The following is a 57,671-nucleotide window of genomic DNA, read 5'->3' as shown; positions in this document are numbered from 1 at the left end:
TGCCTTCGTGGTGGGCCCCAGTGATTTCATCTTCGACCAGCCGCGCACCACAATGCGCCCCGGCTCGCTGGTGTGGGTGATGATGAGGTCATCCTTCTCCGTCAGCGCGTACCGCCACAGCTTGTCTTCGCTTTGCCAGGCATTGGCCGAAACCTGCTTGCCGCCGGTGAGGACCTGACCATTGACCTCAATCTTGCCCTGCCCGTCGCTGTCCTGGACGAAATCCACGCCCCAGTCTGTTCCGAAGCGATAGATATCGTTGCCCGCGCCGCCTACCAAGGTGTCGTTGTCCGTGCCGCCGATCAAGATATCGTCACCAGTGCCGCCTTCCAGGTGGTCATCACCCGCCTTGCCGTCCAACGTGTCTGCGCCTGCGTCGCCGTAGAGGTGGTCAACAACCTCCTTTCCCGCCAGCGTGTTTTCACGGTCATCACCAAACAAGAAATGCCGCGTGGCGTCAGTTATCTTCCCCTGCCGAACCTTGTAGCCAGAGGTCAAGTCCTCAAAAAAAGTGTCTTCTAGTTGATAAGGAGACGCCGCGCCCCGTTCGTCATTCGGCGCCACATAAGACAAATCGAAAGGCTCCTTGTTCTCCGTGTTGAACCAGTTCTTGCGGGCCAACATGGCCGATCGATCTGCAAGCCACTGATCTGATACCTGCAGTCCCATGGCGGATCCCCCTTGGGCCAGCAACGCCTTGTCAGCCTTCCAATCTTCGTAGACAGCTCCCCAACTCTTGCCCATGTCCTCCAGCACGTTTTCCGGTGTATCCGTAGTGCGAAGCACAAAAGAGCTCAGCAAACGCAGCGCCAGATAGTCTCCAAAGCTCTGGCGCGCCTCGCCGTCCAGGCTCCTGCCTGTGCTGGCCAGCACCTTGAACTGACTGCCCAGAGTTGACTCCTTGATCTTCTTCTGGACCGCCTCCACGATCTCAAAAAACTTGTCACGGCCCGTGTAACCGTCTTGGTCCTTGGTCCTGGCCCAAGTGCCGCCACTGGGGTTACCTTTCAGCTGCTTTGCCTTGTCCTGCGGGCCAAGCACCATGTCAGCCAGCGCATTCGCCATTTGCTCCAGCAAGTCTCCTTCCGCCTTGCCTTGGGAATCACCCAACGATATATCGCCATCAACGCGCTTCTGGTTCGTCGCGGCCTGATAGATGGTTTTGAGCAGGCTCTGCACGCTTTCTGCATTGCGCTCCCCCTCAGGCATCAAGGAGAGCAGTGTGTTTTGCAGCGACAGCGAGTCCACCAGCAGCACCAGGCTGTGTGTATCGCCAAAATCCTTGACGGCATATTCATTGACAAGCAAGTCAGGGCTCTTGAGAGCAATCAAGTCCCTCAATATCGCCCCCCCAATTCCCCCCCGGTACAGTGGCTGGTCCTCGATCCCCACGCGCACATCCTGACCGTAATGCCACTGGCTGTTGGCCACCACGGAAGGGCTGGTGTCACCCACCACGTCGTACTGGTTGCCCAGACTTCCCGCATATTGCTTGCCGCTAAAGCCCTGCACTGCACCAGCGACGAGGGAAGCCGACTGGGTGTGCTCACTCGCAAACAACATCGCCAGCCGGTAGTTCAAATCCATGCCCGCGATGTCCTTGGCCAGCACTGGCTTCGGACTTGCAGAAGCGCCTTCCCCCGACCCACCCGCCACCAGTGTGGTAACCCTCACGGCTTCGTTGCCCAGGGTTTCAATACCTTTAAGCGCCTTCATCAACGTGGTGGCTTGTGACCCCAGCACCGTGACACCGGTGTTGGCGTCGGTGTAAAGCGCGTTGAGATCAGCCTGCGCTTGTGCAATGGTGGTTTGTCCGCTGAACAGTTCCGCTTGAATCCGCCGGTAAAAAGCGGCCAACCCTGGATGGGTGAACCGCGCCGCCAGCGAATCCGGGCTGGTGCGCAATTCATTGAACTCAGCCAGCGCGTCCTGCAGCGTGCCGTTTTTGACCAAACCTACGCCCGCGCCATTGAACGTCACCACGCGCTCCGCAGCCCCCGCATTGAGCAGGTTGAACACCGTGGCCAAGTGCCCGCCCAGGCTGTAGCCCGTCACGCTGAACGCCGGCCCTGCGCCCAGTTTGGTGGCATCTCTTTTTAGCTCCGCATACCACTGCTGCATGTCCGCGATCTGGCCCCAGGCAAACCCTGTCTCCTTGATCTCCAGCTCGTTCGTGGCTTTGTTGTCCCGTGCTGCGTCGTCGATGAATTCTGTGGAGCGCAGGCTCAGGACCACTTCGCGAGTTTCTCGGTTCCGAAACAACGTACCGCTGAAACCGGTTTTGGTGTTCGGTCGCTGATCCAGCACTTCCCATTCACCAGTGAATTTATCAGCTTGGCTTGCGACGAATCGGCTGGAGTGGTCGTTACCACTGATAAGTGCATTTACATATGCTACCCCATTATTATCGAGTCGATTCGTCTTTTCATCTCGGATAAAGGCTTCTGCGGCCATTTGTAAATGGGCGTACTTGAGATATTCAGCAATAGTCGGTGCAGTCATTTTTACCCCCTAGGCTTTAAAGTTTTGTTAATAAAACGAATGGTTTGATATCTCTGAGCAGAAGCGCCATGGCGTGAGGCAAATTCTGGGCATGCGTTATTTGCAGCCAACAACCAAGGTGAGCGTCCGCCCGCACTGCTCCCTTGCGCCCAATCCACCATATACCCGATGCGCTCGGCCATGACCTCATTGGTTTGCATATCGATGACTTTGAGAGAGCTGCCAGCAATCCAGTAGTCTCGCTCTTCACGGGTGGAAATGTCGTCGTAGGTTATGCCGTAGCGGGGGCGGGGTGCGTTGGATAGAGTTCTTTCGAGAATGTAATCGTAGATATTCAAATCGAAATTAGGATTTCTTCTTACTTCGAGCTGAACATTAGGTGCATTGGCATCCATTTTTCTAGTGGCTTTTACAGACCCCGTATACCGATACCTCACACCATCCTTGAGGTCAATGGCCTCAACGTATTTATAGCCCTTGCGATCATCACGAGGCTGCGGACTTGATGAGGTTTTTTGCCACGATTCATAAAAACTCTCCAAGAGAACTTCTATATATCCATCTCCATCAACATCACTCCCATACGGATCATCCAGCACATACTGTTCATCAAAATTCAGCCCCTTCGGGCGCAGCTTCATCAAGAAAATCCCCTCCACGTCCTCCACCGTGCGGTGGATAAACACCCCAGCCTTTTTGCACCGCTCGCGAAACATTTCTGCCGCGATGCGCTGGCGTTCCTTTGGCGATTGCTGCTGCACGGATGCCGGGGCGTCGGCAGCCATGGCGCGGGGGGTGGATTCGCCAGCGCAAACCGCCACCATCAGGACCACGCCCCAAAGCACACGGCGCCAAGGCAGGGAGGGCACACCAACGGGTCTTTGGCGGTTGCGCAAGGGGGGTTTCGCTTGAATAGGGTTTTTCATGAAAACTTGGTGTTCTGCGCTTATCTGTATTGGTTTTTATGCTAATGTTCTAATAGCATTTCAATATTCACTCGGGCTTTGGAATTTCTAACTCCCCCCGTCCACCCCCAACATCTGCATCGGGGAATACGACCCCACCATCAAGCTCCCCGTGCTGGCCACTGGCGCTGGCGCAAACCCCGCCATGGCCTGTATCAGCTGCTGCAGCGCGCCATCGGTGGTTTGGGTAATCGGGTTGGGGGTTGGCTGCATATAAGCCCAAGGCTTGACCGTGAAGGTCTCCCAGTTCCCTTCGTTGCGTGGTTGGTCCTGCCAATAACTTGCAAACACATCCAGGTACGACTGGGCTATCCAATCGGGCGTGACTTGCCAGGGCTTGTTCAACCCCATGAATGCCTGGCCTTGTTCTTCAGCATTCCAGCGATAGGGCTCGACCGTGCCCCGGTAGGTTTGCGTTGCTTCGTCAAACTGCATGTTGTTCATGGCTGATTTCTCCAGGTTGTTGGTGCAAAAAATCTGGCGGCCGCATTGCCGTGCGCCTTCTGTGGCTTACACGCGCTTCAGAGCGGACGTCCGCCTTTGTCGACTTTGTTGATTCACAGTGGTCGGTACCGCGCCAAGGCCCGCTAGTTGAAGGTGCGGGCCTTGGGTATCTATGCGGCCTTGCGACCGCCGAGCTTCACTGCCAGTTGGCTGCCAACGCAGGAGCCAGCGCAGACTGGTAAGCGGCAGGCAGCGTGGTCTGCCCGGCTGCAGGGGGCGCAAACGCCGACATCGCCTGCACTAGGTTGTGCACCTGGCCGTCCAGCAGCGTCTTGCCGTCCGACGTCTTGATCTGCTCCATGTGGAACTGATTGCCGCTGCTGTACCAGTTCTTGACCACGATGGTGTCCTGGCTGCCCAGCACATTCAGTGTCAAGTCGTTGCCCACCTGCGTGAACCACAGCTGATCGGAGCGAACATCTTCCAGCATCAGCACGTCTTGCCCGCCGCCGTCGCTGATGGTGTCTTGCCCATCGCCCCGGGCGAACAGGTAGCGGTCGTCGCTCCAGTCGGTGCTGGTGAACTGGTCATCGCCCAAGCCACCGCGCAGCGTGTTGCCGCCACCGCCCGCGTTGACGATGTCATCCCCCTCACCCGCGTCGATGGTGTCTGCACCCCAGGTGGTGGTGATCTGGTCATCGCCAGCGCCGGTGGCGATGGTGTTGATGCCATCGGCACGAACCACATCGTTGCCCGAACCGGTGATGACCGTGTTGGTCCCACCGCCCGCATCGATGGTGTTGGCGCCGTCACCCGCATCAATCTGGTCATTGCCCCAGCTGCCCGTGATGGTGTCGTTGCCCGCGCCCGCTGTGATCACACTGCTGGCACCGTTGGCGCGGATGGTGTTGTTGCCCTCGCCGCCGCTCAGGCGGTCATTGCCCCAGCCGCCGGTGATCTCGTCATCACCCTCGCCACCATCGAGCACGTTTTGCGGCCCGCCCGTGGCGACCAGACGGTCGTTGCCCTTGCCGCCAGACAGGGTGCTGCTCGCCCAGCTGCCGGTGAGTGTGTCGTTGCCATTGCCGCCGACCAAAGGTGTGTTCTGGTCATCGGCGTGCAGCACCTGGTCTCCGCTGCCGGACGATTGCGGCGCCACCGTGACAGCAAACACCGTGCTGGCCGTTCCCCCTGCGGGATCGGTGGCATGCACACGGATGGACAGACTGCCCACTGCAGCACTGCCGGGCGTGCCACTGAAGGTGCGCGTGGCTGCTTCAAACTGCACCCAGGAAGGCAAGGCACTGCCGTCGGCCAGTGTGGCCGAGTAAACCAGCGCCTGCCCCTCCGGATCGGTGAAGGTGCCAGCAGGCAGCGTGTAGGCCCATGCTGCGCTCTCTGTGGCGGTGGCATCTGCAGGTGCAGCCGTCACCGTGGGTGGGTTGTTGGTGGCAGGCGTGCCGGGCGCCACCACCACTTGCAGGCTCTGGCTGGCCGTGGCACCCGCGCCGTCGGTGGCGGTGACCACAACCTCCAGCACCCCGGCAGAGCCAGCCGGGGCCAGGCCAGAGAAGGTACCCGTGGCCGCATCAAACTGCAGCCATGCGGGCAAGGCCGCACCTGCAAGGCTTGCCTGCAAGCTCAGGCTGTCGCCAGCGTCCACATCCGCAAAGGCATCCGAAGGCAGGGCAAAGGCCAGGGCCTCGCCCTCCTTGACCTGCTGGGAGGGCAGCGGTGCACCCACCGTGGGGGCATCGTTGACATTGCGCACCTGCAGCGCCAAGGGCTGCTCGGCACTGGCGCCCTGGGGGTCGGTGGCACGCACCACGATGGCCAGGTTGGCAGCATTGCCAGTCACATCACCATTGTCCGGCGTGCCGCTGAAGGTGCGGGTGGCCGCATCAAACTGCAGCCAGGTGGGCAAGGCACTGCCATCGGCCAAGGTGGCGGTGTAGACCAGCGCGTCGCCCGCATCCGGGTCGGTAAACGCATCGGCGGGCACCGTGTAGGTCCAGGCCGTGTCCTCGTCCACGCTGGCGTTGGGCAGCGGCTGCCCGGCCAGCGGCACGCCATTGGCACTGGCGGTGATGTCCAGCGTGAAGCCGGTGCTGGCGCTGAGCCCGCCCGCGTCGGTGGCGGTTACCGTAAGGCTCAGCGGGCTGGCCGGTGCACTTGCAGGTGCTGTGCCGCTGAAGGTGCGGGTGGCAGCATCAAAGCTCAGCCATGTGGGCAAGGCACTGCCATCGGCCAGCGTTGCACGGTAGGCCAGGGTGTCGCCCGCATCGGGGTCAGCAAATGTGGTAATCGGCACCAGGTAGGTCCAGGCCTCGCCCTTGCGGGCAATGGCATCGGACAGGCTCGTGGCCACGGTGGGGGCACGGTTGACGGGATCCGGATCGGGCGGGGTGGACGTGGGAGTGGCGTCTGCAATGGCTTTGACAAACTCGGCCGTGGTGTAGATCTTGCCGGCCCAGTTGATGCTGAAGTTGCCAGAGAGCTTGACGGTGTCGTTGGCTGAGTAGCGCAAGGTCCAGTCGCTGCCGGTGCCCGTCAGCTGCATGGTGCTGAGCGTGCCGCCGCTGAGCACGACCGTGTTGTTGCCCGCAGCGTCGGTGGCCGTGCTGATGACGCCTGCATCGTCGCCCAGGTCAAACGCGTACGTGTCGTCGCCATCACCGCCTTGCAGTTGATCCAGCCCCAGGCCGCCGTGCAGGATGTCGCTGCCGGAGCCCCCTTCCAGAATGTCGGCTCCGCCATCGCCTTGCAGGGTGTCGTTGCCTTCGCCGCCCAGCAGGCGGTCTGCGCCTTCGCCACCATTGAGGGTATCGTCGTCTTCGTTGCCCGACAGCTCGTCGTCCCCGGCACCTCCGAGCAAGAGGTCGCCGCCAGCTTCACCAAACAGCTTGTCGCTGCCCGCGCCGCCTTCCATCACGTCTACCTTGGCGCCGCCATACATGCGGTCATCGCCTTCGTCGCCGTACATCAGGTCCTGCCCCGCGTCGGCTTCTGCCGTGGTGGTGGCTGTCGCGTTGTCGTCGCCAAACATCAGGTCGTTGCCAGCGCCGCCATACATCACATCGCTGCCGGTCTGCCCTGCCATCCAGTCATCGCCCTCGCCACCGTCCATCACATCGCCGCCACCGTTGGCGTCAAGCCGCAGGTTGCTGATCAGGCCCACAGGCGCGGTGAGGGTGTGGTCGTTGGAGCCGGAAGTTGCCCACGTCCAGTTAAAGGCCTGCCCAGACGCCACGGTGACCGCATGCAGGCTGTAGTTGCCCGCAGAAACCTTGACCATGTCGCCAGCCGCATCACTCCAGATGAACGACTGCGTGAGCGATTCCGCATAGTCCAGGCCGATGGCTTTGGAAAACGGCGTGTAGCGCGCGTCCCCCAGCATCAGGTCCGCGCCGGCACCGCCCTTCATCACATCCTCACCCGCGCCGCCAAACACTACATCGCTGCGGCGGCTGCCATTCAGGATGTCGTTGCCCAGTTCGCCACTGAGCCAGTCGCCGCGGTCACCGCTGTCTGCGCCGGTGGTGGCGTTCTCGCCGTTGTCAAAACCGCCCCAAAGCTGGTCGTCTCCCGCACCGCCCATCAGCACATCCGATCCATCACCGCCAAAGGCGATGTCGTTGTCCGTGGTGTTGGTGCCGACAGCATTGGCACCGGTGCGGATGAATTCACGCCCCGTGCCACCCACCACCATGTCGTCGCCACTGAAGGTGTTGACGTAGTTGCTGTTGCCGCCCCCGGTGGTGATCACATCGCTGTAGGCGCTGCCGTTGAACGAGTCGCTCTTGGTGCCACCCGCAAAGTACACCCCCTTGGGCGCGGCTGCAGCATCAAACGCCAGGTACGCATTGCTGTTGGGGTAGAGCAGCTCCACGCGCTCGGGCTTGGAAACGGGCGCGCCGATGGACAGGCCAAACTGGCCGTCCTTCCAACCCTTGAGGTCCGCCACCGCCGCATACTGGCCGGTGCCCGCATCCTTGGCAGAAAGCCGCCACACGCCATCGACCGTGGTGCGCAGCTGGTAGGCCTTGTCGGTGCTGTAGTAGATGTCGCCACCCATGCCTTCCACCAGGCTGAAGGCGCCTTTGACGGCGGTGCCGTTGACTTCGATGACGTTGGCACCTTGGGTGTCGGTGATGGTGTCGATGCCGTCCGAGCCGGTTTGGAGGCGGTAGGTGTCGTTGCCGTCGCCGCCCAGCAGGGTGTCGCCACCTGCGCCGCCGTCCAGGATGTCGTCGTTGGCATTGCCTTCGAGGTGGTCAGCACCGCCTTGGCCGGATAGGGTGTCGTTGCCTGCGCCGCCGTAGAGGTGGTCCTCTTTGCTGCCCCCTGCGAGGATGTTTGCTTTTTCGTCGCCGAAGCGGAATTGTCTTCTGTCAGCGTCGCCCGTGAGAATCGATCCCAGGCGCAGGTCCGTTTGGCTGGCAGTGTCAACGAAACGCAGGTCCTGAGGACCGCTGATAGTGGTATTGGTGTTGTCCTCCTGATTGCGCTTTATCAGTGCATCCAGCATTGCAGCACGGTCTGCAATCCACTGATTGCTGAATGTGGCGGGAGTTGCAGAGGTCTTGTCTGACTCCCAGGCAACATAGTCTGCGCTCCGGCTGGATTGCCAGATGGCGGTGAGCTGTGCATCCGCTGCAGCGTCTTTGCCTGCAATCCATAGCGGGCTGAGGTCTTTCAGTGCTATTAATGCGCCGAAGTTGGTGCGCGCGGCGGTGCGCAATTCAGTGCTGGCAGCGCGGATGAGCAACTGGTCATCCAATCCTTTAACCAAAGGGTTGTTTTGAAAAGTTTCCAAAGTAGCATGGTATGTCCCGCGCGAGCTGGCATTGCCGCTGACATCACCGACTGGTAGTGCCTCAACGTTGGGGCCAGCGAGAACCTTGCGAACTGCATCAAACACGCCTTCATAGCTGGCGGCCATGTCGTTGCTGCCCGCTTTTATCATTGTGTTGAGTTTGTCAAAGCTCAAGCTGGGATCAAGTTTCTCCAGTACGGCACCGAGCGCAAGGTAATCGGTCAACTTGTACATGTAATGGTTGGCGATGACCCGGTCAGCGCCACCACTGAGCACGGCTTCTTGCTCCAGCCCAGTTCGACTACCATATTGATTGAACCCCGGGAGCCTCATGTCGCCGAGGCTGTTGGTGGTGAATTCGATGCCATTTGCGCCGAAGTAGTTTGTTTGCTTGGCGCCGGTGCCCCCGAAGCTTCCATTCAAGCCAAGCACGTTGGCAATCTGGTCGTAGCTGCTTTGAATGTTGAACGCTGCAGCATTGCTAAATCCCGCGCTATTAAAGGTGCTGACCGACTGAACACCTGCTTGGTTGCCAAACAAACGCGTGAACGCTGTCGTCAGGTAGCCGCCCAGGCTGTGGCCATTGACAGAGGTGATGCTTGTAGCCGTTGAGACCTCGCCCGTGCCGGCTACCGATGCGGCCAGCGTGTAGCCGCTCTGAGTTAGAAACTGAATTTGCTGGCTTTGTTCGCCGACCGGTGTCTTGACGCGCAGCCACCAATTGACCATGTCAACTATCTGCGTGATGGGAACGCCGGAGGCCGCCAGCCCAACATCGTCGGCAATATCCTCAAGCCCTTGCGTACCGCGCATGGAGACGTACACCTGACCGGCATACGGCGTGCCCGCCTTACCTTGCCATACGACGGCGTCAAAGCCGTTGCCCAGGGGTTTTGAACTTTCGACACTGCTGAGGATGGTGAAGTTGGCTGCAAGGTAGTTGGCTTGGGTTTCGCTGAGGCGCTTCTCAAAATCTCCGGCGTTAATTGCCCCAGTTTTTAGACTCTCCACGTAGGCTGCGTCAGCGAGCAAAGCGTTAATGTATGCTTTTTGAATATAACTCATTTTTTGCTCACGTAGATAAGATTAACTTTTTTTTCAAACGACAAGTATTTTTTGTGGTCAACATGTCGTGGTTGCGATATTGAACAGGTGTATTGCCCCCCAAGCATTATCAGTCCACCCAATCGTCCGCCACCTGTCGTGAAGTAGTCATATGTCGCAATCACTTCATTCGTATCTGCATCGATAATTTCTCGATGCTGGCGCTCAATGGGTATAATATTTCCCGCAAGTAGCTCCAACCTAGCTGGTAACTCTTTAGCCTTCTTGGTTTTTTCGGCTGTGGAAAAAATCTGAAGCCCAGTCTGCTCATCGCAAAGCCTTTCAAACTGCCGCATCCCCACGATATGGTCTGCAAATGGTCCAACCATGAGAGACAGAAACAGGATGGAACTAAGCACCCACTGCCATGCAGGCGTGGAGATACCGAGCCACTTGGGCACGCGCGAGGCCAGAAACCAACTTAACCAGAGCCAAAACACCCCCACCGCCAAAAATGACAGTCCAATCATTTACTTGAGCCTTTTATTTGCCAAGACTTCAATGCATTCACCAAAAGCGCTTTGATGTAGGTATCATTAGTGTTCGTCATGCTTGCACATTGTTTTCATAAATTTGCTTTCAGATTTCTTTAATAATATTTAAATAAAATCCATGAACGAATACAGCTTTCTCCAGAGGAGAATTTACATATAAATAGTTGATTATAAGTATTGAGATATTTAAACTTATTCCTGATAGATAAAGTTAAATCTTTTTGCAAGAGGCAGATTCCCCGGCCCACTGCAAGTTGATGGTTGAACCAGCAATGGCGGGACACTGTGTCCCATGGCAATAGCACGAAGCAACCACCCGCTTTCAGCTACATAGCTGTTGGCACTTGCCAATTCTTCATTGGTTTCCTTGTCTCGATAACTTGTATGAGAATATCGAATTGGAATCGCTGTGTTGGTCATGTACTCACCCACTGGAGTTGTAATGCTTGAAATTATTTTTCCATTTATTTTTTTAACGTCGACTTCTAATCCTGCATCTGCGCGACATAGACCCCTAAATTGATAGCCGCCAATGATTTCATCCGCAAATGCAAGTATGAGGATCGCCGCAACGGCGAATGTAGTAATTACGCACCTCCCTCGCTGCATTTTTGAGAATCGCTTCACGGCAAGTCCAACAACAAGCCAGACGAGCAGCACCACGAAAATAACCAGCATGCATAAAATTAAGCCAATCATGCTGATACTCTGTCGCAAAATGCATTTTTAGTTTGATTTTTTGAAATAGCGCTTGGTTTGCGCAAATTTCTAAGCATTTGTGCCCACCCCCAACATCTGCGTCGGGGAATACAACCCCACCATCAAGCCCCCCGCGCTGGCCACTGGCGCTGGCGCAAACCCCGCCATGGCCTGTATCAGCTGCTGCAGCGCACCATCGGTGGTCTGGGTCAGCATGTTTGGGGTTTGCTCCATATAAGCCCAAGGCTTGACCGCAAATATCTCCCCGCCACCTTCGTTGTTCCACTGGCCCTGCCAATAGCTTGTAAACACATCCAGGTGCGACCGGGCTATCCACTCCGGTGTGACCTGCAGAGGCTTGTTAAACCCCGTGAATACCTCGCCTTGTTCTTCCGCATTCCAGCGATAGGGATCGATCATTCCCAGGTACGTTTGCGTTGTTTCGTCGAAATGCATGTTGGTCATATTGATTTCCTCCAGTTGGTGATTTACATGTATTCAGTGATTGGTAGGTCACCGCTCCCTCAAACTCTCACTCCCTGCCCGTTGAATCGGACTGAGCAGATACTCAATCACCCTGCGTTGGCCTGTTTTGATCTCCGCCGTGATATTCATCCCCGGCGCCAGCTTGACCTGTTTACCGTCCACATCAATGCTGGTCTGGCTGAGCTTGAGCAAAGCCGGGAAGATCGCCCCGCGCTTTTCGTCATTCACCGCGTCCTGCGTGACCTTGTCCACGCTGGCCTTGACGGTGCCGTACCGGGTGAACGGAAACGTCTCCAGCTTGATCGCCACGTCCTGCCCCGAGGCCACAAACCCGATGTCCTTGTTCTCCAGCGTGACCTCGGCGCTCACGCTGGCGGCATCGGGCACGATCACCATCAGGGCCTGGGCTTCGGTGACCACGCCGCCTTCGGTGTGCAGGGCCAATTGCTGCACGGTGCCCGCCACGGGGGCCGTGAGGGTGGCCAGTTGTTCGCGCTGGGTGGCTTTGGTGAGTTCTTGCCCGGTCTGGTGGCGCTTGAGGTCAGCCTGGGCCTGGCGTTCGCTCAGGGCGCGTCGGGTTTCTGCCAAGTAGGCGCTGCGGGTTTGGTCGGCTTCGCGCAGGGCGGCCTGGGCTTCCTGGTATCTGGCCTGCTGGGTGGCCAGGTCGCGTTCAAGCTCGATGCGTTCGCGGGTGCGGTCCTGGTTGGCGTGGCCGGACATGAAGCCTTGGGCGGTGAGGGCCTGGAAGTCTTGCTCGCGCTGGCGGGCGATGGGCACGGTGGCTTCGAGCTTGCCGATCATTGCTTGCACGGTGGCCATCTCGGCTTGGCGGCGCTGGTGTTCGGCCGACAGCTTGGCCAGGCGGGCGGTGATGTCGCTCCATTCAGCGGCCAACTGGGCCTGGGTGTCGGCCTTGTCGGCTGCTGTCCAGTCTGCTGGGGTGTCCTGGTTAAGAGCTTTTTTGGCATCTAGCGCTTGATGGGTATGCGCTACCAGCTCTTGTTTTGATAGCATTTGCAGCAAGGCCCGGGCGCGCAGCCAGTCGGACTGGGCGGCTTTGCGAGTCTCAAACAGGCTGGCTTTGTCGGCCTGGGCGGTGGTGGGGTCCAGCTCCACCAGGGCTTGGCCTGCTTCCACATGGTCGCCGTCTTTGACCAGGATGCGTTGCACCACGCTGCGCTCCAAGGGCTGGATGACCTTGGTGCGGTCGCTGACGATGATGCGGCCGGGGGCCACGGCCACGATGTCGATCTTGCCGAAGATGGCCCAGGCCAGGGCGATGAGGAACAGCGCCATGAGCACAAAGGCAATGCGCCGGGGTGCGGGGTGGACGGGAGTTTCTTGCAGGCTCAGGGCGGCGGGCAGGAAGGCCTGCTCGTCGGTCAGCCGGGCGGGGCCAGCCAGCTCATGGCGATGCTGCCAGGCGGCTTTGAAGATGGCGCGGTAACGGGCCAGCAGTTCGATGGCGGGGTGGCGCGGGGTGGCGGGGGCCGCCGCGTTTGCCATCGTGGGTGCGGTTGTTGTTGTTGCGCTGTTCATGCCGCTGCCTCCGGGACCGGTGTGGCACTACCAGTTGGTGGCCCAGCCCGGCTCCCATCCTGCATGCGCCACAGGTGGGCGTACAGGCCTTGCTGCTTTTGTATCAAGGCGTCGTGTGGGCCGGCTTCCACGATGCGGCCCTTGTCCATGACGATGATCCGATTGGCATGGCGCACGGCAGACAGGCGGTGCGCAATGATGAGCACGGTGCGGCCCTGGCAGATGTGCTGCATGTTGCGCTGAATGATGGCTTCGGATTCGTAGTCGAGTGCGCTCGTGGCTTCGTCCAGGATGAGGATGCGGGGGTTGGTGAACAGGGCGCGGGCAATGGCAACGCGCTGGCGCTGGCCGCCTGAGAGGCTGCCGCCCTGCTCGCCCACCAGGGTGTCGTAGCCTTCGGGCAGTTCGCTGATGAAGTCGTGGGCGCCGGCCAGTTGGGCGGCGTGCACGACTGCTTCAATCGGGGCGGCGGGGTCGGCAATGGCGATGTTCTCGCGCACGCTGCGGTTAAAGAGCAGGTTTTCTTGCAGCACCACGCCCACCTGGCGGCGCAGTTGGGCGGCGTCGATGAGGCTAATGTCGATGCCATCGACCAGGATGCGGCCTTGCTCGGGGGTGTACAGGCGCTGGACTAATTTGGTGAGCGTGCTTTTGCCGGAGCCCGAGCGGCCCACGATGCCGATGACTTCGCCGGGGCGCACATCCAGGCTGACGCCGCCGAGCACCGGGGCAGCTTCGGGGCGGTATCTGAAGTGGATGCCATCCAGGGTGATGCGGCCATTGATGGGCGGCAGCTGGGCGGCGCTGCTAGGGGGCACTTCAGTGCGGGTGTTCAGGATGTCGCCCAGGCGGGCCATGGAGATGCCGGTCTGCTGGAAGTCGGTCCACAGCTGGGCCATGCGCATGATGGGCTGTGCCACGCGCTGGGCAAACATGTTGAAGGCCACAAACTGCCCCACGGTGAGTTCGTTGCCCATGACCAGGTGGGCGCCGTACCACAGGGTGGCGGCGTTGACGAGCTTGCCGATCAGGTTGACGCCTTCGTGTGCCCAGCTAGCCAGGTTCTGGGTCTTGAAGCTGGCGCTGACGTAGGCGGCAAGCTGGTTGTCCCAGCGGCGGGCGAACGATGGCTCCAGCGCGCTGGCCTTGACGGTCTGGATGCCGGTCACGGTCTCTACCAGCATCGACTGGTTCTCTGCACCCCGCGCAAATTTAACGTCCAGCCGCTTGCGCAGGATGGGCACGATGGCCAGGCTCAGGCCAAAGTACAGGGGCAGGCTCACCAGCACGATCAGCGTCAGCGGCACGCTGTAGAACAACATGACGGCGATGAAGATCACCGAGAACAGCACATCCAGCACGACAGTGAGGGCATTGCCGGTCAAGAAGCTGCGGATGTTCTCCAGCTCACGCACCCGGGCTACCGAATCGCCCACGCGCCGCGCCTGGAAGTACGCCAGGGGCAGCTGCACCAAATGCCGGAACAGCCGGGCACCCAGCTCTACATCAATGCGGCTGGTGGTGTGGCTGAAGACATAGGTGCGCAGGCCGTTGAGCACGCTCTCGAACACCACTACGACGACGAGGCCGATCACCAGGACGTCCAGGGTAGTGATGCCGCGGTGCACCAGCACCTTGTCCATCACGACCTGGAAGAACAGGGGGCTGACCAGGGCGAAGAGCTGCAGCATGAAGGAGATCAGCAACACCTCCCCCAAAAGCTTGCGGTGTTTGATGAGGCTGGGGATGAACCAGGAGAAGTCGAACTTGGCGAGGTCGCCCGCCAGGCTGGCGCGGCTGGTGACCAAAATAAGCGCGCCCGTCCATTGAGCGGCGAACACCTCCAGGGATTCAATGACGGGGCGGCCCCCAGTGCCGCTGGCGCCAGGGTCTTGCAGCAGCACCCGCTGGCCATCGCATTGGGCCAGCACCACGGTGCGAGCCGAACCATCGTCCGCGCGCAGCAGGGCCAGGGCGGGCAAAGGGGACAGGGGCAGCCGCTCCAGGGTGGTGCGCGAGAGCTTGGCTTTAAGGCCCAGGTGTTTGGCTGCCCGCAGCACGTCGTCGGTGCTGGCGCTCTGGCTGGGCTGCAGGCCCAGTTGGTGGGCCAGGGTGGCGGGGTCTGCGGCTATTTGGTGAAAGCGCGCTATCAACGCCAGCGCCACCAAGGCATCGCAAGTAGGCGCGCCAACTTGGGGCAATTGGATCGGCGCTACGGATTCGGGCGCGGGCGCGGCCACAGGGGGGATGCACGCATCCCCTGCTTCATGTTTTGACATCTTCTCCCCTTTTAGGGGCCGGATGCTAAGTGCAACGAATCTGAAAACTTTGTAATCGGCTTGCGTTCAGCGCAGGTTCTTGAAACAGAATGTTTGAAGACTTGCATACCGCGCGCACAGGAGGCACGCTAGGGATTGTGTGCATGCTTATTGCTTATGCCCGAGCACACTTCTTACACCTTTGTTGCATTCCACAAGGAACCCCACCATGACCACTCGCCGCATATTCACCGGACGCCTGCTCTGCACCTCCATGGCCCTCTGGGCTGCCATGGCGATGGCGCCCTCATTGGCCTTCGCGCAGTCCAAGCTCAAGGTCGCGGCTATCTACACAGTGCCTTTTGAGCAGCAATGGGTCAGCCGTATCCACAAGGCCCTGAAGGCCGCTGAAGCACGTGGCGAGATCGAATACAAGGCCAGCGAAAACGTCAGCAACGCCGACTACGAGCGCGTGATGCGCGAATACGCCACCGGCGGCAACCAGCTCATCCTGGGCGAGGCCTTTGCGGTGGAAGCCGCCGCCCGCAAGGTGGCCAAGGATTTCCCCAAGACGTCCTTTCTGCTCGGCTCCTCCGGCAAGCCGCAGGCGCCCAACTTCAGCGTGTTCGACAACTACATCCAGGAACCCGCTTACCTCAGCGGCATGGTCGCGGGCGGCATGACCAAGACGAACAAGATCGGCATGGTGGGCGGCTTCCCCATCCCCGAGGTCAACCGCCTGATGCACGCCTTCATGGCAGGCGCCAAAGAGACCAACCCCAAGGTCGAGTTCACCATCACCTTCATCAACAGCTGGTTTGACCCGCCCAAGGCCAAGGAAGCCACCTTTGCAATGATCGACAAGGGCGCCGACGTGCTCTACGCCGAGCGTTTTGGCGTGAGCGACGCGGCCAAGGAAAAGGGCAAGCTCGCCATCGGCAACGTGATCGACACCCAGCCGCAGTACCCCGACACGGTGGTGGCATCGGCCATCTGGCACATGGAGCCCAGCATCGACCGTGCGCTCAAGCTGGTCAAGGAAGGCAAGTTCACCGCCGAAGACTACGGCCCGTACTCGATGATGAAGCACAAGGGCTCTGAACTCGCGCCGCTGGGCACGTTCGAGAAGAAGGTGCCCGCCGACATCGTGGCCAAGGTCAAGGCGAAAGAGGCCGACATCCTGGCGGGCAAGTTCACCGTTAAGGTGGACGACAGCCAGCCAAAATCGACGGCCAAGTAGGCACTGAATGTAGCGGGCACCCACCCTGCCCGCCCCTGTTCCAGTCTGTGCACAGGCCACCCCAGCAAAGCGGTGGCCTGTTTGTTTTTTTCGCGTTGACTGCGCACACCGCTGTTTTTCTTTGACGAGGCACCACACCCATGCAATCCCTCTCCGCCGCCAAGCCCTCCCTGATCTCCCGGTGCACACGCCTGCTGGGCGCCCTCACCCTCGCCGCCGTGGTGGCAGGCTGTGCCGCCACCGCGCCCGGCAAGACGGCTGTGCGGCTGGACGACACGCCCCGCATCGCCGTCATCTCCGCCTTTTCCCCTGAGCTGACCGTACTGCTGCCCCAGGTGCAGCGGCCCGCCAAACACAGCATCAACGGCGTGGAGTTCACCACCGGCACGCTCGAAGGCAAACCCGTGGTGGTCTTCCTCTCAGGCATCAGCATGACCAACGCGGCCATGAACACCCAGCTGGTGCTGGACCGCTTCAACGTGAGTCATGTGGTCTTCAGCGGCATCGCGGGCGGCGTCAACCCCAGCCTGCACATTGGCGACGTCACGGTGCCCGCGCAGTGGGGCCAGTACATGGAGTGGCTGATGGCGCGTGAAGACAAACCTGGCCAGTACAGCGCCCCCGCCTGGATGAAAAGCGAGCTGACGATGCCCGCCTTCGGCATGATGCACCCGCGCCCCGTGGAAGTGCGCTCGGCCGCCCAGCCCAAGCTCTCCAAAAAATTCTGGTTTGAAGCCGACCCCAAGATGCTGGCCACCGCCCGCAGCCTGCAAAACGTAGGTCTGGAACATTGCGTAGCCGCCAACTGCCTGAAGCAGCGCCCGCAACTGGTGGTGGGCGGCAACGGCGTGTCGGGCCAGGCCTTTGTGGACAACAAGGCCTTCCGCGAGTACGCCTTCAAGACCTTCGAGGCCAACGTGCTCGACATGGAAACCGCCGCCACCGCCATGGTCGCACACAGCAATGGCGTGCCCTACATCGCCTTCCGCTCGCTGAGCGACCTGGCCGGTGGTGGCGAGGGTGAGAACGAAATGGGCACCTTCATGGGCCTGGCGGCGGCCAATTCTGCCAAGGTGCTGCGCGCGTTTCTGGCGGCCTGGAAGTAGATGGACTCCACCACAGCGCCCGTCCTGCGCCTGTCGGGCATCACCAAACGCTTCGGCAAGCTCGTCGCCAACGACAGCATCAGCCTGGCCCTCGCACGTGGCGAGGTACTGGCCCTGCTGGGCGAAAACGGCGCGGGCAAGTCCACGCTGATGTCCATCCTCTTCGGGCACTACGTGGCCGACGAAGGCAGCATCGAAGTCTTCGGCCAGCCCCTGCCGCCCGGCCAACCGCGTGCGGCGCTGGCGGCGGGCATTGGCATGGTGCACCAGCACTTCACGCTGGCCGACAACCTCACGGTGCTGGACAACGTGCTGCTGGGTAGCGAGCCGCTGTGGCAGCCCTTCTCGCGCCGCAGCGAAGCGCGGGCCAAGCTGCTGGCCGTTTCGCAGCAGTTTGGCCTGCCAGTGAGCCCCGATGCGAAGGTCGGCAGTCTCTCGGTAGGCGAGCGCCAGCGGGTCGAAATTTTGAAAGCGCTCTACCGGGGCGCCCGCATCCTGATCCTGGATGAACCCACTGCCGTGCTCACCCCGCAGGAGAGCGAGGCACTGTTCGACACCCTCGCTCAGATGGTGGCGCAAGGCCTGTCCATCATCTTCATCAGCCACAAGCTGGGCGAGGTGCTGCGCGTATCGCACCGCGTGGCCGTGCTGCGCCAGGGCAAACTGGTGGCCGAGGCGCCTGCACAGGGCACAACGCAGGGGCGGCTCGCGCAGTGGATGGTGGGCCATGCGATAGAGGCGGCCGAGCGCCGCCCAGCACAGCATGTAGGCGAGCCTGTCTGCACCCTGAGCAACGTCAGCACTGCCCCCACGGGGCGCGATCGATTGAACCATGTGTCCCTCACGCTCCGCGCGGGCGAGATCGTGGCAATTGCAGGCGTCAGCGGCAACGGCCAGGTGGCGCTGGCCGATGTGCTGTGTGGCGTGCGTGCGGCCTCCTCCGGCGCGGTCACCCTGCGCGGCGCCCCTCTGCAAGCCCGGCCCGCTTGGCTGGTCAGCCAAGGCGTGGCCCGCATCCCCGAAGACCGCCACGCCGTGGGTGTGGTCGGCGATTTGCCGGTGTGGGAGAACGCGGTTTCCGAACGCCTGCGCAGCCACTGGTTTTCGCACCCGTGGTTCCGCGCCTTCTGGGTCAAGCGCGGCGCTGCACGACAGCATGCCGAGCGGGTGGCCAAGACTTTTGACGTACGCGGCGGCGGGCCGGATGCGCCTGCGCGGTCGCTGTCGGGCGGCAACATGCAAAAGCTCATCCTAGGCCGGGCGCTGATGCCGCCACAGAATGGCGCGGGCAACACCGCGCCCGCCCCCCAGCTCATCGTGGCCCACCAGCCCACCTGGGGGCTGGACATTGGCGCGGTGATGTTTGTGCAGCAGCAGCTCATCAACGCTCGCGACAGTGGCGCTGCGGTATTGCTGATCTCCGACGACCTGGACGAAGTGCTGGCGCTGGGCGACCGCGTGGCAGTGATGCACGACGGGCACTTGAGCGAGGCCCGGCCCGCAGAAGACTGGACGCGCGAAGCCATCGGCCTTGCCATGGCCGGTGCGACCCACTGAGCGACAACAAGAAAAATCCATGAGACTCGAAAAACGCAACCACACCTCCCCCGCCGCCTATGTGCTGGCACCGGTGGGCGCCGTGGTGTTCACATTGATCGTCAGCGCCCTGCTGGTGCTGTGGGCCGGTGCGCCCGTGGGCCAGACTTATGCATTGCTGCTGCAAGGCGCGTTCGGCTCAGTGTTCGCGCTGACCGAAACCCTCACCCGCGCCACGCCGCTGATCCTGACCGGGCTGGCAGCCGCCGTGGCCTTCCGCGCCCGGCTGTTCAATATTGGGGCTGAGGGTCAGCTCTATGCAGGCGCGCTGGCCGCCGTGGCCGTGGGCGGCATGCACGGCGGCACGGGACTGGAGTGGTCGCCCTACCTGCTCTTCCCGCTCATGATGCTGGCGGCTGCGCTGGCCGGGGCCGCGCTGCTGCTGGGCCCGGCGCTGATGAAGGCGCGGCTGGGGGTGGACGAGGTCGTCACCACGCTGCTGCTCAACTTCATCATGCTGCTGCTGGTGTCGGCCCTGCTGGATGGGCCGATGAAAGACCCGCTTTCCATGGGCTGGCCGCAGAGTGTGGCGCTGCAGGGCGACCTGGAGCTCTCCAAGCTGGTGCCACAGACGCGGCTGCACACGGGGCTGCTGTGGGCCATCTCTCTGGCCGTGATGCTGTGGGCGCTGCTGGCGCGCACGGTGCCGGGGTTTGACATTCGCGCTGCAGGGGCCAATGCGCGGGCAGCGGCCTTTGCGGGCGTGCCCATCACCCGCACGGTGGTGCTGGGGGCCCTGCTCTCGGGCGGTCTGGCCGGGCTGGCGGGGGCCATCGAGGTGGCGGGCCGCACCAGCTATGTGACGCTGGACATGTCCCCCGGCTACGGCTACAGCGGCATCGTGATCGCCATGCTGGCGGGGCTCCACCCGCTGGGCGTGATTGCGGCGGGCACCTTTGTGGCGGGCGTGCTGGTGGGGGCTGACAGCATGAGCCGCGCGGTGGGTGTGCCGACCTACATTGCGGATGTGATCGTGGCGACCTCGCTGATCGCAGTGCTGGTGGCGGGGCTGCTCACGCAGTACCGCGTGCGCTGGAAGTGAGGGCGGCATGAACCTTCATTCACACCAAAATTTCAAGAAAAATGGGCCGTTACCGCGCGTCCATCATGCCTTTTTAGCTATCAAAAACAAAGCAAACCATGCCGGAGCAGCCGCATGACCGAACTGCTCGACATCCTCGCCAACCCTGCGTTCTGGATCGCCACACTGCGCGTGGCCACGCCGCTCATCCTGGGCACGCTGGGGGTTTTGCTGTGCGAACGCGCGGGTGTGCTTAACCTGGGCATTGAAGGGATCATGGTGGCCGGGGCCTTTACCGGCTGGCTCACGGTGTATGCAGGCCATGGACTGTGGACCGGGGTGCTGGTGGCGGCGCTCACCGGCGCGGTGTTCGGGCTATTGCACGCCTGGCTCACCGTGGGGCTTGCGCTGTCGCAGCATGTGTCGGGGCTCGGCATCACGCTGCTGGCCACGGCGCTCAGTTACTACGGCTACCGCGTGAGCTTCCCCAAGGTCAACACGCCGCCCACCATCGAACCGTTTGCACCGATGGAGTGGCTGGGCATTCCTATCCTGTCGGCACAAACGCCGCTCACACTGCTGGCCTTGCTCTTGGTGCCTTTGCTGGCCTGGGTGCTGCTGCGCACACCGCTGGGATTGGCCGTGCGCATGGTGGGCGAGAACCCGCAGGCGGCCGAAGGCCAGGGCATCTCGGTGGCGGCCACACGCACGGGCGCCATCGTGGCGGGCTCGGCGTTGATGGGCGTGGCGGGGTCGTTCCTCACGCTGTCGGCGTTCAACGCGTTCTTCTTCAACATGATCAACGGCCGGGGCTGGATCTGCGTGGCGCTGGTGGTGTTTGCGTCGTGGCGGCCCGGCAAGGCGTTGCTGGGTGCGCTGCTGTTTGCGTTTTTTGATGCACTGCAGTTGCGGCTGCAGCAGGCGGGGGATGCATGGCTGCCGTACCAGGTCTATCTGATGCTGCCCTACCTGCTGTCGATCCTGGCGCTGGTGCTGGTGGCGCGCAAGGCGGCGTATCCGCAGGCGCTGATGAAGCCGTATCGCAAGGGAGAGCGATGAAGCTTGTTCCACATACTTTTGTCCGTTGGCTGGCCCCGGCTGTGCTGGCCTGCGCGGGCCAGGCCCACGCACTGGGGATGGAGATGCCGTATGAGTCCTTTGCCACCGCACCCGATGTGGACTGGATTAAGGTCTGTGGCCAGTGGCCCGCGCCCGAGCAGCCCGGAGAAAGCCGCGGCATGTATCGCATCGTGCACGCCACACGCTACGCGCAGTCGTTCTTGTACCTGCAGTGGATCGTGCGCGACGGCACCGACAGTGCCACCGAGGTCCATTCCGAGAGCTTTGCGCAGATCAACAACGACCACGCCTCCCTCACCCTGACCCAGATGAACTGCCAGCCCACGCGCCGAGGCATTCGTTTTACCGCGCGGGCAGAGTCCGGCCATGGAGACCGTGCGTTTCGCATCACCATCGATGCAGGGCACAAGCCAGGCGATGTGCGTTTTCGCACCAACCAAAGGCGTTGAGCCCCCTGCCGACCATGCCCGTCACGCCGCTTCATCCCATCGCACCTGCTGCGCTGCCACCCACGGTACTGGCGCGTTGGCAGTTCGACACCACCGACGCCAACCCCACCACGGTGTTGCCCGATGGCTGCAGCGACCTCATCCTGCATACCAATGCGCGCGGCCAGTCTGCCTGGCATATCTCTGCATTGGCCGATGCCGCAATGGTCGTGCCGGGGCGTGCGGGCGAACAATGGCTGGGCTTTCGCCTTGTACCGGGCACCCGCATTGACACACCAGCCTTGTTGAGGTCTGCACAAGCTATCTGGCAGCAGGCCCAGCACCGCGCAGGGCGGCCCTCCTTCAGCTTTGCCGGTGGTGGCACAACGGCGCCGGAAGCCTTGTTGCTGGAAGCCATCGACCAGCACACCCGCGCGGACCCGCGTGCGCAAGAAGCGCTCCGCTCGCTGGCGCATTGCCGCACCGTGGGCGCGGCGGCGCACAGCCTGGGAGTCTCAGAGCGCAGCCTGGAGCGCCTGACCCAACGTACCACCGGCCAAACGCCCCGCTTCTGGTGCGCCCTGGCCCGCGTGCGCAGAGCAGCACAGGCCTTGGGCACTGTGCAGCCGCTGGCCGAAATTGCGGCGGATCACGGCTTTGCCGACCAGGCGCACTTCAGCCGCGATTGCCTGCGCTGGCTAGGGCAAACACCTGCGTCATTGCGCGGCGCACCGCAACTGCTGGCCACGGTGGCACAGGCGGGCTATGCCTGATTCTTGTATGCACTTGGCGCTGATGACGGGACGACGCTGCCAGCGCCAAAGTGATCCCTATAGTTCAAGCGGTCGGCGGCCCCACAGGCGTGCACAGCTCCACCAGCGCCCCGTTGATATCCGCCACATAGGCCACGGTCTGGCCCCAGGGCATCTGCTCCGGCGCCTGCACCAGGTGCGCACCGGCATCCACCGCGCGCTGCACAGCGGCGGCCACGTCGGCCGTGGTGAACGCGATCTCGAAACTGGGCGCATCGGCCGACGCGGGCTGCGGGTTCTTGCCCAGCTCGGCCATCAGCCGCAGCGACGAGAAGGCCAGTGCGGTGGCTCCGGTGTCCAGCTCGCCAAAGTCGCCTGCCTCGTGCACAAAGCGGCGAGCAAAGCCGAAGGCAGCTTCGTAAAAAGCGATGGTTTTTGGAACGTCTTCGACGTAGAGAATCGTGTAGCCAAATTGCATGAGAACTGCCTTTGTAAGAATGGATGCGCTAAAACGTTGATGCGCAAAGCGAGACCCAGAGCTTAGGCACAGAGCCCGCTCACGTCTTGAAAAAACCCGACACTACGACCTTAACCGCCCACGCCATGCTCGACCTGCTCATCACCCACGCCACCCTGCCCGATGGCCGCCAGAACATGTCCATCGCCGTGCAGGACGGCCGCATTGCCGAAGTGACCGAGGGCCTGCAAGCGCCCGCGCATGAGACGGTAGATGCCGGTGGCCTGCTGGTGAGCCCGCCGTTTGTGGATGCGCATTTCCATATGGATTCGACCCTGAGCTACGGCCAGCCGCGCGTGAACGAGAGTGGCACGCTGCTCGAAGGCATTGCACTGTGGGGCGAGCTCAAGCCGACGCTGACGCACGAGGCCATCGTAGAGCGCGCCCTGCGCTATTGCGACATGGCCGTGGCGCGCGGACTGCTGGCCATTCGCAGCCATGTGGACACGAGCCACCCCAGCCTGCTGCCCGTGCAGGCCCTGCTGGATGTGAAACAGCGCGTGGCGCCCTACCTGGATTTGCAGCTCGTGGCCTTCCCGCAAGACGGCGTGCTGCGCGCGCCGGGCGGGCTCGACAACCTGAAACGGGCTCTGGATATGGGCGTGGACGTGGTGGGCGGCATTCCGCACTTCGAGCGCACCATGGCCCAGGGGGCCGAGAGCGTGAAGATCCTCTGCGAGCTGGCCGCCGACCGCGGCAAGCGCGTGGACATGCACTGCGACGAATCCGACGACCCGCACTCGCGCCATGTCGAAACCCTGGCTTTTGAAACCCAGCGTCTGGGCCTGCACGGCCGGGTGACCGGCTCGCACCTCACCTCCATGCACAGCATGGACAACTACTACGTGAGCAAGCTCATCCCCCTGATGGCCGAGGCCGGTCTGGGCGTGGTGGCCAACCCTCTCATCAACATCACCTTGCAGGGCCGCCACGACACCTACCCCAAGCGCCGGGGCATGACCCGCGTGCCCGAGCTGATGGCTGCGGGTCTCACCGTCGCTTTCGGCCACGACTGCGTGCTGGACCCCTGGTACAGCGGCGGCAGCGCCGACATGCTGGAGGCCGCGCACATGGGCCTGCACGTGGGGCAGATGACCAGCCAGGCCGCAATGCGGCAGTGTTTTGATGCGGTGACGGTAAACCCCGCGCGCCTGCTGGGGCTGGAGGGCTATGGCATCGCCCCCGGCTGCCATGCCGACTTCGTGCTGCTGCACGCACGCACCCCTGTCGAGGCGATTGCGTTGCGGGCCACCCGCCTGGGCGTGTGGCGGCGGGGCCAGCGGCTCGCCAGCAGCCCGGCACCCGTGGCGCAACTGCACCTGCCGGGGCGACCCGGCAGCGTGGATTTCACGTCCAATTAGCGCCTGGCGCTTATCCAACAAGCGCAACATGCTACAAATTCAATAGTATCCCAAGCATCTACGCCATGCGCGCAATCGTCTTGCGAAACCGCGCCAGCGCCAGGCTGAACAGCACCGCCCCAATGCCCAGCAGCCACACAAGCGACGGCCACACCACCGCCCAGCCCGCGCCCCGGTAGAGGATGGCCTGGGCCAGTTCGGTGAAGTGCGTGGTGGGCGCCAGCGCCATCACGTACTGCACCCACAAGGGCATGCTCTCGCGGGGCGTCATGCCGCCGGACAGCATCTCCAGCGGCATCATTACCAGCACCATCAGCAGCCCGAACTGCGGCATGCTGCGCGCCACCGTGGCCATGAAGATGCCCATGGACGTGGTGGCGAACAGATGCAGCGTGGCCCCCAGCAGAAACAGCGGCACCGAGCCCTCGATGGGCACGCCAATCGCCCAGCGGATCACCGCCGTGAGCGACACCCAGGTAGCGACCAGCACCACCAGCGCCATGGCCCAGACCTTGGCCAGCATGATCTCGCCCGGGGTGACAGGCATGACCAGCAGGTGCTCCACCGTGCCATGCTCGCGTTCGCGGATCAGCGCGGCGCCGGTGAGGATGATGGAGAGCATGGTCACGATGTTGATCAACTCCATCAGCGACCCAAACCACGCAGGGTTGAGCGCCGGGTTGAAGCGCGAGCGCACCGTCAGCTCGATGGGTTGCTCGGCCACGGTGCGGTCGCGCTGCACGAACTCCGCCACCTCCAGCTGCACGATCTGCTGCACCGCCCCGTTGGCCGCAAACGCCTGTCCCATGCGCGTGGCGTCGATGTTGAGCTGCACCTGCGGCACCCGGCCCGCCAGCACGTCGCGCTGGAAATGGGCGGGAATATGCAGCACCAGCGTGAAGCGGCCAGCATCCAGCAACGGGTCTACCTCGCGCATGCTGATCATGACGGGGCGTGTGAACTGGGGCGCATAAAACGCCGTGGCGATACGCCGGGACAGCGCCGAGTCGTCCTCGTCCACGACGGCAATGGGCACGTGGTACAGCGTCTCAGGCTGCGCCATGCCCGCCGAGTACACCGCCAGCGTGGTGGTGTAGACGATGAGGAACAGCATGGCCGGGTCACGCCACAGGCTCCACAGCTCCTTGATACCCAGCCTGAAGATGTTGGACCACCGACCTCTCAACGCCATGTCAGGTCTCCTGCTTTTTGAGGAGCGCAATCGCAGCGCCGACGATGACCGGCACCGCCACCAGCATGGGCCAGAACTCGGCCTGGAGGTCTTGCAGGCCCAGCGCCTTGTTGAACACGCCCCGGCTGATGGTGAACATGTGGCTGGCCGGATAGGCCTCTCCGAACCAGCGCGCAAAGCCCGTCATGGACGACACGGGGTTGATGAGCCCCGCAAACTGCACGGCCGGAATGATCGTGCCCACCATGGCAAAGAACATCGCCGCAATCTGGCTGCGCGTGACGGTGGAGGCCAGGAGGCCCATGCCCGTGGAGCACAGGCTGAACACCACGGCGGCCAATGTCAACGTGGCAAAACTTCCGGTCATCGGCACGCCAAACACCGTCACCGCCGCCAGGCACATCAGGCCAAAGTTGAACAGCGCCAGCAGCACATAGGGCAGCTGCTTGCCCAGCATGAATTCGGTGCGTGTGGTCGGCGTGACATACAGGTTGATGATGGAGCCCAGCTCCTTCTCGCGCACCACAGCCAGGGCGGTGAGCATGGCGGGCAGCATCAGCAACAGCAGCGGGATCACGGCAGGCACCATGGACGGCAAGCTGCGCACGTCGGGGTTGTAGCGGTAGCGCGGCTCCACCTCCAGCAGGCCCCGGGGCACCACGCCCGTGCGGCTGCGGCTTTGCTCCACCAGCCATTGCTGGTGCAGGCCCTGGGCGTAGCCGATGACGGTTTCGGCACGCTGCGGCATGGCGCCGTCCACCCAGGCGCCGATCTGCACCGGCTGGCCGCGTGCCACGTCGCGGGCAAAGCCGGGCGGGATCTCCAGCGCCAGCGATATCTCGGCGGAGCGCATGCGCGCATCCAGCTCGGCATAGGTGGCAATCGGCGGCTGCTCGGTGAAGTAGCGCGAGCCCGCCAGGTTCAGCGTATAGGCGCGGCTCAGCGCGGTCTGGTCGCGGTCCAGCACGGCAAAGCGCAGGTTCTCCACGTCCATGCTGATGCCGTAGCCCATCACGAACATCAGGATCAGCGAGCCCAACAGCGCCATGGCGCCCCGCACCGGGTCGCGGCGCAGCTCCAGCGCTTCGCGCCACTGGGTGCTGTGGATGCGGGCCAGGCTTTGGCGCAGGCGGGTGGGCCAGGTGGGAGTATTGGGCGCGGACACCGGCGATAGCGCAGTGGGGCCCGAAGCCGCCACGGACACAGGAGCCTGGGCCGTGCCCGCAGCATCTTCCAGGTAGCCGATGAAGGCTTCTTCCAGCGTGGCGGCGCCGCGCTTAGCGACGATGTCCTGCGGCGCAGCGCTTTCCAGCACGCGCCCCGCGTGCATCAGCGAGATGCGGTCGCAGCGCTCGGCCTCGTTCATGAAGTGGGTGGAGATGAAGATGGTGACCTTGTCGCGCCGCGCCAGCTCCACCATCAGGCGCCAGAAGTTGTCGCGGGCCATCGGGTCCACACCCGATGTGGGCTCGTCCAGGATCAGCAGCTCGGGCTGGTGCACCATGGCCACGGCCAGCGACAGGCGCTGGCGCATGCCCAGCGGCAGCTTCATGGGCAGTGCGCTGCGGGCGGCCTGCAGGTCAAAGCGCTCCAGCATGGCCGACACGCGCCCTGGCACCTCGGCCTCGGGCACGTGGAACAGCCTAGCATGCAGCACCAGGTTCTGCTCCACCGACAGTTCGCTGTACAGCGAGAACGCCTGCGACATGTAGCCCACGCGCCGCCGTGTGGCCATGTCCTTGGGGTCCACCGGCTGGCCAAACAGCCAGGCCTGCCCGTCGCTGGCGGGCAGCAGGCCGGTGAGCATCTTCATGGTGGTGGACTTGCCGCAGCCGTTGCTGCCCAGAAAGCCAAAGATCTCGCCGCGCTGGATGCGAAAGCTCACATGGTCCACCGCCACAAAGTCACCAAAACGCATGGTCAGGTCGCGCGCCTCGATGGCCACGTTGACGGCATCATCCGCCTGCGACCGGTCCAGCGGCGGAATCTGCACCGCCTGGTGGCCCCGGCGCTTGGCCTCGGGCAGCAGTGCCACAAAGGCCTGCTCCAGCGCATCATGCCCGGTGCGGGCCATCAGCTCGGCAGGCGTACCGGTGGCCAGAATGCGCCCTTCGTCCATGGCCACCAGCCATTCAAAGCGCTGCGCCTCTTCCATGTAGGCCGTGGCCACGATCACGCTCATGCCCGGCCGCGCTGCGCGGATGCGGCCGATCAAATCCCAAAACTGCGCGCGCGCCAGCGGGTCCACGCCGGTGGTGGGTTCGTCCAGAATGAGTAGGTCGGGGTCGTGGATGAGTGCGCAGCACAGGGCCAGCTTTTGTTTCATGCCGCCCGAGAGCTTGCCCGCTGGCCGCGCCAGAAACGGATACAGCCCCGTGCTGCGCGTGAGTTCATCAATGCGGCGGCGCCGCTCGGCCGCGTCGTGCCCGAACAGGCGGCCAAAAAACTGCAGGTTCTCTTCCACCGACAGCGTGGGGTACAGGTTCTTGCCCAGGCCCTGGGGCATGTAGGCGATGCGGGGGCACACCCGGCTGCGGTGGCGGCCTTTGGCAATGTCGCCGCCCAGCACCTCCACCGTGCCCTGCTGCACCGCGCGTGCGCCCGCCACCAGCGCCAGCAGGCTGGACTTGCCCACGCCATCCGGCCCGATCAGGCCCACCATGCGGCCCGCGGCCACTTCCAAATCGATGTCTGCGAGCGCCACCGTGCGCCCGTAGCGCTGGCCCACGCCACGCAGGCGGGCCACGGGTGCCGCGCTGCCGGGGAGGTTCACTGGTCGGCCTTGACGGCGAGGTTGGCGGGCCACTCCACCGCAGGGTCCACCCGCAGCCAGGCCAGGCCAGGCAGACCGGTCTTGACCTGCTCCTGGTGGCGCAGCAGCAGCGCCTTGTCGATCTGCGCGCGCACGCGGAACATGAGCTTCTGGCGCTCGCTGGCGGTCTCCACCGTCTTGGGCGTGAACTGCGCGGTGCTGGCCACAAACGACACGGTGGCCGGGATCACAAAGCCCGGCGCGGCATCGAGCACGATGCGCACCTCGCTGCCCAGCGCCACGCGGCCCGCCACGGTCTCGGGCAAGAAGAAGGTCATGTACACGTCGCTCAGGTCCACCAGCTGCAGCACCCGGGCGCCCGCGCCCACCACCTCGCCGGGCTGCACCACGCGAAACTGCACGCGGCCGTCGCGCGGGGCCTTGAGCTCGCTGTCGGCCAGCTCGACATCAATGCGGGCCAGCGTGGCCTCCAGCGCGCGCACGTTGGCTTCAGCACTCGTCACCTGCGTGCGCGACGCGCCAATGCCCGCCTGTGCGGCCTTGGCCTGGGCCTTGGCAGCCGTCACAGCGGCTTGCTGGCTGCGCACCTTGGCGCGGTCATCGTCGAGCAACTGGCTGGAGAAAAAGCCTTCGCGCGCCAGCTGCTCAGAGCGCGGCAGACGGCGGCGGGCAGTGTCGAGGTCACTCTCGCGCTGGGCCACCACGGCCAGCGCGGCCTGGTAGTCGCTTTCGCGCTGGGCCACCTGCACCTGGGCGCTGCTGATGGCCAGCTGCGCCTGCTGCAGCCGGGCCACGGCCTCTTCGCGCTGGGCCTGCAGGCCGTCGATCTGCATCCGGGCCAGGGGCTGTCCCGCTTTTACAAAGTCGCCCTCGGCCACCAGCACCTCCAGCACCCGGCCCGCCAGCTTGGTGGCCACGGCGATCTCGGTGGCCTCGATGCGGCCGTTGCCGCTCACAAAACCGGGGCCTGGCCCCTGTGCCTGCCAGGGCGCCCAGCGCAGCAGCAGCCATCCCCCCAGCAGCACCACGGCCAGGGCCGCGGCGATCTTCCATTGCTTGCTCATGGTCCATCCTTGTGGGCACATGGGCCCATCGGGGGATGGTAGCTTTGCACTTCACGTTACCCCAAGCTGCAGCACGCCCTCTCTTGACCTGCATCAATCGTCACCCCAACATCCGGCCTGCACCGGCCGCGCGTGGCTCTCAAAACCGAAACCCATGACCGCCTTCACCCACCCGCCCCTTTCCGACACCCTGGCCTGGTTGCTGGGCCGTCCTGTCAGCGCCGAAGACGGACTGCCGGAAGATGAACTCGCTGCCGCAAGCCATCGCCTGGGGTGCCAGGTGCCCCCTGCCCTGCACGCTTACTACGCCGCCGTGGGCGGGCGTGCCGATTTGATGGCCGGTTTTCAGCGGTTTACGCCGCTGCAGAATTTGGAGTGCCTGGGCGACAAGCTGCTGTTTCTGGAAGAAAACCAGGCCGTGTGCTGGTGGGCCACCGATGCGCAGCAGCGGGTATGGCAAACCACCGACCTGGACGCCCCCGACTGGCACGAGGAAGACCTGGGCCTGGATGCGTTTTTGCACACCATCGCCTACTACCAGATGGCCCAGGGTGGCTACCCGTTCTGCGGCATGCGCGCGTGCCATGGGTTCTCAACGCAGGGGGACCTGGCAGCGCTGCTGCACGCCATGCAGGCGCAGGCCGTGGTGGATGTAGCGGGGCTGCGCATCTTCACAGTGGGGCCGCAGGCGCTGGTGTGGTACCTGCATGCCGAGGGGGCGCTTGCAGAGCCGGGCCTGTTCCTGAGCGCCCTGGACGCCGATCACTTTGAGGCGCTGTGCGCCCAGTGGGACTTTGACGATCTGGGCTGATCTGACAATCAGAAAATGTTAAGAAAAATGGCTCCAGCGCTTATTGAACAAGCGCCAATAGCTATATTATTTGTAGCAAACAATCTCAGTCAGGGTTGAATTCCGCAGCCCACGCCGCACGGTTGTACCAGCCCTCCGCTCAGCCCCGCACATCAAACGCCGACAGGTGATTGGCCAGGTGCATGGCGTGCGCCTGCTCGTACTGCGCGCGGCTCAACGCCCCGTAGGCAAAGTGCGGCTGCAGCGGCCCGGCATGGGCGGCAAAGTCCTGCACGGCCTTGCGCAGCCGGGCCAGGGCCGCTGACGCGTCGGGCGTGGACGCATCCAGCGCGGGCGCGCCGGGAATGGGTTCTGCCAGGTTGTGGCTCATTCGGCCGCGCAGGGCAAACACGTTGAAAGCCGCTGCACCCAGCGTGTTCTGGAACAGCGCCGACTTGGGGGCCGGAAAACCCTGCAGCGAGAACTCGATGCTCTGTGCGCAGTGCTCCAGCGTCTGCGACCAGCTCCAGGCCGTGGCGGGTAAGAGCGGCTCGACCGCCGCGCTCGCAAGGCGTTCTACCTCTTGCATGGCGCCCGCCAGGGTGCCAAAGACGAGTTGCCGATCGTTTCCGGGCCGGTAAAGCAGGTACCCAGCACCAGAGACCGCCACCACACCCAGGGTGGCCAACCCCGTACCCGATCGGAGGAACGCCCTGCGCGGTGCAGCGGGTGGGGTGGGCGACACATCGAACGGGGCGCCCGGATTGCTGCCGTGGGGATTGATTGCCATGGGATGGTGGTCAGGTTGTTGTGGGCCGAAGGGGTGCCCACCATTTTGCCGCCAGCAAATGCTGCAGCGGCGCAGCGAAGGTCGGGCAGCCGACACAGGCGGTGCGTACGGCGACTCAAGCAGCAGTCGCTGCTGGCGCCACCGGAGTGCCCACGATTTTTTCAGACACTTCCACGCGGTTGCGGCCGCGCTCCTTGGCCAGGTACATGGCCTCGTCGGCGCGCTGCAGCGCAGCGCCCGCCGCGTCGCCGTGGGCACACAGGGTGACGCCCACACTCACGGTCAGCGGAATGGACTGCGGGCCCGTGGCCACTGGCTGGGCTTCGACCAGCGCGCGCAGGCGTTCAGCCACGGCCAGGGCGCCAGCGGTGCTCGCGTTGGGCAGGAAGATGGCGAACTCTTCGCCCCCCAGGCGCCCCATCACGTCTTCCTTGCGGAGGCAACGGTGGGCCAGCATCACAAAATGGCGCAGCACATCGTCACCCGCCCGGTGACCCCAGGTGTCGTTGATGTTCTTGAAGTGGTCCAGGTCCATCACCAGCACGGGCACAGCCGTCCCGGTGCGCTGGGCGGCACTGATGGCCTTGTCCAGCAGCGTGAGAAACGCGCGACGGTTGAACACGTTGGTCAGCGGGTCCATCTCGGCCAGGTGCCGCAGCTCGCTGGTGATGAACTCGTTGGCCAGCATCAGCGCACCAAACCCCAGCAACACCACGGCCACAATGGCCTCCAGCAGAACAAACTGCGATACCAGCGTCACCAGTCCTGCGTCTGGCAAGCCGCCGGGCGCAGCGGGAGCGAGCTTGAACAGTGCCGGACGCAGCAACAAAAACAGGCCATGCAGACCCGCCACCAACGCAAACAGGTAGCGCGCGGGCACGCGGCGCACACCACCATCGGCCATCGTGCGCGCCGTGAGCAAAAAGCAGATGCCCGCACCCAGCCCCACAAAAACAAACCGCATGCCCAGATGGGGCTGCACCACGGTGAAATACACCGACGCGACCATCAGGGCCCCGATACCCAGGACCGCATACCAATGAGAAAACGGGCGTCGCCCCATGTACATGCGGCTGGCCATCAGGCACAGGTAGGCTGCCAGCGACACCGAACCTTGCGAGATCACCACCGCCACCACCTCGGGAAACCAGTCCCGCACCAGCAGACTCACGCTGAACACCGACCCCAGCAGGAACGACACCATCCACAGGCGCAGGCCGGGGATGTTCCGGTTGAACGACCACACGGCATACAACACCGTGGTGACGAGCGCAGTCAGAAGCGCTGCAATGATGAGGAGTGTGGGGCTGTGCACTTTGAGGGCGGGCTGGCGGGCGGCTGGAATGTTAACCGGACCGCCGCCGGGCACCGCGCTGCGCGGCACCTTTCCTTGACCTGTGTAAAGGTGCCGCCTGGTGCAAATGGGATAAATTGGGCGGATGACGGCGCCAAGCCGGCAGCGTGCCGTTCGCGGCTAGGAGGCTGCGCGGAAGAAGGCATCGAAGCGAGACGTGCGAAAACCGAGGATCGCGTGGTGCTACCGACAAGCCCAGGGTGGGCCCCGGGGCGCAGGAGGTGGTACCGCGCGAGACCGGTTTATCGCGCGTTGCAGCCGATGTTCCTTCTGCCGCGCAGCCTCCTAGCCCACCACATTGCATTCCCGGCGCAGCAGGGCCAGGGCATCGTGCATCTGGTAGTCCATGTCGCTGAGCAAGGTTTTTTCTGCGTCCTGCACAAAGCTGGTCCACAGCGCGATGTAGTCCTGCTGGTGCACACCGGGCGCGTGGGTGCGGATGAACTCGGTGGCCAACGCGGGCTGCAGGCCGGATTTGCGCAGCTTGCGCACCAGGCTGGCGGCGGTCTTTTCGGTCAGCAGGGTTTTCTTGGGCACACCCGCAGCCAGGCACAGGAACAGCGTGAGCAGCGAATGCTCGTCATCGTTGCCCTGGGTGGTTTTTGTCCAGGTCTTGCTGGCGGGCAGCGGGGGTTCCTCGCCCTCCTCCAGCGCATCCAGGCTGCGGTGGAAGTTGTCCACCTCGGCCAGCGGGTCGTCCAGCAGAAAGTAGCGCGCGCGGAAAGCGCCGGTGGGGCGCAGCAGCGTACGCACCAGTGTGGCGGAATCCAGCAGCCTGGGCAGGTCGGCCAGCACACTGGCACAGTGCGCCAACACCACCTCGCGCAGTTCAGCAGGCAAACCGGGGGGCAGGCGCAGCTGTGAAGGCGGCGCCAGCTTCTTCTTGCGCTGTGCCATCAGCATTTTTTCGAACGCGACGGTGTTCGGCCATTCGCCCAGGTCGATGGACCTGGGCGCCAGGGCCAGCATGAGCAGGCCGGTGCGGATGACGGCTTCAGCATCGGCACCCGCAGCTTCGAGCTCGTCCGGGTCCAGGTCGAACTGCTCGGCCAGCCACTGGGCGGCATGGATGGCCTGCGCAATCTGCGTGCGGCGCGCCAGCTCGGCCCGGTAGTCAGCATGGCTGCGCAGTGACCACACGGCCAGTAGCGGGGTCTCGGCATCGGCATAGCCCGCCATGCCAAAGTTGCTGCTCTCGGGCATGCCAATCAGGCGCTTGAGCATGTCTGAGCCGCCCTTGGAGCGCGACAGCAACGAATGGTCGCGCAGCGAGATGGCGGCCTGGTGCAGGTCGCCCTCAGTGGTATCGAGCAGGTACAGGCTGATGAGGTTGACCATGCGGTCACGCGCCTTCTCCAGCTCGGGCCGCAAAAACTCGCTGCCAAAGTAGCGGGCAATCTGCACCATGCCCTTGGGCGCATCGGCATTGATGGCGGCCAGCTTGTCGGCACCAATCACGCCATGCTGGACGCCATAGGCCAGCGCCTTTTCAAAGAAAGGACGGGCGTCGTGGAGCTGCAGCGTGTTGGCCCACGCAGCCTGGGTAGAGGACTGTTCGTCGATGGTCATTTAGTGGGCCATTCCCGCAGCCGTTGAAACTGGCGCTGCGAAGGCCAGCGCCCCCGCGCAAGGGCCGCCCCGCCGCGCTGGGGGCGTCCCCCTCCCGCGTTGCGCAGCAATGCGAGAGAGGGGTGAAGGCGCGACGCGACTCAGGGGGTGCTTCATCTCAAATCGCCGATTCCTCATCCGACGTACGTGCGGCGGGCGTGGCCTTGCCGCGATCCGTCTCGCTGGTCTCGAATTTGCCGTCGTCTTCCTCGGCGGGCGATTCGTCGCCCTCTTCCAGGCCCAGGTCAAAGGCACGTGCCTTGGCGCGCAGCACCAGCAAGGTTTCGATGAACAGGTCGCGGCACTCGTAGCGCAGCAGCCAGGCCATCTGCATCCAGTCGCGGTCGGCCACCTCGTCCAGATCGATGCGCGGCTGCACGTAGCCCGAGGCGAGCAACTCGTCGTCGGTCAGCGTGGGGCCATAGTCTTCCACCGCGTCAAACGTGCCGGTGCGGGCAAAGGCTTCGATGCGGCTCCACTTTTCGGCAAAGTAGTTGGCCAAGGCCTCGGCGCCACCGTCCAGGTCGCCAATGGCAGTAAGAAACTCCACCGGGTCGGCATCGTCGCGGAAGATGACCGCGTTGACCATGCTGCGCAGGTGCGTGTGGGTGAGGTCCTTGTACTGCTTTTCAAGCACCATGGCGCGCGCGAACTGCTCAGGCGTCACCAGCATGTTGACCACAGAGGCCTTGGACTCGTCGTACTCGCGCATCACGGCCAGAATGTCCTTGGGGGCCAGCTGGTCCAGCACCACCATCAAGGCGTTGTCGCCCTCGGCATCCGCCAGCTCCGACAAGGCCGATTCGGCGCCCACGATGTCGCCAGCCGCGATCAGGCTAGTGGTCTTGGTGATAAGGGCGAGGTGTTGGTTGTTGCTGCTCATGGTCGTCACTCCTTGCGGTCAAAACCCGCGTCGGCCAGCCAGTTGGAGCTGGCCTCTTCGCGGCTGCGGCTGTTTTGTGGGTCCGCAGCGTCATCGGCGCTCAGTGCGTTGTAGTCGTCATCATGCTCTGCGGCGTCTTCACCGTCATCGGCGTCGCTGTCACCCTCGGCCGACGAGGCCGCATGGTGCGCCAGGCGGGCGTGCTGCTGCAGGTATTCCAGCCCTGCAGCCACAGCCATGAAGCGGGCGCCCTGCGGTTCGCGCAGCACGGTTTGCGCCAGGCTGCTGGCCCAGGGCTCCAGCGCGATGGCAGGCGAGAGGCTGTGCCAGTCGGGCAGTTCGTCCACCGGCAGGCTCAGCAGGTGTTCCACCACAGCCGGCTTGGTGAAGCGAAAACCCTGGTGGAACACCACGGCCACCATTTCGGGGGCCAACTCCATCATCTGGACCAGAAAGGCAATCTCGTTGCGCTTTTCGGCCAGCCGCTTGCGCAGCACATCCTTGCCTTCGGAGTCGGAAACCAGGTCGTCCAGCTCGGCCTGGTAGGCAGAGCGCAGGTCATAAAAATAAGGGGAAAGTTTCACGGAGTGGTCGTTGTCAAAATGCGCGTGGAATAGGCTTGCCAGATCTCTTGGGCGGTGTGCAGCGGGTCGTCCAGCAGGTTGCGGCGGCGGTTGTCGTCGTAGGCCTGGCGGGCGGTGTCGTCCGACAGCACTTCATAGGCTTTTTGCACAGCCTGAAAGCGCTGGGCAGCGTCGGGGGCGTCGTTGCGGTCCGGATGGTAGAACGACGCCTTCTGGCGAAAGGCTTTCTTGATGTCGGCCAGCGATGCGTTGGCCGCAAGCCCGAGGGCGGCGTAGTGGTCTGCGGTCATGGATGATTCAATGGAGCGGGGGCGGGATGAAACTGGCACCGGCCACCAGGCCAGCGGGCCACCACCATCAGCCGCCCAGGCTCACAAACACGTTCTGCACGTCGTCGTTGGAATCGATGGCGGCCAGGAAGTTCTCCACCTCTTCGAGCTGTTCGGCGGTCAGGTTGGCGGGGTTTACCGGGTTTTTGGGCTTGTAGCCCAGCTTGACCGACAGCACATTGAAGCCGTGGGCGGGCAGCGCACGGCTCACCAGATCGAGGTCGGTGGGGTCGGTCCAGAAGGTGGTGGTGCCTTCTTCGTCGCCTGCTTCAAAATCTTGTGCACCGGCTTCGATGGCGGCCAGTTCGGGGTCGGCGTCGGAGTTGGCGGGCTCGGCCTCGATCATGCCGACATGGTTGAAGTCCCAGGCCACCGAGCCCGAGGTGCCCAGCTGGCCCTTGCGGAACAGCACGCGCATTTCGGGCGCGGTGCGGTTGACGTTGTCGGTCAGGCATTCGACCATCACGGCGACCTGGTGGGGCGCAAAGCCTTCGTAAATCACGCGCTCGTAGTTCACTGCATCAGCACCGGTGCCCGAGCCCTTTTTGATGGCACGCTCCAGCGTATCTTTGGGCATCGAGGCCTTGCGGGCCTGCTCTACCACCAGGCGCAGGCGCGCATTGCTGGCCGGGTCGGCACCGCCGCGCGCGGCCACGGTGATTTCCTTTACCAGCTTGCCAAACAGCTTGCCCTTGGCGTCGGCCACCTGTGCCTTGCCTTTTGCTTTCCACTGCGCGCCCATGGTGATGTCTTTCTTGGAGTTGTGGCGCGCCAGGGCGCCTGTCGATGTGATGGAGGCCCATTCGAGCACCAAAAGCCCGAAATAAGCCCCTGTGCAGGTTGGAACCGAACCCTATAGGGTACCACCGAGCCACCCGTTGCCTTGCCGCCACGCCCAAGCCAGCGCCCAGCCTGGGGGCAGGTAACCTCACCACCATGCAGGCCCTTCGCTTCCCCGTCATTCAGGACCACTGATGCTCAACACCTTGTGGCTGGGCTTTTTTCTGACCGCTGCCGTGGCCGCACTGGCCCAGTGGCTGGTGGGCGGCAATGCCGAGATCTTTTCGTCGATGGTGCAGGCCCTGTTCCAGATGGCCAAGCTGTCGGTCGAGGTGATGGTGCTGCTGTTTGGCACGCTCACGCTGTGGCTGGGTTTCTTGCGCATTGCCGAAAAGGCGGGCATTGTGGACGCCCTGGCGCGCTGGCTGGCACCGCTGTTTGCCAAGCTCATGCCCGAGGTGCCGCGCGGCCACCCCTCGCTGGGGCTGATCACGATGAACTTTGCCGCCAACGCCCTGGGGCTGGACAACGCGGCCACCCCCATGGGCCTGAAGGCGATGAAAGCCCTGCAGGAGCTGAACCCCGAGCCCGACACCGCCACCAACGCGCAGATCCTGTTCCTGGTGCTCAACGCCTCTTCGCTCACGCTGCTGCCGGTGACGATCTTCATGTACCGCATGCAGCAGGGAGCGCCCGACCCGACGCTGGTTTTTTTGCCCATTCTGCTGGCTACATCAGCGTCCACGCTGGTGGGCCTGCTTAGCGTGGCGGTGGTGCAGCGCCTGCCGCTGTGGAGCCCCGTGGTGCTGGCCTATCTGCTGCCCGTCGCACTGGTTCTGAGCGGCTTCATGGCGCTGCTGGCCACCTTGAGCGCCCCCGCGCTGGCCCAGTTGTCGTCCTTGCTGGGCAACCTCACGCTGTTTGCGCTGATCGTCCTGTTCGTGGGCATCGGCGCGTGGCGCAAGGTGCCCGTGTACGAAGCTTTCATCGAGGGCGCGCGCGAAGGTTTTGACGTGGCCAAGGGCCTGCTGCCCTATCTGGTGGCGATGCTGTGTGCCGTGGGGGTGTTCCGTGCATCGGGTGCGCTGGGCTATGTGCTCGATGGCATCCGCTGGTGCGTGCAGGTGCTGGGTGCAGACACCCGGTTTGTGGACGCTCTGCCCACTGCGCTGGTCAAGCCGTTTTCAGGCAGCGCTGCGCGCGCCATGCTGATCGAGACCATGCAGACGCAAGGGGTAGACAGCTTTGCGGCGCTGGCTGCAGCCACCATTCAGGGCAGTACCGAGACCACCTTTTATGTACTGGCCGTGTACTTTGGGGCGGTGGGCATTCAGCGTGCGCGGCACGCGGTGGGCTGCGCGCTGTTGGCCGAACTGGCGGGGGTGGTGGCGGCCGTTGTAGTGTGCTATCGGTTTTTTGGTTAAAGTTATTGAAGGAAAATGGCCCTATCGCCTATCTATCAATCGCTAGTAGCTATAAATTAAATAGCAACTTGCTCCTACCCAATTCCTTCTTACTGGGGCCATTCTGACGCTCCCACCGGGGGTTGCCCCTGAGCGCACCACGGACCCCAAAGACTTCGGGGTGGCTTGCGCGGACCATCCAAAGCCAATTGGTGGTTTCCACCATGCGGGCGACTGAGGCGGTACCTATGCTCTGCCTCATGGGCGCGCAAGCGGCGCCACGGCAGCGATCGAGCACGTCGTCCCTTGCTCCAGGGCTCCCGGAAAACGCCCTTCACCACGTTCCATGACATTGCCCCCCAACCCCACAGCGCCCCACGACGCCGAAGAGCGCAGGCACTCCGAGGCCCTGCTCCAGCTGTGCAAACGCCTGGAACGCGCCTGGACCTTGTCCGACGTGCTCGATGCCGTCAAACCCATGGGAGAGAGTGTTTTTGACTACCGCCACGTCTGGCTGGCCCTGATTGACGAATCCTCGGGGATGCTGGACTTCCTCACACACACCACCAGTGGTGAGGAGGGTGCCCTGAGCCGCCAGCTGCAGACCATGAAAATCCCCGTGAAGGGGGATGCGCTGCTCGAAGAAATCATGCAGGCCACCCACGTCGTGGTGGTGGAAGATGCCCGCACCGACCCACGCACCAACAAGGCCGTGGTCGCTGTGCTGCACAACCGCACCATCGTCAATGTGCCGCTGATCATGGCGGACCAGCGCATGGGCGCACTGGGCATGGGCACTTATGGCGACGAGGAAGGCGTGCGGCCCCCCAAGCCCTGGCAGATCGCACTGATGCAGGCCACCGCTGGGCATCTGGCCGTGGCACTGGACCGGGTGCGGTTCATGACCGCGCGGCACGAGGCCGAAGAAGCGCTGCTGCAGCAAAAGGAGCGCCTGCAGGTCACCCTGCACTCGATCAGCGACGCCGTGGTCACCACCGACGCCACGGGGCTGGTGCAGTACCTGAACCCTGCAGCCCAGACGCTGACAGGCTGGTCGCTGTCCGCCGCCTGCGGACGCAGGCACCAGGACGTGCTGGGCCTGGCCGCCGAACCTGGCACCCAGGCTGCCCCCGACCTGGTGGGCCGCGCACTGGCGCAAGGCAGCACCCAGTTGCATTCCAAGCTGCGGTCCACACCACTGGCAGGAGCCCCCCTGCTGATGGACCTGTCCGCCTCACCACTGCTGCGCCCCGGCGGGGATGCTGACGGTGTGGTGCTGGTGTTTCGCGACGTGACCGAGGCCAGCCGGCTGAGTCGCGAAATGGAGTTCCAGGCCCTGCACGACACACTCACGAGCCTGGGCAACCGCCGCGCGTTCGAGCACCTGCTGGCCCAGGCCTTTGCCGCCACGCGGGAGGCCTCCGACCGCCACTGCGTGTGCTACCTCGATCTGGACAATTTCAAGGTGATCAACGACACCTGCGGCCATGCGGCAGGGGACGAACTGCTGCGGCAGGTGGCGCGCCTGTTCCTGGCCCACCTGCAGCCTCAGGATCTGCTGTGCCGCCTGGGAGGCGACGAGTTCGGCATCCTGCTGTGGCAGCAGGACCTGCAACAGACTTTGAAGGTCGCAGAGCGCATGCAGCAGGAACTGGCCGCATTCCGTTTTGGTTGGCGCGACCATGTGTTCAGTGTCAGTGTCAGCATTGGAGCCGTGGTGCTGGATGCCGCCACCGAAAGCGTGGGCGCCTTGCTGCAGGCGGCAGACAGCGCCTGCTACGTGGCCAAGGACAGGGGGCGCAATCGCATCCACGTCTATGCCGAGAACGACCCTGCCCTGGCGCAGCGCTATGGCGTCATGGAATGGGTCAGCCGCATCGAGCATGCGCTACAGCACGACCGGTTTGAGCTGTTTGGCCAGCCCATCACCCGCCTGGGCACACTGCAGGGGAGCCCGCCGCACGGCCTGCATTGCGAGATCCTGCTGCGCATGCGCACGGCCGACGGCCAACGGGTCTCGCCGGGCGAATTCATGCCCGCCGTGGAGCGCTACCACCTGGCCGCGCGGGTGGACCGCTGGGTCATCAAAAAAGCCCTGGCCTGGATGGCCGAACACCAGGAGAGTGTGGAGCTGTGCTGCATCAACCTGTCGGGCCAGTCCGTGGGCGACGCCGCTTTTTTGGGCCAGGTGCTGCAGGCCATGGACCAGACCCCGGTGCGCTGCGACCGCCTGTGTTTCGAGATCACCGAAACCGCCGCCATGGGCGACCTGGCAGCGGCCAACCGTTTCATCCACGCACTGCGCGCGCGGGGCTGCCAGTTTGCGCTGGACGACTTTGGCAGCGGGTTATCGTCGTATGCCTACCTGCGCGAGCTGGCGGTGGACATGCTCAAGATCGACGGGCAGTTTGTGAAGAACATGGCCGACGACCCGGTGAGCTTCGCCATGGTGAAGTCCATCCACGAAATTGGCTGCCTGATGGGCAAGAAGACCGTGGCGGAGTTTGCCGAAAGCAAGGCCGTCGTGGACCTGCTGACCGGGCTGGGCGTGCACTTTGCCCAGGGATACGCCCTGGGCCGCCCTGCCCCGCTTGACGAGCTGCTACTGCAAACCGTGGTGCACTGACTCCCTGGTTGCCGAGCCAGCGGCGGACGCAACGGAAGCGCTTCAGCCGCGCGGCGCGGAAGGCGATGCCGGTGTTACCGGGGCGGGAGGGGCAGCCACCAGCTCCCACTCGGCCAGTTGCTCGTTGGTCGCAATCAACCGCCCCACCAGCAGCTTGATGAAGGCCTTGTCAAAACACGACTGCAGGTCTTCGGACGCCCCGCGCAGCGCGGGGTTGCGCACCTTGAGCACCAGCACTTCGGACTCGGCCACGGCGGTGGCGGTGCGCAGCCTGTTGTCGGGGCGCAGGTAGGTCATTTCACCCAGGGTGACGCCCGCACTCAGTGTGCTGAGATTCCAGCCCTGGCGACTCACGGCCACCTGGCCCTCGATCAGGATGCAGAACGAATCGCCGGGCGTGTTTTCGCGCATCAGCACCGTGCCCCGCTCCAGCCGCCGCCAGTTGCCCAGGCGCATCAGCTCCCACAGGGCCACGTCGTGAAAGTCGGCAAAAAACGGCAGCGCGCGCAGGCGCGCAAAACGCTCGGCCTCGGTGTCTTGGGATTTTTGGCGGGGCAGACTCTGGTGGGCGGCCAGCAGCGCCCGTGCAAAATCGTCCCAGGTCGCAAAACGGTCGGAGGGCTGCTTGGCCAGGGCGCGCAGCAACACGTCGTCCACATGGGCTGGCAGCGACGCGCGCAGCAGGCTCGGTGGCGTGGGCGCCTCGTTGCTGATCTTGTAGAGCGTGGCGAAGTCGGTGTCGCCGTCAAACGGGCGGCGGCCCGTGAGCAGCTCGTACACAACAACAGCCAGCGAGAACATGTCGCTGTGGTGCGTGAGGTCGTGTTCGCGCACCTGCTCGGGCGACATGTAGGACGGCGAGCCCACCAGGCCCGACAGTTGCGTGGCATCGCTGCGCAGTGACAGCGCCGCACCAAAATCGGTCAGCTTGATGTCGCCGTCTTTGGCCAGCATGAGGTTGGCGGGCTTGATGTCGCGGTGCACCAGGCCTTCGCGGCACGCGTACTCGAGCGCGTTGCAGCACTTGAAGGCAATGTCCAGCACCTGGGGCACGGGCAGCAGTGCATCAGGCGTGGCATAGGCTGACAGGGGCTGGCCATCCACATATTCCAGCACCAGGTAGGGGGGCAGCGCCTCCTCGTCCGCATCGAGCAGGCGCACGATGTGGGGGTGGCGCAGGCGGCCCGACAGCGCAGCCTCGTTGCGCAGCAGCTTGCGGTAGCGCTCGGCCTGCTCGGGTACTTTCAGCAGATGGGCATGCGTCTGCTTGATGGCCACCTTGCGCCCCCTAAAGCCGTCGAGCCCCAGAAACACGATGCCGCTCGCACCCCGGCCCAGTTCACGCTCGATGCGGTACTTGCCGATGCTGGCGGGGGGCGCCGAGGTTGCTGTGGCCATGAGGGACTCCTGGGCGGGTATTTGACAGGTCAGGCGCCTGCAAGGGCCTGCTCAAAGTCAGCGAGCAGGTCTTGTGGGTCTTCCAGGCCCACTGACAGGCGGATCATGCTGTCACCAATGTCCATGGCGGCACGCACGGCGGGGCCGGCCTCCCAGAAGATGGTGTGCGCTACCGGGATGATCAGCGTGCGCGTGTCGGCCAGCCCCGTGGCCTTGATGGGCAACTGCAGGCGGTTGCACACGGCCAGGCACTGGTCGGGGTTGCGCAGCTCGAACGACAGCAGCCATGAGCCCGCCTGGAGGAGCTTTTTGGCAAAGGCATGCTGGGGGTGCGAAGGCAGCATGGGGTACAGCACGCGCGAGACGGCCGGGTGCGCCTCCAGCCACTGCGCCAAGGCCAGGGCCGTGGCGCTGGTACGGTCCATGCGCAGCGACAGCGTTTCAGCGCCCAGCGCCAGCTGGTGCGCAGCATGGGACGACAGCGTGCCACCCATGTCGCGCAGGCCCTTTTTGCGCAGCTGCTGAAGGCCCCAGCCCTTGGGGTCGCCCTTGCGGTAGGGCGCAAAGATGTTGGGGTAGCCCGACCAGTCGTACAGCCCCGTGTCGGTGATAGCGCCACCCAGCGCAGCGCCCTGCCCGCCGATGCTTTTGGTGAGCGAATTGACCACCAGGCCCGCGCCCACCGTGGCAGCGCGGAACAGATAGGGCGATGCCACGGTGTTGTCCACCACGTAAAGCACGCCACGTTGCTGGCACAGCGCTCCAATGCCTTCCAGGTCGGGGATCTGCGTGCCGGGATTGGCAATGGTTTCGACAAACACCATGCGGGTGTTGGGGCGCAGGGCAGCAGCCACTTTGGCCGCGTCGGTCACATCCACCGTGGTCACTTCAATGCCCAGGTCGGCCAACGTGCCGAACACGCTGTTGGTGTTGCCAAACACGAACTGGCTGGCCACCAGATGGTCACCCGCCTTGAGCAGGGTGAGGAACACCGCGCAAATGCCCGCCATGCCGGTGGAGAAAACGATGGAGCCGTGCCCGCGTTCCATCTGCGTGATCTTGGCCTCCAGCGCCGCCGTGGTGGGCGTGCCCTGGCGCGCATAGTTAAAGCCGCCCTTGCTCGTGCCCTGGAACACGGCGATCAGCTCTTCCATCTTCTCATACCCGTACTGAACGGACGTATGGATCGGCTTGTGGATGGCCCCATGCTCGGCGCCGCCCAGTCGGTCGGCGTGCACGATCTGGGTGGTGAAACTGTGGTTCTGCGGTGTCGTCATAAAAATCTGCGGCTGCTTTGTTTCTACTGGTCTACGTACGAGGCGGGGCGATCACTACTGGCGCGCCCTGATGCCAGTGCACCCGTGGAACTGGCTCCGCCAGGCCACCGGGTGCGTCCCCCTCGGGGGGAAGGCGCGCAGCGCCTCAGGGGGCTACCTCTCCGGCGCGATGTGCTCCGCGTAATCGTACAAGGCGCCCAGAATGTCCTGGGTCCGCTCATCGTCGGCGGTCTCCGAGAGTTCGTCGATCTCGGTGAACAGCTGCTCCACCGTGCGCGCCCCGCCCTGCCCGTCAAACAGGCAGGCGGCGCGGTGGGCCTCCCAGCGCTCCTGCTCTTCAGGCGACAGCGTTTGCGGAAAGTTGCGCGCCCGGTAGCGCCACAGCAACTCTGCCAGGCGCGGGTCGTCAAAATTCGCCCGCGCCTTGGCGAGCTTGTCGCCGCTCAGGGTGCGCAGGTCGTTCAGCAGGCGGCGGTCGTTGTTGCCCACAAAACCACCGTACAAATCCTGGTCCACATCGGGTGCGGGCTCTTGCGGGCGGGCAAACACCGCAGGCCAGATGCCGCTCATGTCGGGCAGCGCGCGCGCCACCTCGGCATGCTGCGCGGCCTGCGCCAGGTCGATGCCCCAGCGCTGCGCCAGCGCGGGCGTGAGCGTGTTCACATTGCCCACCACCATGGGCGACTTGTTCAGGTGGATGGTCTTGATGGGCAGGCGCGTCACGCCCTCGGGCAGCGCGTCGGCCTTGCTGAACATGCGCAGGCGGATGTCCTCCACATTCAGCGTGGCCAGCTCGCGGGGGTCGTGGGCCAGGTCCCAGGCAATCAGCTCGTTCTTGTTGGTGGGGTGGCTGGCCAGCGGCCACATCACGGCCAGGCAACCGCGCTCGGTGGGGAACATGCCGGACACATGCAGAAACGGCCGCGCCGTGCTGGTGGTGGCGGGCAGGCGCAACTCGGCGGCCACGCGGTCTTTCTTGTGCAGGCTCAGTGCAAAGTCAAACAGCTTGGTGTTGTGCTGGCGGATCAGCCGCGCCAGCGCAATGGTGGCGCGCACGTCTGACAACGCATCGTGCGCCGCGTCGTGCTGCAGGCCATTGGCCTTGGACAGGTGTTCCAGCTTGAAGCTGGGGGTCACGCCGTCTTCTTTCTTTGGCCAGGTGATGCCATCCGGCCGCAGCGCATAGGTCATGCGCACCACGTCGAGCAGGTCCCACCGGCCGCACTGGTTTTGCCACTCGCGCGCATACGGGTCGATGAGGTTGCGCCAGAACATGAAGCGCGTGATCTCGTCGTCAAACCGGATGGTGTTGTAGCCCACTCCAATGGTGCCGGGCTGGGAAAACTCGGCCTCGATGCGCGCTGCAAACTGGTGCTCGGGCACGCCCTTTTCCAAACACAGCTGCGGCGTGATGCCGGTGATGAGGCACGACACCGGGTCGGGCAGGTAGTCGTTGGCAGGCTGGCAATAGAACATCAGCGGCTCGCCGATTTCGTTCAGCTCCGCGTCCGTGCGGATGGCCGCGAACTGCGCAGGCCGGTCGCGGCGCGTGTTGGCACCAAAGGTTTCGTAGTCGTGCCAGAGGAAGGTGTGGGGGGCCATGGTCGATGGGCAAACAGGGGGCGGCGGAAGAACAAGGCGAGAGAGACCGTGAACTGTAACCTGATTTACAAGCTTTTTAGGCCCCTAGCGCATACTCATCAAGCGCTAGCAGCTATAAAATATATAGCAAACACCTCAAACCCGTCGGATGCAGATTCACGGCGTGATACACCTGCGGCGCAGCACCGCCGCTGCAGCGCGGGACAATGGCGCATGCAAAGCATCCACCCAGCCAACCCCTCCGTTTCGCGGCTCCGCCCTTCCCTTTTGGCCTCTTCGTTCCCACTTTCCATTTCAGCATGTTTGGCTGCCCTGGCTCTGGCGGGCTGCGCCGCAGCGCCCCCCCATCGCCCGGACACGGTGAAAGCACCACTGCCAACCAACGCCCCCCCTGCCACCACCAGCACACCGGCCCAGGATGCCGCAGCATCTACCAGCAGCCCCACCGCTGGGGTGGACCATGCGGCAGGCTTTGCCGCATGGCGCGACGCGTTTTCGGCGCAGGCCTTGCAGGCAGGCATCCAGCCCCGCACGGTGCGCGACGTGCTGGGCCAGGCGCAATGGCAGCCGCGCGTGGTGGAGCTTGACCGGGCCCAGCCTGAATTTACGCGCACACCCTGGGCCTACCTTGACAGTGCGGTCTCGCAGCAGCGCATTGCCCAGGGCCAGGCCAAGCTGGCCGAACACAGCGCCGCACTGGAAGCCGCCGCCGCCCGCTATGGCGTGCCTGCCACCGTGATCACCGCCATCTGGGGCATGGAGAGCAACTACGGCAGCAATTTCGGGACGTTCCGCACCGTGGACGCGCTGTCCACGCTGGCCTATGAAGGCCGCCGTCGCGCCTGGGCCCAGGCCGAACTGTTGTCCGCGCTGCGCATCGTGGACCAGGGCGACATCGCAGCAGACCGCATGCTCGGCTCCTGGGCCGGCGCCATGGGGCACACGCAGTTCCTGCCCTCGGTGTTTCTGGCCTACGCCGTGGATGCCGATGGCGATGGCCACCGCGACATCTGGGGCAGCATCCCGGACGTGACGGCGTCTACCGCGCATTTCCTGGCGCGTTCGGGCTGGCAGGCGGGCGAACCCTGGGGGGTGGAGGTGCAGTTGCCCGCGTCTTTCGACCACGCCCGCGCAGACCCTTCCGTACGGCAGACCACAGCCCAGTGGGAGGCTGAAGGTGTGCGCGGCATCGACGGGCAGGCGTTGCCCACCCTGGCCTCCGCGTCCATCGTCACGCCGGCAGGTGCCCGAGGCCCGGCCTTTCTGGTAGGGGGCAATTTCCGGGTCATCCTGCGCTACAACAACTCGGTCAACTACGCGCTGGGGGTGGCGCTGTTGGCGCGCCAGATTGGCGGTGGCGGGCCCGTGGTTGCCGCCTGGCCGCGCGACCTCGCGCCCCTTTCACGCCAGCAATTGCAGGAGCTACAAGAGGCGCTCAATCGCAAGGGATTTGCCGCGGGCACCCCGGACGGCGTGATGGGCCCCGCCACCCGCGCGGGGCTGCGAGGCTACCAGCGCAGCATCGGCGTTGTGGCGGACGGCTATCCCACCGTGGAACTGCTGGAGCGGCTTACGGCGCGCCAGTAGACAGAGCCCCAAGGCCTGCCCAACTGGCCGCCCCACGGAGTCATGGCGTCACCAGCCCGTCCATGCGCACGACCTCGAAGTCGCGGCCCAGCACCTGGCGCAGTTCAGACTTCAGGCGATCGTTGTTCCAGCGTTCGTCCGGCGCCCCGCTCAGGAACCAGTTGGAGCCGTTGTCGGCCACCATCATCCCGTGGGTCTTGAGGGCGGAGAGGATAGCCTGCGCTTCGGCAGAGAAGCCCGGCGGGATCGCATAGCCCGCCTTCAGGCGCACGCGCATGCCCATGGGGGGAAGGTTGGGGCTGGTATTGCTCGATGCCCAGTGGGTCGCGGGCGGCACGTAAGCGCGGCGGGTCTGGCTGACGGTAAAGCGCAGCGCGTGGCGGATGCCACCGGCGCCCAGCGACGCCTCGTCGTACCGCACCAGGCCCGGAAAAATCGGCAGGCCCGCTGCGTCTGCGCTGGTCCATCGTGGCCTGGCGGTGGGACGCACGTTGTTGCTGTCCAGGTGAAAGACAGCACCACCCGACGCACGCCAGCTGCCGTCGGACTGCGGGTAGCTGTTGCCGGTTTCATACAAGCGGTTGTTGTCGCGGTCGATCACGATCACGTGGCGGTCACCCGCGCTGGAAGGACCGCCTTCAATAGGCGCGTTGGGCGGAATCGGGTACGGGCCTGCATCACTCTCGTCGCCGTAGTCGGTGAACTGCACCGCCACACGCGGCTGGTTACCTGCCACCACCACATAGGGAATGCCGATAGGCGCGCCTTCCCACAGGCCCGCGCCAAAATCCGGGAACAAACCCCGGGTGAGGCCAATGCTGGCGATGAGGTTGTCAGAGTTGGGATCGATGGGGAGCCCACTGATATCCGCGTTCCAGTCATTGCCGGCAGGGAACGGCACTGCGCCATTGAGCGGCGCGCCCACACCCAGGGTTGCGCCGCGCACATCGCCATACACATGGCCCCCGGGGGGCGGAGCTGGCGCTGGCGCGCCTGGCGCCGGGGAGCCCGGAGGCGGCGAAACCGGCGCCGCATCACCCCCGCCGCCGCCACAAGCTGCCACCAGTGCACCAAAACTGGCAATGGCGAGACACCGGCTGATCGCTCCCAGACGCCGCTTGCGAGAGGAGGCACCGGGAAACATCGGGGCGGAAGGTGTGGGGGTCATGGTCATGGGGGCGTCTCCTCAGTCAGCGCGCAGTATGCCGCCCCAAAGGTCCTGGCTTGCCGCGGAACTGTGCGAAAACGTTTCAATGATTTTGGGGCACCGGACGGCGTCCGCGCACACCAGTTCGCTGATCCAGCTCGTCAAAGACTGCCTGTGCAGACTTCGCCACCACCACGCTGTAGACACTGCACTACGGACAAAAAAAAGCCAGCCATCGCAATGATGGCTGGCGTCTGGAGAGTGCCGGTGTGTGTCGGCAAAGCGCCAGTGGCGCCAGTGCACATCAGTCCGCCGTGGCTTCCTCGGGCTCGGCGGGCTCGGACTTGGCCGAGCGTTCCTTCTTGGCCAGCGGCTGGATGTCCAGCAGCACCTCGGAGGTTTCCACGCCCTTGTCGTCGGTCTTCACCTCGATATCGACCGTCAGACGCCCACCGTCCGTCAGGCGACCGAAGAGCAGCTCGTCAGCCAGCGCGCGGCGGATGGTGTCCTGGATCAGACGCTGCATCGGGCGGGCGCCCATGAGCGGATCGAAACCCTTCTTGGCCAAGTGCTTGCGCAGCGTATCGGTAAAGGTAACTTCCACCTTCTTCTCGGCCAGTTGCGTCTCCAGCTGCAGCAGGAACTTGTCCACCACGCGCAGGATGATCTGCTCGTCGAGCGCCTTGAAGTTGACGATGGCATCCAGCCGGTTGCGGAACTCGGGCGTGAAGAGGCGCTTGATGTCGCCCATTTCGTCGCCCGCCTGGCGCGGGTTGGTGAAGCCAATCGTCGCCTTGTTCATGGTCTCGGCGCCCGCATTCGTCGTCATGATGATCAGGACGTTGCGGAAGTCGGCCTTGCGCCCGTTGTTGTCGGTCAGCGTGCCATGGTCCATCACCTGCAGCAGCACGTTGAAGATGTCCGGGTGCGCTTTCTCGATTTCGTCGAGCAGCAGCACAGCGTGCGGCTTCTTGGTGATGGCTTCGGTCAACAGCCCACCCTGGTCGAACCCGACATAGCCCGGAGGCGCACCAATCAGGCGGCTGACCGCATGGCGCTCCATGTACTCCGACATGTCAAAGCGCAAGAGCTCGATGCCCATGATGTAGGCCAGTTGCTTTGCCGCCTCGGTCTTGCCCACGCCTGTGGGGCCGCTGAACAGGAACGAGCCGATGGGCTTGTCGCCCTTGCCCAGTCCGGACCGCGCCATCTTGACCGCGCTGGCCAGCACTTCCAGGGCCTTGTCCTGGCCGAACACCACACTCTTCAGGTCGCGTTCAAGCGTCTGGAGCTTGCCACGGTCGTCATTGGACACATTCGCAGGCGGAATACGCGCAATCTTGGCCACGATCTCTTCGATCTCGGCCTTGCCGATGGTCTTCTTGCGCTTGCTCGGCACCATGATGCGCTGTGCAGCACCGGCTTCGTCAATGACGTCAATCGCTTTGTCAGGCAGATGGCGGTCATTGATGTACTTGGCGCTCAGCTCGGCTGCAGCCTGCAGGGCGGCCGCCGCGTACTTCACGCTGTGGTGCTCTTCAAAGCGCGACTTCAGGCCCTTGAGGATGTCGATGGTTTCGGCCACGCTGGGCTCCACCACGTCCACCTTCTGGAAACGGCGCGACAGCGCTGCATCTTTTTCGAAGATGCCACGGTATTCCGTGAAGGTCGTTGCGCCAATGCACTTGAGCTGGCCGCTGGAAAGCGCGGGCTTGAGCAGGTTGGAGGCATCCAGCGTGCCGCCCGACGCGGCACCCGCACCGATCAGCGTATGGATCTCGTCGATGAACAAAATCGCATTGGGCTTGTCCTTCAGCGACTTGAGAACGCCCTTGAGGCGCTGCTCAAAATCACCCCGGTACTTGGTGCCTGCCAGCAATGCGCCCATGTCGAGCGAGTACACCGTGGCCTCGGCCAAGATTTCAGGCACATCGTTCTGGGTAATCCGCCAGGCCAGACCCTCGGCAATCGCCGTCTTGCCCACGCCAGCTTCACCCACCAGCAGTGGGTTGTTCTTGCGGCGGCGGCACAGGATCTGGATCGTGCGCTCCACCTCGTAGTGGCGCCCGATCAGCGGATCGATCTTTCCGTCTTTGGCGGCCTGGTTCAGGTTCTGGGTGAACTGTTCCAGCGGCGAGGCTTTCTCGTTGCGCTCAGAAGAACCACCCTCTTCGCCTTCCGCCTGGTTGTCCGGCTTGGCAGGCTCTGGGGGTTCGCCCTTCTTGATACCGTGGGCAATGAAATTGACCACGTCCAGGCGCGTCACGCCCTGCTGGTGCAGGTAGTACACGGCATGCGAATCCTTCTCGCCAAAGATGGCCACGAGCACGTTGGCACCCGTGACTTCCTTCTTGCCATTGCCCGTGGACTGCACGTGCATGATGGCGCGCTGGATCACACGCTGGAATCCCAGCGTGGGCTGCGTGTCCACCTCATCGGTGCCAGCCACCTGGGGCGTGTTGTCTTTGATGAAGTTCGCCAGCGATGAGCGCAGATCATCGATATTGGCCGAACATGCGCGCAGCACCTCCGCTGCGCTGGGGTTATCGAGCAGTGCAAGCAACAGATGCTCCACGGTGATGAACTCGTGGCGCTGCTGACGGGCCTCAACAAAGGCCATGTGCAAGCTGACTTCCAGTTCCTGGGCAATCATGTGAACTCCTTTGTGCTTGCGTGGAAGGGATAACTGTAGATCGGGATCAAAAACCTGTTATTCAACAGGTTCACTGACACATTGGAGTGGGTGGCCCGCCTTGAGGGCGGCGTCAAGCACTTGTTCCACCTTGGTGGCAGCCACATCGCGGGAATAAACACCGCAGACGCCTTTGCCATCGAGATGGATCTTCAACATGATCTGGGTGGCTTGTTCACGGTCCTTGCTGAAAAACTCCTGCAAAACCACGATGACGAACTCCATGGGTGTGTAGTCGTCATTGAGCATGACCACCTGGTACATCTGCGGCGGCTGGGTCTTCTGGGTGCGTCTTTCGAGCACGACCGAACCGCCATCATCCCGCGCGGGCCGGGTCACGGGCAGCGCGGTGGGGGGTGAAGGTGGTTTTGTTGCCATGAAAATCATTCTAGCGATCCGCGCGGCATGCTGCCGTGAGAGAAATCTGACGTTGATCCGGTTTTTTTCAAGCTGTCGCCTTCACGATATTCACCGAATGGTTCCCAACACCCGATTTATTCGTAAACCACGATGGCCGAACCACTGCCCGCCTGGGCGGTCCAGGCGGCCAGCGCAGCATCGGTGGGATAAAAACGGGCGCTCTCACCCAGTTGCAGCTCCGCCACAGCGGCCGCATCCTGCGCCACACAGCGCACACCCATGCGCACACGCAGGCCGTGGAGCAATTCACCCTCGGCAAGCTCCTCTCTGCGCGGCGGAAACTCCTTGACCAAGCGGTGCACATCCGGCCCCTTGTCGCCGACGGTGACATGCAGGTATTTGCCAAAACGGCAACGCGCCCCTGCCAAGTCCCACACCTGTTGCACCTTCACGCGCAGGCCACCGCTGAAATGGTCCAGTTGCAAGCGGCCCATCATCACCACGAACTCGTCTTCCTTGAGCTGATTGCGGTACGTGTTGAGCAAGGCCTCATCGGCAGACGCCTCAATGACGGCAGACTTGTCGTCCAGTTTGAACAGGCCCAATTTGCCCCGCTGTCCATTGATGACCCGGAAATCACTGATGATCCCGGCCAAGACTTGGGGTTCGCGACTATCCAGCAGCTCATCGATCTGGGTGCGCACAAAGCGGCGCACCTCCGTGGCCACTTCATCGAACAGATGGCCGGACAGATAGAAACCGACCGCCGTTTTCTCCAGGGTGAGTCGCTCCTTGATCCCCCAGGGAACAGCGTCCACCAGCTCGGGCTCCTGCGTACTGGAACCATGGGCATCATCGCCCATCATGTCGAACAAGCCACCCTGGTTCACGTTGGCCAGCGTGGCAGCCGCAAAGTCAAAAGCCCGGTCGATCGAGGCCACCATCGATGCCCGGTTCATGTTGATGGAATCAAATGCACCCGCCTTGATCAGCGCCTCCACCGTGCGCTTGTTCATGCGCGCCTTGTCCACGCGCAGGCAGAAATCGAAAAGGCTCTTGAAAGGCCCGGTGGTGGCGCCGTGGGGCCCTTCGCCACGCCCCTCACGCGCCGCCACCATGGCCTCGATGGCCTGCTGGCCCGTGCCCTTAACGGCGCCCAGGCCGTAGCGGATGATTTTGTCGGTCACGGGCTCGAACCGGTAGAAGCCACGGTTGACGTCCGGCGGCTCGAAAGAGAGCCCCATTTTTTGCGCGTCTTCGAACAGCACCTTGAGCTTGTCGGTGTCATCCATTTCCACGGTCATGTTGGCGCAGAAGAACTCTGCGGTGAAGTGCACCTTGAGCCAACCCGTGTGGTAAGCCAACAGGGAGTAAGCAGCCGCGTGCGACTTGTTAAAGCCGTAGCCTGCAAACTTCTCCATCAAATCGAACACTTCGTCAGCCTTCTCCTGGCTGATGTTCTTTTCGGCCGCACCCTTTCGGAAGATCTCCCGGTGCTCGGCCATCTCCTCGGCCTTCTTCTTGCCCATGGCGCGGCGCAGCATGTCGGCGCCGCCCAGGCTGTAGCCCCCCAGCACCTGGGCGGTCTGCATCACCTGCTCCTGATACACCATGATCCCGTAGGTCTCGGCCAGCACGGGCTCCACCAGCGGATGGGGGTACTCCACCACTTCCTTGCCGTGTTTGCGGTTCACGAAACTCGGGATCAGATCCATGGGACCCGGACGGTACAGCGCGTTCAGTGCAATCAGGTCTTCAAGCCGACTCGGCTTCGCTTCCTTGAGCATGCCCTGCATGCCACGGCTTTCAAACTGAAACACGGCCTCGGTCTTGCCGTCGGAAAACAGCCGGTAGGTGGGGCCATCATCCAGCGGAATGTTCTCGAAGGCGAAGTTCTCCTGGCCTTTGTGGCGCTTGATGATGAACTCACGCGCGATTTCCAGAATGGTGAGAGTGGCGAGACCCAAGAAGTCGAACTTCACAAGGCCAATAGCTTCCACGTCGTCCTTGTCGTACTGGCTCACAGCCGATTCGCTGCCCGGCTGCTGGTAGAGCGGGCAGAAATCCGTGAGCTTGCCAGGCGCAATCAAAACCCCACCCGCGTGCATACCGATGTTGCGGGTCATGCCTTCGAGTTTTTGCGCCATCTCGATGATGGTCTTGACGTCTTCTTCCTTCTGCACGCGTTCGTACAGCAGCGGCTCCAGCTCCAGTGCGTAGTTGTTCTTGTCGCCTTCCTTTTTCACCTCGGGCGGATAGGCCAGCGTGTACGACATACCGGGCTTGCCCGGTACCAGCTTGGAGATGCCGTCGCAGAACATGTAGCTCATGTCCATCACCCGGCCCACGTCGCGGATGGCGGCTTTGGCAGCCATGGTCCCGAAGGTGGCAATCTGGCTCACGGCATTCTTGCCGTACTTGTCCTTCACATAGTCGATCACCCGGTCACGATTGGACTGGCAAAAGTCAATGTCGAAGTCAGGCATGGACACCCGCTCGGGATTCAGAAACCGCTCGAACAGCAGGTTGTATTGCAGCGGATCCAGGTCGGTGATCTTGAGGGCATATGCCACCAGCGAACCGGCACCCGATCCCCGTCCCGGCCCCACGGGGCACCCGTTGGCCTTGGCCCACTGGATGAAGTCCCCCACGATGAGGAAGTAGCCCGGAAAACCCATCTTGAGAATGGTTCCAATCTCGAACTCCAGGCGTTCCACATAGCGGGGACGCTGCTGGTCGCGGTCGGACTCCTTGGGGAAGAGAAGCTTCAGGCGCTCCTCCAGCCCCTCGAACGAGGCAAAACGAAAGAATTCATCGATCGGCATGCCATTGGGGGTGGGAAAGTCCGGCAACTGCGGCTTGCCAAGCACCAGCGTGAGGTTGCAACGCTGGGCAATTTCCACCGTGTTCGCGATGGCCGACGGAACATCAGCGAACAAGGCCTGCATTTCTGCAGACGACTTGAAATACTGGTCGCGCGTGAACTTGCGCACGCGGCGCGGATTGGCCAGGATCTCCCCCTCTGCAATACAGACACGCGCCTCGTGGGCCTCATAGTCGTCTGGAGTGGCGAACTGCACAGGATGTGTAGCCACCACGGGCAAGCTCAGGCGCGCCGCCAACTGTGCAGCAGCCACCACGTGGCTTTCATCGTCGACACGGCCCGCACGCTGCAACTCGATGTAAAACCGGTGTGGAAACAGCCCTGCCAGGCGCAAGGCAAGCTCTGCGGCGCCCGACTCATCCCCCTTCAGGAGAGCTTGGCCCACAGGCCCAGCCTGTGCCCCGGCCAGGGCAATCAGCCCTTCCGACAACTCTTCCAGCCAGGCCCAGGTGCACAGGGCCAGGTTCTTGACGACATTGCGCGTCCACGCGCGCGCGAGCAGTTCGGACAGATTGAGGTAGCCCTGGCGGTTCTGCGCCAGGACGATCAGGCGTGAGGGGGCCGCGCCCGCTTCGCCTTCCAGAAAAATCTCGGCCCCCAGGATGGGCTTGACGCCCTTGCCCCGCGCCTCCTTGTAGAACTTGATCGCGCCAAAAAGGTTGTTGAGATCGGTGATGGCCAGTGCAGGCTGGCCGTCTTTGGCAGCCGCCTTGGCCACCTCATCGATTCGATTGGTACCGTCTACGACGGAGAACTCGGTGTGCAGGCGCAAGTGAACAAACATGGGGGCCATTGTAGAAAGCCCAGCACCTCCACCGAGAGAAAGCTGGCAGCGCAACGCCTCTTGACAGGTGCCACCCCCAGTACAATGCTTTTTCGTGCCCTGGATGCCAGCGGCGCCCGGCCCTCTGGACCGGCCCAGCTATCCTGCACCCCTGTTTCCTTTTTTTGCTGAAAGCTGCCTGCGATGCTGCGTGCCCCACTGCCCCTCGTTTCTGCCCTGCTGCTTGCTGGTCTGCTGGCGGGTTGCTCCAGCACAACCGAAGACAAAACGGCCAACTGGAGCCCCAATCGCATCCATTCGGAAGCGCAGGACGAAATGAACAGCGGCGCCTACGACAAGGCGGTTCCTCTGCTCGAAAAGCTGGAGGGGCGGGCGGCCGGCACCCCGCTGGCGCAGCAGGCCCAGATCGACAAGGCCTACGCGCACTACAAGGCTGGCGAAAAAGCCCAGGCCATTGCAACGCTGGACCGCTTCATGAAGCTCCATCCCGCCAGCCCTGCGCTTGACTATGCGCTGTACCTCAAGGGCTTGGTGAACTTTAACGACAACCTCGGTCTGTTCTCGTTCATCTCGCGCCAGGACCTTTCCGAGCGCGACCAGAAAGCAGCCAAGGACTCCTTTGAGGCCTTCAGTGAGCTGGCCACCCGCTTCCCGGAATCCCGCTACGCACAGGATGCACGCCAGCGCATGACGTACATCGTGAATTCGCTCGCGCAGTACGAAGTGCATGTGGCGCGCTACTACTTCCAGCGGGGCGCGTATGTGGCAGCCATCAGCCGTGCCCAGGTAGCCCTGGCGGACTACCAGGGCGTGCCCGCGCTCGAAGAAGCTCTGTACATCCTCATCCAGTCGTACGACGCACTGGGCATGACGCAGCTGCGCGACGATGCACGCCGCGTGATGGACACTTCGTACCCCCAAAGCGCCTATCTGCGCGGTGGCCTCAAGGAAAAGGCGGAGCCGTGGTGGAAGCTCTGGTAAGCGCCTGAAGAGCAGCTTCAAACTCAGGCTCTGACTCCAGGCGCCGCATCGGGGGCAAGGCCGCCAGCAGGCGCTTGCCATAGCCCATGGTGATAAGGCGGGTGTCACCCACCACCAGAATGCCCTGGTCGGACTCACGCCGGATCAACCGCCCCGCCCCCTGCTTGAGCGCAACGGCTGCCTCGGGCAGCGCGTAAGACTTGAACGCTTTCCCGCCAGATTTCTCAATACGCTGTGTACGCGCCTCCACCAAAGGGTCGCCCGGGGGAGGAAAAGGAAGCTTGTCAATCACAACAAGCTGCAAGGCATCCCCAGGCACATCAAACCCTTCCCAGAACGTCGCGGAAGCCACCAGCACACAGCCTTGCTGCCCGTGCTCGCTCCCTTCGCGAAAACGCTCCATCAGCCGCCGTTTGGGCCACTCGCCCTGCACCAGCACTTCCAGGGCAGCAGAGCCCGCAAACTGCGCTTTCAACGCATCGCCAATGGTGCGCAAGGCCTTGAGCGTCGTGGTCAGCACCAGGGTGCGGCCACCCAGTTGGGCTGCAGCCTCGCCCACCCAGCGCGCAAGCGCCTTGCTGTGCGAAGGATCGGCCGGAGACGGCAGGTGGCGTGGCACATACAGTGCTGCCTGCGCCCCATAGTCAAACGGGCTCGCAACCCGCAGGATCTGCGCGTCTTGCAAACCCGCCCGCTCCGTGAACCAGCTCAGTTGCTCGTCATCGCCCAAGGTGGCCGAGGTGAAGACCCAGGCCCTGCCGGGTCCGGCAGCAGGCTCCCCGGGCCACCCATCGTCACCCACGGGTTCCGCAGGGGTGGCCAGCAGGCGTGTGCGCATGGCCTCGGCAATGTCCAGGGGGGACTCCGTCAAGCGCAGCTGCGGCCCCACATCGACCCAGCGCACCGCATCCGGATTGCCGGGGCCAGAAAAATGGGCCAGGCGCGCCAGCAGTTCAGTCCCGCGCTCATACAGGCGCACAAAGTCGGGCGCTATTTCGCTGACAGTGTCGAGCGCCTCCTGCGCCTGGGCGCAGGCGAGCGACACGCGGCGCAGGGCAGTCTGCCATTCATCCGGCCTGACGCTCTCCGGCGTTTCATCGGTCCAGCGCAGCTTTGCGCTGCCCCGCATATCTCCCGCCGCCAAGCGCAAATCCCGGGCAGACAGATCCACCTGGCTCGCAAGCCCCGTCCAGTCCGCAAGGCCCCGCGCATGCTGCAGCCCTGCTGCCAGCAGGTCCCTGCCAAAATCCATTAGCTGGCCCGTGGACAGCGTAAGCCCCAGAAACTGCACGCCCGTCTCGTTGATCTGGTGCGCCTCATCAAACACCACCACACGCACGGACGGTAAGAGCTCGGCAATGCCCGACTCGCGCACAGCCACATCGGCGAAGAAAAGGTGGTGGTTGATGACCACGACGTCCGCCGCCAAGGCCTCGCGCCGCGCCAAATGCACGTGGCATTCGCGAAAGCGGGAGCACTGCGAGCCCAGGCAGTTCTCACGGGTGGAAGTGACCAGCGGTATCACGGGCGAGCGTTCGTCCAACCCCGTCAGCTCCGCCAAGTCGCCCGAGCGCGTGCCATGCGACCAACTCTCGACCTTGGCCAAAACCCGTGCCACGCCAGGCTCACGGGCAGACACGTCCTGGCGGGCCAGTTCCATGCGGTACAGGCACAGATAGCTCGCCCTGCCCTTCAGAAGCGCCATGCGCACCGGCAAGCCCAGGGTCTGCGCCAGGCGCGGAAGATCGCGCGCAAACAGCTGGTCCTGCAAGGCCTTGGTGGCGGTGGACAACAGCACCCGCTCGCCGCTCAGGAGTGCCGGGACCAGATAGGAAAAAGTCTTGCCCACCCCCGTGCCTGCCTCCACGACCAGCGCCCCGCCTGTTTCGATGGTGTGCGCCACGGCCATGGCCATTTGCGTCTGGCCTTCGCGCGGCTGGAAATGCGTGTCGGCCCGCGCCAGCACGCCGCCGGGGGCAAACACCTCCTGCACCATCTCCACCAGCGCCATCAAGCGGGCTCTTGGGGTTGAAGGTCCCGTTCCAGGCGATCCAGGGCATCACGCAGAGCGAGGCGGCGCTTTTTGAGGCGGCGCAGTGTGAATTCGTCCGCCACGCCGTCGGGGGCACACCGGTCGATCAGAGCGTCCAGATCAGCATGCTCGATGCGCAGCTCAATGAGTTGGCGTTGGGGGGAATGGAGGCTGGGGTTCAAGGCAAGGGGCCGTGGGATGGCAAAAATGCCACAGGCGGGCGGATAATACGCGCTTGCCCCCGTTTGCGCGATGGCCCTTTGCGTACGCGCCCCCACAATCACCAGCATGACCAAAGCGTTTCGCCTCATCGCGTCCACCGGCATCCACAAGGGTGACCGGG

At 63.5% G+C, this 57,671-nt stretch carries 43 protein-coding genes (2 of these 43 cut by a window edge); 14 read left to right on the top strand and 29 right to left on the bottom strand.

The features are described 5' to 3' along the window. The 9 genes from ACQ4MJ_RS07110 to ACQ4MJ_RS07070 all read right to left on the bottom strand — a co-directional run. Positions 1-2,502 carry the 5' portion of a hypothetical protein gene (locus ACQ4MJ_RS07110; protein WP_431149421.1) on the bottom strand. It extends 474 nt beyond the left edge of the window, so only the first 2,502 of its 2,976 coding nucleotides appear in the window; the start codon lies at positions 2,500-2,502; its stop codon lies beyond the left edge, outside the window. 2 nt (positions 2,503-2,504) lie between these two features. Further along, entirely contained in the window at positions 2,505-3,428 is a 924-nt protein-coding gene (locus ACQ4MJ_RS07105; protein WP_431149422.1) for a hypothetical protein, read from the bottom strand. Positions 3,429-3,515: 87 nt separating this feature from the next. After that, positions 3,516-3,911, bottom strand: coding sequence for a hypothetical protein (locus tag ACQ4MJ_RS07100; protein ID WP_431149423.1), 396 nt, complete (start codon positions 3,909-3,911; stop codon positions 3,516-3,518). A gap of 196 nt (positions 3,912-4,107) precedes the next feature. Beyond that, a complete protein-coding gene (locus tag ACQ4MJ_RS07095) occupies positions 4,108-9,759 on the bottom strand; it encodes a putative Ig domain-containing protein (RefSeq protein ID WP_431149424.1) in 5,652 nt (1,883 codons plus the stop codon). A 29-nt stretch (positions 9,760-9,788) separates the two neighbouring features. Next, the gene (locus ACQ4MJ_RS07090) at positions 9,789-10,301 is read right to left on the bottom strand and encodes a hypothetical protein (RefSeq protein ID WP_431149425.1); all 513 of its coding nucleotides are present in this window, start codon (positions 10,299-10,301) and stop codon (positions 9,789-9,791) included. A 216-nt stretch (positions 10,302-10,517) separates the two neighbouring features. Further along, positions 10,518-11,024 (bottom strand): hypothetical protein, encoded by a 507-nt coding sequence (locus ACQ4MJ_RS07085; RefSeq protein ID WP_431149426.1) that lies wholly within the window; start codon positions 11,022-11,024, stop codon positions 10,518-10,520. Between the two features lie 69 nt (positions 11,025-11,093). Continuing rightward, positions 11,094-11,489, bottom strand: coding sequence for a hypothetical protein (locus ACQ4MJ_RS07080; RefSeq protein WP_431149427.1), 396 nt, complete (start codon positions 11,487-11,489; stop codon positions 11,094-11,096). Between the two features lie 48 nt (positions 11,490-11,537). Further along, positions 11,538-13,016 carry an HlyD family type I secretion periplasmic adaptor subunit gene (locus tag ACQ4MJ_RS07075; protein ID WP_431149428.1) on the bottom strand — a complete coding sequence of 493 codons (1,479 nt, stop codon included), beginning with the start codon at positions 13,014-13,016 and terminating at the stop codon, positions 11,538-11,540. A 29-nt stretch (positions 13,017-13,045) separates the two neighbouring features. Then, positions 13,046-15,328: a type I secretion system permease/ATPase gene (locus tag ACQ4MJ_RS07070; RefSeq protein ID WP_431149429.1), complete on the bottom strand. Its 2,283-nt coding sequence runs from the start codon at positions 15,326-15,328 to the stop codon at positions 13,046-13,048. Between the two features lie 208 nt (positions 15,329-15,536). Between ACQ4MJ_RS07070 and ACQ4MJ_RS07065 the strand changes: the two genes are divergently transcribed. The 7 genes from ACQ4MJ_RS07065 to ACQ4MJ_RS07035 all read left to right on the top strand — a co-directional run bounded on the left by ACQ4MJ_RS07065 (position 15,537) and on the right by ACQ4MJ_RS07035 (position 22,551). Continuing rightward, the gene (locus tag ACQ4MJ_RS07065) at positions 15,537-16,547 is read left to right on the top strand and encodes a BMP family protein (protein ID WP_431149430.1); all 1,011 of its coding nucleotides are present in this window, start codon (positions 15,537-15,539) and stop codon (positions 16,545-16,547) included. A 140-nt stretch (positions 16,548-16,687) separates the two neighbouring features. Next, positions 16,688-17,653: a 5'-methylthioadenosine/S-adenosylhomocysteine nucleosidase gene (locus ACQ4MJ_RS07060; RefSeq protein ID WP_228895730.1), complete on the top strand. Its 966-nt coding sequence runs from the start codon at positions 16,688-16,690 to the stop codon at positions 17,651-17,653. Then, entirely contained in the window at positions 17,654-19,210 is a 1,557-nt protein-coding gene (locus ACQ4MJ_RS07055; RefSeq protein ID WP_431149431.1) for an ABC transporter ATP-binding protein, read from the top strand. 19 nt (positions 19,211-19,229) lie between these two features. Next, on the top strand, positions 19,230-20,291 hold the full coding sequence (locus tag ACQ4MJ_RS07050) for an ABC transporter permease (protein ID WP_431149433.1): 1,062 nt from the start codon (positions 19,230-19,232) through the stop codon (positions 20,289-20,291). 114 nt (positions 20,292-20,405) lie between these two features. Then, positions 20,406-21,329 (top strand): ABC transporter permease, encoded by a 924-nt coding sequence (locus tag ACQ4MJ_RS07045; protein WP_055396734.1) that lies wholly within the window; start codon positions 20,406-20,408, stop codon positions 21,327-21,329. After that, a complete protein-coding gene (locus ACQ4MJ_RS07040) occupies positions 21,326-21,799 on the top strand; it encodes a hypothetical protein (RefSeq protein WP_431149434.1) in 474 nt (157 codons plus the stop codon). The genes ACQ4MJ_RS07045 and ACQ4MJ_RS07040 overlap by 4 nt, the downstream gene beginning before the upstream one ends. 14 nt (positions 21,800-21,813) lie before the next feature. Continuing rightward, the gene (locus ACQ4MJ_RS07035; protein WP_431149436.1) at positions 21,814-22,551 is read left to right on the top strand and encodes a helix-turn-helix domain-containing protein; all 738 of its coding nucleotides are present in this window, start codon (positions 21,814-21,816) and stop codon (positions 22,549-22,551) included. Between the two features lie 64 nt (positions 22,552-22,615). Here the strand turns inward: ACQ4MJ_RS07035 and ACQ4MJ_RS07030 are convergent, their stop codons facing one another. Further along, positions 22,616-23,008, bottom strand: a complete 393-nt coding sequence (locus ACQ4MJ_RS07030; RefSeq protein WP_431149437.1) for a VOC family protein — start codon at positions 23,006-23,008, stop codon at positions 22,616-22,618. 125 nt (positions 23,009-23,133) lie between these two features. Between ACQ4MJ_RS07030 and ACQ4MJ_RS07025 the strand changes: the two genes are divergently transcribed. Then, positions 23,134-24,408 (top strand): amidohydrolase family protein, encoded by a 1,275-nt coding sequence (locus ACQ4MJ_RS07025; RefSeq protein ID WP_431149439.1) that lies wholly within the window; start codon positions 23,134-23,136, stop codon positions 24,406-24,408. A gap of 58 nt (positions 24,409-24,466) precedes the next feature. On the opposite strand, the gene ACQ4MJ_RS07020 is transcribed toward ACQ4MJ_RS07025, so the two are convergent. The 3 genes from ACQ4MJ_RS07020 to ACQ4MJ_RS07010 are packed head-to-tail and all read right to left on the bottom strand — an operon-like array spanning position 24,467 to position 29,437. Beyond that, positions 24,467-25,600 (bottom strand): ABC transporter permease, encoded by a 1,134-nt coding sequence (locus ACQ4MJ_RS07020; protein WP_431149440.1) that lies wholly within the window; start codon positions 25,598-25,600, stop codon positions 24,467-24,469. Between the two features lies 1 nt (position 25,601). Continuing rightward, on the bottom strand, positions 25,602-28,373 hold the full coding sequence (rbbA, locus tag ACQ4MJ_RS07015; RefSeq protein WP_431149442.1) for a ribosome-associated ATPase/putative transporter RbbA: 2,772 nt from the start codon (positions 28,371-28,373) through the stop codon (positions 25,602-25,604). Continuing rightward, positions 28,370-29,437: an HlyD family secretion protein gene (locus tag ACQ4MJ_RS07010; RefSeq protein WP_431149444.1), complete on the bottom strand. Its 1,068-nt coding sequence runs from the start codon at positions 29,435-29,437 to the stop codon at positions 28,370-28,372. Before ACQ4MJ_RS07010 ends, rbbA begins: the two co-directional genes overlap by 4 nt. A gap of 154 nt (positions 29,438-29,591) precedes the next feature. Here ACQ4MJ_RS07010 and ACQ4MJ_RS07005 point away from each other — a divergent pair, with 154 nt between their 5' ends. Beyond that, the gene (locus tag ACQ4MJ_RS07005) at positions 29,592-30,248 is read left to right on the top strand and encodes a hypothetical protein (protein ID WP_431149445.1); all 657 of its coding nucleotides are present in this window, start codon (positions 29,592-29,594) and stop codon (positions 30,246-30,248) included. A 139-nt stretch (positions 30,249-30,387) separates the two neighbouring features. Here ACQ4MJ_RS07005 and ACQ4MJ_RS07000 read toward each other — a convergent pair whose 3' ends face one another. From ACQ4MJ_RS07000 to ACQ4MJ_RS06970, 7 genes are all read right to left on the bottom strand, one after another. Beyond that, on the bottom strand, positions 30,388-31,017 hold the full coding sequence (locus tag ACQ4MJ_RS07000) for a DUF1569 domain-containing protein (protein ID WP_426304189.1): 630 nt from the start codon (positions 31,015-31,017) through the stop codon (positions 30,388-30,390). Between the two features lie 115 nt (positions 31,018-31,132). Continuing rightward, a complete protein-coding gene (locus ACQ4MJ_RS06995) occupies positions 31,133-32,332 on the bottom strand; it encodes a GGDEF domain-containing protein (protein WP_431149446.1) in 1,200 nt (399 codons plus the stop codon). Positions 32,333-32,656: 324 nt separating this feature from the next. Next, on the bottom strand, positions 32,657-33,940 hold the full coding sequence (locus ACQ4MJ_RS06990; protein WP_431149447.1) for a hypothetical protein: 1,284 nt from the start codon (positions 33,938-33,940) through the stop codon (positions 32,657-32,659). Positions 33,941-34,097: 157 nt separating this feature from the next. Beyond that, positions 34,098-34,862 (bottom strand): hypothetical protein, encoded by a 765-nt coding sequence (locus ACQ4MJ_RS06985; RefSeq protein WP_121420331.1) that lies wholly within the window; start codon positions 34,860-34,862, stop codon positions 34,098-34,100. A gap of 5 nt (positions 34,863-34,867) precedes the next feature. Continuing rightward, positions 34,868-35,446, bottom strand: coding sequence for a hypothetical protein (locus tag ACQ4MJ_RS06980; RefSeq protein WP_121420332.1), 579 nt, complete (start codon positions 35,444-35,446; stop codon positions 34,868-34,870). Then, positions 35,443-35,736 (bottom strand): J domain-containing protein, encoded by a 294-nt coding sequence (locus tag ACQ4MJ_RS06975; protein ID WP_055396708.1) that lies wholly within the window; start codon positions 35,734-35,736, stop codon positions 35,443-35,445. Before ACQ4MJ_RS06975 ends, ACQ4MJ_RS06980 begins: the two co-directional genes overlap by 4 nt. A gap of 67 nt (positions 35,737-35,803) precedes the next feature. Next, the gene (locus ACQ4MJ_RS06970; protein WP_431153103.1) at positions 35,804-36,517 is read right to left on the bottom strand and encodes a YebC/PmpR family DNA-binding transcriptional regulator; all 714 of its coding nucleotides are present in this window, start codon (positions 36,515-36,517) and stop codon (positions 35,804-35,806) included. 232 nt (positions 36,518-36,749) lie between these two features. Between ACQ4MJ_RS06970 and ACQ4MJ_RS06965 the strand changes: the two genes are divergently transcribed. Further along, positions 36,750-37,979 carry a nucleoside recognition domain-containing protein gene (locus ACQ4MJ_RS06965; RefSeq protein ID WP_431149450.1) on the top strand — a complete coding sequence of 410 codons (1,230 nt, stop codon included), beginning with the start codon at positions 36,750-36,752 and terminating at the stop codon, positions 37,977-37,979. A gap of 325 nt (positions 37,980-38,304) precedes the next feature. Continuing rightward, positions 38,305-40,584 (top strand): EAL domain-containing protein, encoded by a 2,280-nt coding sequence (locus tag ACQ4MJ_RS06960; protein ID WP_431149451.1) that lies wholly within the window; start codon positions 38,305-38,307, stop codon positions 40,582-40,584. Between the two features lie 42 nt (positions 40,585-40,626). Here the strand turns inward: ACQ4MJ_RS06960 and ACQ4MJ_RS06955 are convergent, their stop codons facing one another. The 3 genes from ACQ4MJ_RS06955 to sbcB all read right to left on the bottom strand — a co-directional run bounded on the left by ACQ4MJ_RS06955 (position 40,627) and on the right by sbcB (position 44,861). Next, the gene (locus tag ACQ4MJ_RS06955; protein WP_431149452.1) at positions 40,627-41,982 is read right to left on the bottom strand and encodes a protein kinase domain-containing protein; all 1,356 of its coding nucleotides are present in this window, start codon (positions 41,980-41,982) and stop codon (positions 40,627-40,629) included. A gap of 29 nt (positions 41,983-42,011) precedes the next feature. Beyond that, the gene (locus tag ACQ4MJ_RS06950; RefSeq protein ID WP_055396703.1) at positions 42,012-43,259 is read right to left on the bottom strand and encodes a cystathionine gamma-synthase family protein; all 1,248 of its coding nucleotides are present in this window, start codon (positions 43,257-43,259) and stop codon (positions 42,012-42,014) included. A gap of 153 nt (positions 43,260-43,412) precedes the next feature. Next, complete coding sequence (gene sbcB / locus ACQ4MJ_RS06945; RefSeq protein WP_431149453.1) at positions 43,413-44,861, bottom strand: exodeoxyribonuclease I; 1,449 nt, start codon at positions 44,859-44,861, stop codon at positions 43,413-43,415. A 360-nt stretch (positions 44,862-45,221) separates the two neighbouring features. Between sbcB and ACQ4MJ_RS06940 the strand changes: the two genes are divergently transcribed. Beyond that, positions 45,222-46,448: a lytic murein transglycosylase gene (locus ACQ4MJ_RS06940; protein ID WP_431149454.1), complete on the top strand. Its 1,227-nt coding sequence runs from the start codon at positions 45,222-45,224 to the stop codon at positions 46,446-46,448. Positions 46,449-46,488: 40 nt separating this feature from the next. Here the strand turns inward: ACQ4MJ_RS06940 and ACQ4MJ_RS06935 are convergent, their stop codons facing one another. The 4 genes from ACQ4MJ_RS06935 to dnaE form a co-directional block, all read right to left on the bottom strand. Beyond that, entirely contained in the window at positions 46,489-47,622 is a 1,134-nt protein-coding gene (locus tag ACQ4MJ_RS06935) for a hypothetical protein (protein WP_431149455.1), read from the bottom strand. A gap of 277 nt (positions 47,623-47,899) precedes the next feature. Continuing rightward, positions 47,900-50,248: an ATP-dependent Clp protease ATP-binding subunit ClpA gene (gene clpA, locus ACQ4MJ_RS06930; RefSeq protein WP_055396695.1), complete on the bottom strand. Its 2,349-nt coding sequence runs from the start codon at positions 50,246-50,248 to the stop codon at positions 47,900-47,902. A 57-nt stretch (positions 50,249-50,305) separates the two neighbouring features. Continuing rightward, entirely contained in the window at positions 50,306-50,674 is a 369-nt protein-coding gene (gene clpS / locus ACQ4MJ_RS06925; protein WP_055396693.1) for an ATP-dependent Clp protease adapter ClpS, read from the bottom strand. 107 nt (positions 50,675-50,781) lie between these two features. Next, positions 50,782-54,315, bottom strand: coding sequence for a DNA polymerase III subunit alpha (gene dnaE / locus ACQ4MJ_RS06920; protein ID WP_431149456.1), 3,534 nt, complete (start codon positions 54,313-54,315; stop codon positions 50,782-50,784). Between the two features lie 183 nt (positions 54,316-54,498). On the opposite strand from dnaE, the gene ACQ4MJ_RS06915 reads away from it, so the two are divergent. After that, positions 54,499-55,296 (top strand): outer membrane protein assembly factor BamD, encoded by a 798-nt coding sequence (locus tag ACQ4MJ_RS06915; RefSeq protein ID WP_055396690.1) that lies wholly within the window; start codon positions 54,499-54,501, stop codon positions 55,294-55,296. Here ACQ4MJ_RS06915 and ACQ4MJ_RS06910 read toward each other — a convergent pair. Then, entirely contained in the window at positions 55,259-57,307 is a 2,049-nt protein-coding gene (locus tag ACQ4MJ_RS06910) for an ATP-dependent DNA helicase (protein WP_431149457.1), read from the bottom strand. The two genes, ACQ4MJ_RS06915 and ACQ4MJ_RS06910, sit on opposite strands and share 38 nt — an antisense overlap. Beyond that, entirely contained in the window at positions 57,307-57,510 is a 204-nt protein-coding gene (locus tag ACQ4MJ_RS06905) for a YdcH family protein (RefSeq protein ID WP_055396751.1), read from the bottom strand. Before ACQ4MJ_RS06905 ends, ACQ4MJ_RS06910 begins: the two co-directional genes overlap by 1 nt. Positions 57,511-57,616: 106 nt before the next feature. On the opposite strand from ACQ4MJ_RS06905, the gene ACQ4MJ_RS06900 reads away from it, so the two are divergent. Then, positions 57,617-57,671: the 5' portion of a PP2C family protein-serine/threonine phosphatase gene (locus ACQ4MJ_RS06900; RefSeq protein WP_121420339.1), read on the top strand. Its footprint extends 752 nt past the window's final position; only the first 55 of its 807 coding nucleotides appear in the window; the start codon lies at positions 57,617-57,619; its stop codon lies beyond the right edge, outside the window.

Origin of the sequence: Acidovorax facilis (assembly GCF_050626955.1) — a bacterium.
Taxonomy (GTDB): domain Bacteria; phylum Pseudomonadota; class Gammaproteobacteria; order Burkholderiales; family Burkholderiaceae_C; genus Acidovorax; species Acidovorax facilis.
This window is presented reverse-complemented; position numbering and strand designations above follow the sequence as displayed.

What these genes read in the sequence shown, in the direction of transcription:
- ACQ4MJ_RS07010 (WP_431149444.1), bottom strand. Translation starts at nt 29,437, where the DNA reads ATGAGCAAGCAATGGAAGATCGCCGCGGCCCTGGCCGTGGTGCTGCTG.
- clpS (WP_055396693.1), bottom strand. Translation starts at nt 50,674, where the DNA reads ATGATTTTCATGGCAACAAAACCACCTTCACCCCCCACCGCGCTGCCC.
- ACQ4MJ_RS06910 (WP_431149457.1), bottom strand. Translation starts at nt 57,307, where the DNA reads ATGGCGCTGGTGGAGATGGTGCAGGAGGTGTTTGCCCCCGGCGGCGTG.
- sbcB (WP_431149453.1), bottom strand. Translation starts at nt 44,861, where the DNA reads ATGGCCCCCCACACCTTCCTCTGGCACGACTACGAAACCTTTGGTGCC.
- ACQ4MJ_RS07030 (WP_431149437.1), bottom strand. Translation starts at nt 23,008, where the DNA reads ATGCAATTTGGCTACACGATTCTCTACGTCGAAGACGTTCCAAAAACC.
- ACQ4MJ_RS06935 (WP_431149455.1), bottom strand. Translation starts at nt 47,622, where the DNA reads ATGACCATGACCCCCACACCTTCCGCCCCGATGTTTCCCGGTGCCTCC.
- dnaE (WP_431149456.1), bottom strand. Translation starts at nt 54,315, where the DNA reads ATGTTTGTTCACTTGCGCCTGCACACCGAGTTCTCCGTCGTAGACGGT.
- ACQ4MJ_RS07080 (WP_431149427.1), bottom strand. Translation starts at nt 11,489, where the DNA reads ATGACCAACATGCATTTCGACGAAACAACGCAAACGTACCTGGGAATG.
- ACQ4MJ_RS07100 (WP_431149423.1), bottom strand. Translation starts at nt 3,911, where the DNA reads ATGAACAACATGCAGTTTGACGAAGCAACGCAAACCTACCGGGGCACG.
- clpA (WP_055396695.1), bottom strand. Translation starts at nt 50,248, where the DNA reads ATGATTGCCCAGGAACTGGAAGTCAGCTTGCACATGGCCTTTGTTGAG.
- ACQ4MJ_RS07005 (WP_431149445.1), top strand. Translation starts at nt 29,592, where the DNA reads ATGACCGCCTTCACCCACCCGCCCCTTTCCGACACCCTGGCCTGGTTG.
- ACQ4MJ_RS07065 (WP_431149430.1), top strand. Translation starts at nt 15,537, where the DNA reads ATGACCACTCGCCGCATATTCACCGGACGCCTGCTCTGCACCTCCATG.
- ACQ4MJ_RS06970 (WP_431153103.1), bottom strand. Translation starts at nt 36,517, where the DNA reads ATGGGCGCGCAGTGGAAAGCAAAAGGCAAGGCACAGGTGGCCGACGCC.
- ACQ4MJ_RS06990 (WP_431149447.1), bottom strand. Translation starts at nt 33,940, where the DNA reads ATGACCATCGACGAACAGTCCTCTACCCAGGCTGCGTGGGCCAACACG.
- ACQ4MJ_RS07075 (WP_431149428.1), bottom strand. Translation starts at nt 13,016, where the DNA reads ATGGCAAACGCGGCGGCCCCCGCCACCCCGCGCCACCCCGCCATCGAA.
- ACQ4MJ_RS07020 (WP_431149440.1), bottom strand. Translation starts at nt 25,600, where the DNA reads ATGGCGTTGAGAGGTCGGTGGTCCAACATCTTCAGGCTGGGTATCAAG.
- ACQ4MJ_RS07060 (WP_228895730.1), top strand. Translation starts at nt 16,688, where the DNA reads ATGCAATCCCTCTCCGCCGCCAAGCCCTCCCTGATCTCCCGGTGCACA.
- ACQ4MJ_RS07070 (WP_431149429.1), bottom strand. Translation starts at nt 15,328, where the DNA reads ATGTCAAAACATGAAGCAGGGGATGCGTGCATCCCCCCTGTGGCCGCG.
- ACQ4MJ_RS07085 (WP_431149426.1), bottom strand. Translation starts at nt 11,024, where the DNA reads ATGATTGGCTTAATTTTATGCATGCTGGTTATTTTCGTGGTGCTGCTC.
- ACQ4MJ_RS07000 (WP_426304189.1), bottom strand. Translation starts at nt 31,017, where the DNA reads ATGGCAATCAATCCCCACGGCAGCAATCCGGGCGCCCCGTTCGATGTG.
- ACQ4MJ_RS07035 (WP_431149436.1), top strand. Translation starts at nt 21,814, where the DNA reads ATGCCCGTCACGCCGCTTCATCCCATCGCACCTGCTGCGCTGCCACCC.
- ACQ4MJ_RS07040 (WP_431149434.1), top strand. Translation starts at nt 21,326, where the DNA reads ATGAAGCTTGTTCCACATACTTTTGTCCGTTGGCTGGCCCCGGCTGTG.
- ACQ4MJ_RS07045 (WP_055396734.1), top strand. Translation starts at nt 20,406, where the DNA reads ATGACCGAACTGCTCGACATCCTCGCCAACCCTGCGTTCTGGATCGCC.
- ACQ4MJ_RS06975 (WP_055396708.1), bottom strand. Translation starts at nt 35,736, where the DNA reads ATGACCGCAGACCACTACGCCGCCCTCGGGCTTGCGGCCAACGCATCG.
- ACQ4MJ_RS06955 (WP_431149452.1), bottom strand. Translation starts at nt 41,982, where the DNA reads ATGGCCACAGCAACCTCGGCGCCCCCCGCCAGCATCGGCAAGTACCGC.
- ACQ4MJ_RS07105 (WP_431149422.1), bottom strand. Translation starts at nt 3,428, where the DNA reads ATGAAAAACCCTATTCAAGCGAAACCCCCCTTGCGCAACCGCCAAAGA.
- ACQ4MJ_RS07090 (WP_431149425.1), bottom strand. Translation starts at nt 10,301, where the DNA reads ATGATTGGACTGTCATTTTTGGCGGTGGGGGTGTTTTGGCTCTGGTTA.
- ACQ4MJ_RS07025 (WP_431149439.1), top strand. Translation starts at nt 23,134, where the DNA reads ATGCTCGACCTGCTCATCACCCACGCCACCCTGCCCGATGGCCGCCAG.
- ACQ4MJ_RS07055 (WP_431149431.1), top strand. Translation starts at nt 17,654, where the DNA reads ATGGACTCCACCACAGCGCCCGTCCTGCGCCTGTCGGGCATCACCAAA.
- ACQ4MJ_RS07050 (WP_431149433.1), top strand. Translation starts at nt 19,230, where the DNA reads ATGAGACTCGAAAAACGCAACCACACCTCCCCCGCCGCCTATGTGCTG.
- ACQ4MJ_RS06985 (WP_121420331.1), bottom strand. Translation starts at nt 34,862, where the DNA reads ATGAGCAGCAACAACCAACACCTCGCCCTTATCACCAAGACCACTAGC.
- ACQ4MJ_RS06960 (WP_431149451.1), top strand. Translation starts at nt 38,305, where the DNA reads ATGACATTGCCCCCCAACCCCACAGCGCCCCACGACGCCGAAGAGCGC.
- ACQ4MJ_RS06950 (WP_055396703.1), bottom strand. Translation starts at nt 43,259, where the DNA reads ATGACGACACCGCAGAACCACAGTTTCACCACCCAGATCGTGCACGCC.
- ACQ4MJ_RS06965 (WP_431149450.1), top strand. Translation starts at nt 36,750, where the DNA reads ATGCTCAACACCTTGTGGCTGGGCTTTTTTCTGACCGCTGCCGTGGCC.
- ACQ4MJ_RS06915 (WP_055396690.1), top strand. Translation starts at nt 54,499, where the DNA reads ATGCTGCGTGCCCCACTGCCCCTCGTTTCTGCCCTGCTGCTTGCTGGT.